Origin of the sequence: Streptomyces sp. ALB3, from assembly GCF_044385685.1 — a bacterium.
In the GTDB taxonomy this organism is placed as follows: Bacteria; Actinomycetota; Actinomycetes; order Streptomycetales; family Streptomycetaceae; genus Streptomyces.
This window is the reverse complement of sequence record NZ_JBISCE010000003.1, coordinates 739,227-789,486: the sequence shown is the minus strand read 5'-3', so window position 1 is coordinate 789,486 and position 50,260 is coordinate 739,227. Positions and strand designations below refer to the sequence as shown.

Sequence of the window (50,260 nt, the reverse complement as noted above, 5' to 3'; positions counted from 1 at the left end):
AGGGACGGGCGTCGACGCGCCGTCACCAGCGGGGCTCGATCCGAGGTCGAGCGGGGGTTCCGAGACTTCGGGTACCGCCCATGGCAGCTACGAGGCGCAGGCGGTCCCACCGGCCCTGCCGCGCACAGGAGGACTCACTCGTGAAGGACACCCAATGAGCCGTCGTGTCGTCATCACCGGAATCGGCGTGGTCGCTCCGGGGGGCGTGGGCACCAAGGAGTTCTGGTCCCTGCTCACCTCGGGCAGGACCGCCACCCGGGCCATCAGTCTCTTCGACGCGTCCGCGTTCCGCTCCCGTATCGCCGCGGAGGCCGACTTCGACCCGCTGTCGCACGGCTTCACCGCCGAGGACGCCGAACGTCTGGACAGGGCCGCTCAGTTCGCCCTGGTCAGTGCCGACGAGGCGGTTCGCGACAGCGGCCTGGACACCCAGAACCTGGACCCCACCCGCACCGGTGTCACCCTGGGCAGCGCGGTCGGCTGCACGATGGGCCTGGACACCGAGTACAACGTGGTCAGCCGCGGCGGCAGCACCTGGGAGGTCGACCACGAGCTGGCCGTCCCCCATCTGTTCGACTACTTCGTCCCCAGCTCGATGGCGGCCGAGGTCGCCTGGCGTACCCACGCCCAGGGGCCGGTGGCGATGGTCTCCACCGGCTGTACCTCGGGCCTGGACTCCGTCGGGCACGCCGTCGAGCTGATCCGTGAGGGCAGCGCCGACGTGATGATCGCCGGTGCCACCGAAGCGCCCATATCTCCCATCACCGTCGCCTGCTTCGACGCCATCAAGGCCACCTCACCCCGCAACGACGATCCGGGGAGCGCGTCCCGGCCCTTCGACGCCTCCCGCAACGGCTTCGTACTCGGTGAGGGCTCGGCCGTGCTCGTACTGGAGGAACTGCAGAGTGCCCGTCGGCGCGGTGCCCATGTGTACGCCGAGATCGCCGGCTTCGCCAGCCGCTGCAACGCCTACCACATGACCGGCCTGCGCCCGGACGGCGCCGAGATGGCCGAGGCGATTCGCACGGCCCTCGACGAGGCCCGTCTGGACGGTACGGCCGTCGACTACATCAACGCGCACGGCTCCGGCACCAAGCAGAACGACCGGCACGAGACGGCCGCGTTCAAGCGCAGCCTGGGCGACCACGCCTACGACGTCCCCGTCAGCTCCATCAAGTCGATGATCGGGCATTCGCTGGGCGCGATCGGCTCCCTGGAGGTGGCCGCCAGCGCCCTGGCCATCGAGCACAACACGGTGCCGCCCACCGCGAACCTGCACACCCCCGACCCTTCCTGCGATCTGGACTACACCCCGCTGACCGCCCGCAGCCGGCGCACCGACACCGTCCTGAGTGTCGGCAGCGGCTTCGGAGGGTTCCAGAGCGCGATGATCCTGACCAGCCCGCGCCTGGGAGATGCCGCATGACCGCCCACGTCACCGAACCGGCCGCCCGTACCGGCGGCACCCCCTCGGCGTCCGCGGCGGCGCCCGTCGTCACCGGCATCGGGGTGACCGCTCCGAACGGACTGGGCACCGAGGTGTGGTGGGCGGCCGTACTGCGCGGCGAGAGCGGCATCGGCCCGGTCACCCGCTTCGACGCCGGCCGGTACCCGGCGAAGCTGGCGGGCGAGATCCGCGACTTCGCTCCCGAGCAGCACGTTCCGAGTCGCCTGCTCCCGCAGACCGATCACATGACCCGGCTGGCGCTGACCGCGGCCGACGAGGCGCTCGCCGACGCGGGCGTCGACCTCTCCGCGCTGCCCGACTACGCGGCGGGCGTGGTCACCGCCGGCTCGGCGGGCGGATTCGAGTTCGGTCAGCGTGAGCTGGAGGCGCTGTGGAGCAAGGGCGGGCAGTACGTCAGCGCCTACCAGTCCTTCGCCTGGTTCTACGCCGTCAACACCGGACAGATCTCCATCAAGAACGGGCTGCGCGGCCCCAGCGGAGTGCTGGTCACCGAGCAGGCGGGCGGTCTGGACGCTGTGGCGCAGGCCCGTCGCCAGATACGCAAGGGAGTGCGGCTGCTGGTCACCGGCGGCGTGGACTCGTCGCTGTGCCCGTGGGGCTGGGCGGCGCACCTGGCGGGCGGCGAGCTGACCGGGGCCACCGATCCGTCGCGGGCGTACCTGCCGTTCTCGGAGGCGGCGTCCGGTCACGTGGCGGGCGAGGGCGGTGCCCTCCTGGTGCTGGAGGACGCCGACGTCGCCGAGGCGCGCGGCGCCCGGACGTACGGCGCCGTCGCCGGTTACGCCGCCACCTTCGACCCGCCCCCGGGCCGGGGTGGGGCGCCGAGGCTGCGGGCGGCCGCCGAGCAGGCGCTGAGGGAGGCCGGTATGACCCCGGACGACGTGGACGTGGTCTTCGCCGACGCGGCGGGACGCAGGGACGCCGACCGGGTGGAGGCCGAGGCCGTCGCCGGGATCTTCGGGGAGCACGGGGTGCCGGTGACGGCGCCGAAGACCATGACGGGTCGGCTCGCGGCGGGCGGCGCCGCCCTGGATCTGGCCGCGGCCCTGCTGGCGCTGCGCGATCAGGTGATCCCGCCGACCGTGCACGTGGCCACTCCGGCCGGGGACTGCCCCGTCGACCTGGTCACCGGTGCCCGCCGGCCGGCCGGCGGGCTGCGTGCCGCCCTGGTCCTGGCCCGGGGCAGGGGCGGCTTCAACTCGGCCATGGTGGTGCGCGCCGCCGGCTGAGCTGTCCGGCTACCACCGCGCCGTCGCTCCGCCCTCCCGCCGGCCGTGTGCCGGCACCACGGCAGCCCACCGGCGCCCCGGCACACGGCCGGCCGGACCCGACTTCCAGAGCCAGGAGGACCGTTGCCCACCGTCGATCCCACGGACTTCGCCCGCACCATGGCCCATGTGCCCACTCCGGTCACCGTGGTGACCACGGTGGACCCGAGCGGCCGCCGCTGGGGCTTCACCGCCAGCTCGTTCAGTTCGCTCTCCCTCGACCCGGCGCTGGTGCTGGTCTGTCCGGCCAAGTCGGCGTCCTGCCACGACGCATTCGTCTCCGCCGATCAGTTTCTCGTGAACGTACTGGCCTCCGACCAGGCCGGCATCGCCGCGGTGTTCGCCCGGTCCGGGGCGGACAAGTTCGCGGACTCCCCCATGGAGCCCTGTGAGTCAGGGCTGCCGGGACTGCCGGACGCGACCGCGCGGTTGTCCTGCCGCCTGTACGAGGTCCTGGACGGCGGCGACCACAGCATTCTGATAGGCCGCGTGGAGACGGTCTCGGTGGGTGGCGCGGAGCCGCTCGTCTACTACAACCGCCTCTTCACCCGTCCCGGGGGAAGTCCCGCTCTGGCGTCCTCGGCATGACGACACCGACCAGGAGAAGCGCAGTGTCCCTTCGTTCCCCCGTCATGACCGAGCCGCACCTGTGCGAGGTCGCCGAGGACGTCTACGCCTACATCCAGCCGGACGGAGGCTGGTGCCTGAACAACGCGGGCCTGATCACCTCGGGCGGGCGGCCGGCACTGATCGACACCGCCGCCACCGAGGTGCGGAGCCGGGCCCTGCGGGAGGCCGTCTCGGTGGTCACCCCCCACGCACCACGGTTCGTGGTCAACACCCATCCGCACGGCGACCACACCTTCGGCAACCGGTTCTTCGCCGATGAGGCGGTGATCGTCTCGCACGAGTCCACCCGTGCCGAGATGGAGCTCGCGGGGCTGCATCTGACGGGTCTGTGGCCGGAGGTGTGCTGGGGTGACGTCAGCGTGGAGCTGCCGTCACTGACCTACCGGGGGGCGTTGACCCTCCACCTGGGCGACACTGAGGTCCAGTTGATGCACCTGGGCACCGCCCACACCCGCAACGACACGGTGGTGTGGCTGCCGGGGCGGCGGGTGCTGTTCACCGGGGACGTGGTCATGTCGGGTGCCACCCCGTTCTGCCTCACCGGATCGGTCTCCGGCTCACTCGAGGTGATCGAGCGGCTGCGGACCCTGGAGCCCGAAACCGTCGTGTCCGGCCACGGGCCGGTCGGCGGGCCCGAACTGCTGGACGAGACCGCCGGTTACCTGCGCCACGTCCAGCGCCTGGCGGCCGACGGCACCGCCGCCGGACTGACTCCGCTGGAAGTGGCTCGGGAGAGCGGACCGGGACCCTACGCCGGCCTGCTCGACAGCGAACGACTGGTGCCGAACCTGCACCGGGCGTACGCCGAGATCCGTGGCGCCGAACCCGGTCACTGGCTGGACATCGAGGAGCTGTTCTCCGAGATGGTGGCCTTCCACGGCCGGCTGCCGGCCTGCGCGGCGTGAGTTCTCCTCGTACGGACACCTACCAGGATGGGAAGACCGTGATACGACTCGATCCCGGGAACGGCTATGTCACCGCCGTCGACTGGCTGACGCTCGAGGAGCAGGACCGGGACGGCCAGCGCAAAGTGCTCGACCTCGTGCGCGTAGGTGTCGAGGAGGCCGCTGACCCGGGCTGGGTGTCCTCCTCACTGCACGCCGCGCACACCCGGGCCGGCGTCGCCACCTTCACGCAGTGGCGCACCGTCGCGGATCTGCGCACGCACTACGACGGCGCGGGCCACCAGAACGAGCTGTTCCGGCTGGGCGGCCTGACCACCGGCAACCGGCTGCTCGCCGCCGAGCTGGTGTCCGTGCAGAGCGCTCCGGCCGTCACCGGCGGGGTGGACGTCACACCCGCCCGCGAGGACTGGACGTCCGTCGCGGTCCAGTGGGTGGCGCCGGAGGAACAGGACGCTTTGGTCGCCGAGCTGACCCGGCCCCGGGAGGAATGGGTCCACCTGCTGCCCGGCTACCGGTCCCACAGTGTGCTGCGGGGCCTGGACGGCACCTTCGTGATCAACTACGCGCAGTGGGACAGCGAGGAGGCCTACTGGGCCTTCCACGACGTGCCCGAGCACATGTGGCCGCGGGACGTACGGGAGTCCCGCGACCGGGCCCGGAAACTGACCCGGACCTGGGAGTACAACACGTTCCAGGTCGTCCACGCACGCACCTCCACGTGAGGGCGTCAGCCGTGAGGCACCTGCCCGGCCCGGGCAGGGGAACCCGCGTCGAAGGGTCCGCCGGTCCTGTGTCCACGAGTGGGGGTCGAGTGATGAGTGCGAGGGGCTCGGAGGAAGGCGGCACAGCCGTCGCCGTCGAGGTCTGCGTGGGAGCGGACTGCGCCGTGCGAAGGACAGCCGGGCGCGCCGGGCGGCCCGCGGCTGCCGGCCACCGGTTGTGCGCGGTCTGCCTGGAACAGCTCTCCGTGGAGCTGCGCCGGCTGCCCGAGTTGTACGAGGCCTGTGGCCGGCGGCTCGACGGCGGCTCCCGGGACATGACCCGCCCCCGTACCTCCGGTGGCCCGCTTCGCGGCATGCCCTTCGACGCGCAGGCGGCCGAGGTGCGGTCCGAGATCCTGGGAGTGCTCGGCTCCTGGGCGGGCGCCGTCGTCGAGGAGCGTGGTGTGCCCGCGCCTCCCCGGGCGGCACTGCCGTTGCGCGTCTTCCTCTGCCGGCACCTCGGCTGGCTCGCCGCGCACGAGGCGGCGGGCGAGTTCGCCGGCGAGGTCTCCAGGCTGGTCCGCCGCGCACGGCGGGTGGTGGATCCGGAGGTCCGCCACCGGATGTCCGTCGGCGGGTGCGTGGAGCCGGGCTGCCCGGGAGCGCTGACCGCGGTCGTGCGAGCGGGGCGGCAGCGGCTCCCAGCAGTGATCCGCTGCGACCACGACCCGGCGCACAGCTGGCCGGGTCACGAGTGGCTCCAGCTCAGCCGCCGGCTCGCAGGCGCGGTCTCCACCGCCGCGACGGCCCCCCGGCAGGCCGCCGTCCCGGAGGCCGAGTCCGTGCGATGGGTGACCGCGGCCGACGTGGCGCGCCTGTGGGACATGCCGACGGGCAGCGTGTACCGCCACGCCAGCGAGGCCCGCTGGCGCCGGCGCAGCCTGCGGGGACACACGTACTACCACGGCGGGGACGTCGTGGAGACGCTCAGCCGGCGGCGTACACCCACGCCCGGTGCGTGAGGCTGCCGTCGGCCGGTGGCGGACCTGCCCGGCGCGGGTCCGGCCCCCGCGCCTTTGGGTCCGGCGGGCGCACCGCCGGAACCGGAGGGCGGGGACCTCCCGCGGGCCGGCCAGGTCAGGCGGCTCGCAGGGACTGCCGGTACCAGGGCGCGACCTGCCCGAAATCGAGGGCGAAACCCTCGCCGGGGTCACGTCCGAGGTCGGACCAGAGCGGACCGCTGTCGAAGAAGTGGTCCGTCGTCAGCAGGTCGAGCACGGCCGGCGACCGGCCCTTCCCTGCGAGGACCGCCCGGGCCTGTTCGACGGTGAGCTCCCTCTGCGGCCAGGGCGTCGCGGTGCATTCGGCCACGGCGCGCAGGACGGCGCCGGCCGTGACGGGTGTCGGGTGGGCGGCGTGGTAGACGGACGCGGTCAGGGCGTGGACGGGCGCGAGCGCGGTGGCCACCAGAAGTCCGGCCAGCTCCCGCACGGCGATCACCGACATGAGGGAGGGCCAGCCCGCCACCGTGCCGGGCAGGTCGCGCAGGATGCGGATCAGGCCCGGGCCCACCCAGGTGTCCCCCACCCCGTGGACGATGTGGGGCCGCAGCACGATCCCGCCCGCGGAGAGAACGGCGTCCTCCGCGACGGCCCGGGTGCGTGAGGTGGGCGATCCCGGCTCTCGGGTGAGCTCCTCGGGCCGGCTGCCCAGGTAGGTGCCGCGGCCGTAGACGGACGCGGTGCTGAGGTGGACGATGCGGGACACTCCCGCGCTGCGCGCTTCCTCGACGAGGGCGGCCGTGCCACGGGCGTTGACCGTCTCGTTGGCCTCGGCGGTCCCGCCGATCCGGGCGGCGCAGTGGATCAGTACGTCGACGCCGTCGCACACCCCGCGCAGGGTGGCGGGGTCGGCCAGATCGGCCCGGACGAGGCGGGAGCCGGAGTCCGGCACGGGGCTGCGGTGCGACATGAGCCGTAGGTCGGCCCCTCGCAGCTCCGCCTCGTGGGCGACGTGGCCTCCTACGAACCCGGAGGCACCGGTGATGAGGATGGTGGGCATGCGGCACTCTCCAGACGCGTCGGCTCAGCGGGTGCGGGGGCTGACCACGAGTTCGGCGGTGAACAACGCCTCCTCGCCCTGCGTGCCCTTCACCCGCACCAGTACGTCGCCCTCGGTGCCGTGGGGCTCCGGGTACGCCTCGATCCAGCACGGCGCGTCGAACTCGGCGTAGCGCGTGAACTCGCTCCGCAGACCGAGCACGAGGGCGTCGGGCATCCCGGTCGAGGCGTGAGCGGCCTGCCGGGCGGCCTCCAGGAGCACCATCCCGGGGACGTGGTCCACCGGGTGGTCGAAGTACGTCGGGTGAGCGGTGTCGACCCGCAGCTCCCAGCGGTTGAGCGCTCCGGGCACGAGCTCCGCCAGTACGACGTGCCGGGCGCTGTTGTGCCCCACGGCGGCCGGGTCGATCGCGAGGGGCGTGGTGCGGTCGGCGGCGGTGGGACGGTCGCCGCGCAGACGCCGGAACACGCTCGGGCTCATGCACCGGAACGCCGCCCCGGCGGTGGCCAGTGCCGCCCCGTCGCGCAGCACGGTGACGTCGTAGCGCATGGAGCTGAGCGCGTGGCCCCGGCGGACGATGTCACTGCAGACCGTGCGCAGCTCTATGTCGGTCGGGGCCATCCCCGCGACCAGTAGTTCGGGGGTGGCGTCGAAGGAGAACTCCCCCATCAGGAACTGGTGCCCGAAGGGGACGCCGAACTCGGCATGGGCGAGGAGCGAGCCGACCTGCCGGACGGACTCGATCAGGAGCATGGGGTCCTGGTAGACACCCTCCCGGGCGAACAGGGCGTGGCTGCGCGGCCATTGGGCTCTGATCGTGAACGCGTCCCGGTCGTCCGGGCCGACGGGTCCGGTGGGATCCCAGCCGGTCAGGAAGACCTCCGAGACGGCGGCGCGATGGACGTACTCGCGCGGAACGGTCGACGTCAGGTGTGTGTGCTGTGACGTGGCGGCGATCCGTGAGGTGGGAACGGCCCCCGCTGCGGCGTGGTCCTCGGTGATCTTCTGCATGAGGTACGACACGTGCTAACTCCTGTCAGTTGCGAGCAGGGGGAAGCGGGCCGGGCATCGGCGACCACCCCCCTGCGGCCGACGAGCTGATTCATAAGATACAGACAGGTCGGTTCGATTTATCAAGTAGAAGCTCGTTTTCTTTGAGAACGGACTTCCGGGACCTCGCCCCCCAGCACCCCGAAGCGGCGTTTTGCCCGGATTGACGCTCACTCTCCCCCAAAGCATGCAGCCTTGTCTGGGGAATGTGTCCCGGGAGCCCTCGCGCGCACGACGCGACCACTGGGTGCGGGCCGACAAGTAGCTCTGTTGTCGCGGTAGTTGCTGCTTGACGCGGAGCGGCGACTCAGAGCCCCGCAGCATGGCCGGATAGCGATTGGCGTTGACAATCAGACAAGTCTGTTTGGTATCTTGGCCGTCATGAGCGTTCAACAGTCCGTGATGGCGTGACTGTGTCTCAGGAGGAGCAGATGAATCAGGCCATGGATCTACTCGCACCCAGAGCGGAGCGCCACCAGCCGCACGTCCCGGCCGTCGCCCCGCGGGGCACCGGCCAGGAGGCGGCGCTGAGGGTCCTGGTGGTCGAGAACGACACCCGGTCCGCCGACGCGCTCATCAAGGGCCTGGTGAGACAGGGGTGCGTCACCCGGAGCGTGGCCACCGGGGCCCAGGCGCTCCGGGGGCACCACGACTCCGACCTAATTCTGCTCGACCTCGACCTGCCCGATCTGGACGGCCTGGAGGTGTGCCGGGGCATCCGCGCGGTCAGCGACATACCGATCATCGCCGTCACCGCCCGCGACTCCGAGCTCGACCGGGTGCTCGGCCTGCAGGCCGGCTCCGACGACTACCTGGTCAAACCGTACGGCTTCCGCGAACTGCTGGCCCGGATGGAGGCCGTGATGCGCCGGGTGCGCTCGCGGCCGGCCGTCGCCCGCGTCATCTCCCAGGGACCGCTGCGTATCGACGCGGACGCCCGGGTGGCGACGCTCGACGGGGTGCCGGTGGACCTGACCCGCAAGGAGTTCGACCTGTTGCACCTGCTGGCCTCGCAGCCCGGCACCGTCATCCCGCGGCGTCAGATCATGGCCCAGGTGTGGGGGGAGGCCTGGACCCGGCAGGGCCGGACCGTCGACACCCATGTCAGCACCCTGCGCGGCAAGCTCGGTTCGAGCAAGTGGATCACCACCGTCCGCGGAGTCGGCTTCCGCCTGGGGCATCCGTAGCCTGTCGGCGGGCCCGCCCGCGTACTCACCGGGAGTTGCCCGCCCCTCGTGGCTGCCGGGGCCGGCGAGAGCGATACTATACAGACAAGTCTGTTAATTCGCGGTGAGGATCTGGCATGGCGCAACAGGAACGCGGAAGGAGATCGCGACGCTCGATCTTGGAGGCCGCCGCGGCGGTTTTCGACGAGCGGGGCTACGACGCCGCGAGCACCAACGAGATCCTGGCCAGAACCGGCCTCACCCGCGGTTCGCTGTATCACCACTTCCCCTCCAAGGAAGCCCTCGCGCTGGCCTTGCTGGACGCGCACGGTGAGGCCCTGGAGGTGCCGGACCGGTCGGTGAAGCTCCAGGGAGCGATCGACCTCACTCTGGAGTTCGCCAGGCGGCTCCAACATGATCCGGTGCTGCGCGCCAGTGTGCGCCTGACGGTGGAGCAGACGTCCTTCAGTGCCAAGCGGGGCGCCTACGAGCAGTCGAGCAAGGCGCTGCTCGAGCTGCTCGAACAGGCCGAGGAGCGGGGCGAGATCCTGCCGGGCGTGGACGTGCGGGAGGCCGCCTCGACCATCGTCGGCGCCTTCACCGGCCTGCAGATCATCTCCCAGGTCTACAGCAACCGGGAGGACCTGATCGAGCGGACCGGCGTGTTCTGGCGCTTCATGCTGCCGGGGCTGGCCATTCCCGGCCTCATCGGGCGTCTGCGCATCACCTCGCCCCCCCTCGACGCCAAGAGCTGAGGGCCGGCCCGCGGGGGCCGGGCCGCACTCAGTTCCGCTCCGGCCCGTCCTGCTGGTACAGCGGGCGCAGCAGCCCCCAGAGGCGGTGCGCGGTCCCGCTCCCCCACCACTCGGTGCCGGTGCGGCCCAGCGACTCGAGCCCCGCGGCCACCACCACGGCCAGATCGGCCAGATCCTGGGCCGGGGGCACGATCTCCTGGCACGCGTCCGACACCCGCTGGTGGACCATCGTCAGCAGGTCGTGGCGCAGTTGGGGCGGCCCGGCCGATCCGTCCACGGCCAGCCGCATACCCGCGCGAACGATCTCCTCCGTGCGGAGGGCCTCACCCAGAGTGACGAGGAAGCGCTCCAGAGCGTCCGCCGACGACCCCTCGAACGCATCGTCGGTCAGCGTGACGACACGATCATGCGCCTGTTCGTACACGGCGGCCGCCAGGGACGCGGTGGAGGGGAAGTGATGGTAGAGGGCCCCGCGGCTCACCCCTGCCGCACGGCAGATGTTGACCAGTCCGGCATCGGAGAGCTGACCGTCCGCGATCAGCTCGGCCGTGGCGCGGATGAGGGCCTGCCGGGTCTGCTCGGACCGTTTCTGCATCTGGCGGCCCCTCCTTACCTTCTCGAAGCATGAGCGGTACATGGACGAACGAGGGCGATCGGGTTCGCCGCAGACCTCGGTCGCGACGACCGGAGCACCGGCGTCCCACAAATCATACAACCGTGCCTGTTTCCCGTAACACCCCTGTGCGAAATCGCCGCTTCCGATCTTTACGACTTCTCCAAAAGCGTCGCTGTACAGCCACTTCTCGACGACGTTCCGCTCCACCTTTCCTTCGCGACGGCTGAACGTGCAAAATCAATCCAACAGGTCTGTTTGGTACCCGCGCTGATCGCCTGTCGTCGTAGCGACGCGCACCGTGCCTGCACCCGGTTCACGTCCGCCCGCTCCGGCGCCCACGAACGAGGGCGGGCGGGTGGGGGACGGCGGCGAGGAACGCGCGTACGGCATGACGGTGGGCCAGGCGCCGCACACACGCCTGGCCCACCTCCGGTGCCGCCGGGTCAGCGCAGGAGCACCCCGCCGCCGTCACCGGTGGACGCGTTCGGCACCGCTACCAGGCCGAGCTCCGCGCCCGAGGCGAGGAGCGGGTGCGAGGGCAGGACGCGGACGGTGTAGCCGTAGGGTCCCGTACGGTCGAGAGCGAGCGGGCCCTCGTACAGCCAGCGGCCCTCCAGGTCGTGCCCGCCGGCCGGCTTCAGCGGATACGTCTGGGCCTCGGCGATCGCGTCCCCGGAGTCGACCCGCCCGGCCACCACCTGCACCTCCACGTCCTCCGGGTCGAGGCCTCCCAGGGTGATGCGGACCCGGAGCGCCAGGGTGGACCCCAGCTCGGCGGAACCGCCGACCACCGTGTCGGCGGAGGCCTCGACATGGTCGACCGCCACCTGTGGCCACGCCGCGCGGATCCTGGTCTTCCAGGAGGCGAGCTCGCGGGCGGTCGCGGGCTCCAGTGCCCTGCGGGAGAGCGCCGCGGGGGCGTAGAGCCTCTCGACGTACTCGCGCACCATGCGGCCCGCGAGGACCTTGGGCCCGAGGGTGACCAGGGTGCGGCGGACCATCTCGATCCACCGCTCGGGCAGGTCCTCGGCGTTGCGGTCGTAGAAGCGGGGCGCGACCCGGTCCTCGATCAGCGCGTAGAGGGCGTTGGCCTCAAGTTCGTCGCGCCGCTCCTCGTCCGTGGCGGAGCCGTCGGCGGTGGGGATCGCCCAGCCGAAGTCGGACTCGAACCACTCGTCCCACCAGCCGTCGCGCACGGAGAGGTTGAGGCAGCCGTTGAGCGCCGCCTTCATCCCACTGGTGCCGCAGGCCTCCAGCGGACGCAGCGGGTTGTTGAGCCAGACGTCGCAGCCCGGGTAGAGCTTCCGGGCCATCCCCATGCCGTAGTCCGGCAGGAAGACGATGCGGTGGCGCACCCGTGGGTCGTCCGAGAACCGCACCAGCTCCTGGACCAGCCGTTTGCCGCCGTCGTCGGCGGGGTGTGCCTTTCCGGCGACGACGATCTGGATGGGGTGCGTCGGGTGGAGCAGCAGCTCACGCAGCCGCTCGCGGTCGTGCAGCATGAGCGTCAGGCGCTTGTAGGAGGGCACCCGGCGTGCGAAGCCGATGGTCAGGACGTCGGGGTCGAGCACCCCGTCGATCCAGCCCAGTTCGGCGGTGCCGGCCCCGCGCCTGCGCCAGGAGGCGTAGAGCCGCTTGCGCACCTCGGTGACGAGCTGTTCGCGCAGGCCCCGGCGCAGCTCCCAGATCTCCCGGTCGGGGACGTCGGTCACCGCGTCCCAGCGCCGTGGGGTGCCCGCCGTCCCGTCGTCGGTACCGGTCTCCCGGCCCACCTCGGCTCCGGCCAGGGCGTTCCCGGCGCGCTCCGAGCCGAAGGCGCGGGCGCCGAGCCGGAGCACCTCGGGAGCGACCCAGGTCGGGGCGTGCACCCCGTTGGTCACCGAGGTGATCGGCACCTCGGAGGGATCGAACCCGGGCCACAGCCCGGAGAACATCTCCCGGCTGACGGCTCCGTGCAGCGTGGAGACCCCGTTGGCCCGCTGGGCGAGCCGCAGCCCCATCACCGCCATGTTGAAGAGGTCGGGCTCGCCTCCGGGGTAGGTCTCCATGCCGAGGCGCAGGATCCGGTCCACCGCGACCCCGGGCAGCTCGCCGTCGTCGCCGAAGTGGCGCGCCACGAGCTGGCGTTCGAACCGGTCTATCCCGGCGGGTACCGGGGTGTGCGTGGTGAAGACGGTGCCGGCCCGGACGACCTCGAGGGCGGTGTCGAAGTCCAGGCCCTTCTCGGCGAGCTCCCGGATGCGTTCCAGGCCGAGGAAGCCGGCGTGTCCCTCGTTCGTGTGGAACACCTCGGGGGCCGCGTGTCCGGTCAGCCGGCAGTAGGTGCGCACGGCGCGCACACCGCCGATGCCGAGCAGCATCTCCTGGAGCAGCCGGTGGTCGCTGCCGCCACCGTAGAGCCGGTCGGTGACGTCGCGCTCCCCCGGCGCGTTCTCCTCGACGTCGGAGTCGAGGAGCAGCAGGGGGACGCGCCCGACCTGAGCCTGCCAGACGCAGGCGTACAGCGAGCGACCGCCGGGCAGGGCGAGCACGACCCTGCTGGGGGTGCCGTCGGGCTCCCGCAGGAGGGTGAGCGGCAGTTCGTTGGGGTCCAGGACGGGGTAGTGCTCCTGCTGCCAGCCGTCCCTGGACAGGCTCTGGCGGAAGTAGCCGTGCCGGTAGAGCAGGCCGACACCGATGAGCGGCACGCCCAGATCGCTGGCGGCCTTGAGGTGGTCACCGGCCAGGATGCCCAGCCCGCCCGAGTACTGGGGCAGGGCGGCGGTGACCCCGAATTCCGGTGAGAAGTAGGCGATGGACGCGGGGAGCTCCACGCCCTGCGCGAGCTGGTCCTGATACCACCTCGGGCCGCCGAGGTACTCCCGGAGGTCCTCGGACGCCTCGGTGAGCCGGCGCAGGAAGTGCTGGTCCCCGGCCAGCTCGGCCAGGCGTGTCGCGGAGACGGTCCCGAGCAGGCGCACGGGGTCGGCGTCGGCGGGCCGCCAGCCCTCCGGGTCGGCCGCCTGGAAGAGCTGTCGGGTCTCGGTGTGCCAGGACCAGCGCAGATTGCGGGCGAGGTCGCTGAGCGGTCGAAGGGGTTCGGGGAGGACGGGACGCACGGTGAATCGACGAATGGCCTTCACGTATCCCACCTTTACAGGGGACGTACCGATCCGAGGGGACGCACGACGGTGGGCGCCCTCTCCGTCACCCTCGACGGTAGTGGGGTGCCGCCGTACGCGACCACGGCGCGCGACCGGCTCAGTGGGTCGGCGCGGCGCGGCCCGGCCCGCCCCCGGTTCCGGTACCGCGCCCTGCACGCCTCCCCCCGCCGGCTCCTGGGACTCCCCCGTCCACCACGCCCCGCCCGTACCACCGGCCCCTGCCGCCCCTTAGGCCAGATGCGCCAGTTACGTACCCCTCTGTCACGGGCGATATGGCTGATTTCCCCTCTCACGCGGACTTGTGGCACCCCGCACCACAGGGAAGGCTGCGGAGGTGCCCGCGTGACGGCCGGGGGACCGGCGCGCGGCCCACAGCGCGTGCACCGGTTGCACCCAGGAGTTAACACGCCGTCGGGTTGGCCGCCCGAAAGCGGTGGGAAGGCTTCCCCGGTAACACCCCGCGCTGCACACCCCAGGTGCCCCCGGTCCGAGCACGAACCGCCCGCGCACCTGCCATTCGAGTGCCATTCGAGTGAATGCGGACAGGAGCGGCCATGCCCACAGCCCGCCAGCGGACGACCGAGCAGCTACAAAGGACGCAACCCCACCATCGCGGCGCGCGCGGTCAGCCCTTCACGCCCACGTCGCACGCCGTGCATGCCGAGCTCCGACCCCCAGGTGATTTCATGATCGGTCGCATTCCCGTCCTGGACGTCCGTCCGCTCGTCGACTGCGGCCGACGGCCCGCCAAAGCCGTCGCGGGCGAGACCTTCGAGGTCAGCGCCACCGTGTTCCGCGAGGGCCACGACGCCGTGGCCGCGAACGTCGTCCTGTGCGACCCCAGCGGACGGCCCGGCCCCTGGACGCCGATGCGCGAGCTCGCGCCGGGCACCGACCGGTGGGGCGCCGACGTCACCCCGGAGTCCGAGGGGAACTGGACCTACACCGTCGAGGCGTGGAGTGATCCGGTCACCACCTGGCGCGCGCACGCCCGCATCAAGATCCCGGCGGGCATCGACACCGAACTGGTCTTCGAGGAGGGCGCCGAGCTGTACGCCCGCGCCGCCGAGGGCGTCCCCAAGAAGGACGGGCGGGAGGCGGTCCTCGCCGCGGTGGACGCGCTGCGCGACACGAACCGCCCGCCGGCCTCCCGGCTCTCGGCGGCGCTGACCGCCGAGGTCGACGAGGCTCTCGGCCGCCACCCCCTGCGCGAGCTGGTCACCGCCTCCCGGCCGCTGCCGCTGACCGTCGAACGCCGGCGCGCCCTGTACGGCTCCTGGTACGAGCTGTTCCCGCGCTCGGAGGGCGCCCGGCCGGAGCCGGCGCAGCCACCGAAGCCGGCCAGGAAGCGGCGCGCGACCAAGACCGCCGCAACGGCGGCGGCCACGCGGAGGAAGGCCCCGGCGGTCACCGCGGAGCTGCCCGTGCCGGCGTCCGGTCCCAGGATGATCAGCGGGACCTTCCGGACCGCCGCCGAGCGGCTTCCCGCCGTCGCCGCCATGGGGTTCGACGTCGTCTATCTCCCACCGATCCACCCCATCGGCACCACCCACCGCAAGGGCCCCAACAACAGTCTCTCCCCCGGCGCCGACGACCCCGGCGTGCCCTGGGCGATCGGTTCGGCCGAGGGCGGCCACGACGCCGTCCACCCCGACCTCGGCACCATCGAGGACTTCGACCACTTCGTCACGACGGCCCGCACCCTGCGGATGGAGATCGCGCTGGACTTCGCCCTCCAGTGCTCCCCGGACCACCCGTGGGTGACGGAGCACCCGGAGTGGTTCCGCCACCGCCCGGACGGGACCATCGCCTACGCCGAGAACCCGCCCAAGAAGTACCAGGACATCTACCCGATCGCCTTCGACGAGGACCTGTCCGGGATCGTCACGGAGACCGTGCGCGTCCTGCGGTTCTGGATGGAGCACGGCGTACGGATCTTCCGCGTCGACAATCCGCACACCAAGCCGGTGGTCTTCTGGGAGAAGGTGATCGCCGACATCAACCGCACGGACCCCGACGTGATCTTCCTGGCGGAGGCCTTCACCCGCCCCGCGATGATGCGGACGCTGGCCCAGGTCGGCTTCCAGCAGTCGTACACGTACTTCACCTGGCGTAACACGAAGCAGGAACTCACCGAGTACGTCACCGAGCTCTCGGGCGAGAGTTCCTGGTACATGCGGCCCAACTTCTTCGTGAACACGCCCGACATTCTTCCCGGTTACCTCCAGGAGGGCGGCCGTCCCGCCTTCGGGACCCGGGCCGTGCTGGCCGCGACGCTGTCCCCCTCCTGGGGCGTGTACGCGGGCTTCGAGCTGTACGAGAACACCCCGGTGCGTCCCGGGAGCGAGGAGTACCAGGACTCCGAGAAATACCAACTCAGGCCCAGGGACTGGGAATCGGCGGAACGTGAGGGCCGCTCGCTCGCCCCCCTGATCACCTCCCTCAACCGGATCCGACGTCGCCATCCGGCGCTCCAGCAACTGCGCGACGTCCACTTCCACTCGGTCGACAACGAGGCGCTGATCGCATACAGCAAGCGCTCCGGTTCGGACATCGTTCTGGTGGTCGTCAACCTCGACCCTCACCACACCCAGGAGGCCACGGTCTCGTTGGACATGCCGCGTCTCGGCCTCGACTGGCACGAGAGCGTGCCGGTGCGCGACGAGCTCACCGGCGACACCTATCACTGGGGCAGGTCCTTCTATGTGCGTCTGGAGCCGGGCGTGACACCCGCGCACATCGCGGTCCTGCGACCGTCCCCGCCGACCGGAGGGTCACCCACACCATGATCGTCAATGAGCCTGTCCACGACCTGTTCGAGGACACTCCCGCCAAGGACCGCGATCCCGACTGGTTCAAGCGCGCCGTCTTCTACGAGGTACTCGTCCGGTCCTTCCAGGACTCGAACGGGGACGGCGTCGGTGACCTCAAAGGCCTCACCGCCAAGCTGGACTACCTGCAGTGGCTGGGCGTCGACTGCCTGTGGCTTCCGCCGTTCTTCAAGTCGCCTCTGCGCGACGGTGGTTACGACGTCTCCGACTACACCGCCGTGCTCCCGGAGTTCGGCGATCTCGCCGACTTCGTGGAGTTCGTCGACGCCGCGCACCAGCGCGGCATGCGCGTGATCATCGACTTCGTCATGAACCACACCAGCGATCAGCACGACTGGTTCCAGCAGTCCCGGACGGACCCGGACGGTCCGTACGGCGACTACTACGTCTGGGCAGACGACGACAAGCAGTTCCCGGACGCGCGCATCATCTTCGTCGACACGGAGACGTCCAACTGGACCTTCGACCCGGTGCGCAAGCAGTACTACTGGCACCGGTTCTTCTCGCACCAGCCCGATCTCAACTACGAGAACCCGGCGGTGCAGGAGGAGATCATCTCGGCCCTGCGCTTCTGGCTCGACCTCGGCATCGACGGCTTCCGGGTCGACGCCGTGCCCTACCTCTACCAGCGCGAGGGGACCAACTGCGAGAACCTCCCCGAGACCCACGGCTTCCTCAAGCGGGTCCGCAAGGAGATCGACGCCAACTACCCGGACACCGTGCTCCTGGCGGAGGCCAACCAGTGGCCCGAGGACGTCGTCGACTACTTCGGCGACTTCACGGCCGGCGGCGACGAGTGCCACATGGCGTTCCACTTCCCGGTCATGCCCCGCATCTTCATGGCCGTACGCCGCGAGAGCCGCTACCCGGTCTCGGAGATCCTGGCGAAGACCCCGGCGATCCCCTCGGGCTGCCAGTGGGGCATCTTCTTGCGCAACCACGACGAGCTCACGCTCGAGATGGTCACGGACGAGGAACGCGACTACATGTACGCGGAGTACGCCAAGGATCCGCGGATGCGCGCCAACATCGGCATCCGCCGGCGTCTGGCACCGCTCCTGGACAACGACCGCAACCAGATCGAGCTGTTCACGGCCCTCCTGCTGTCCCTGCCCGGCTCGCCGATCCTCTACTACGGGGACGAGATCGGGATGGGCGACAACATCTGGCTGGGTGACCGCGACGCCGTGCGCACCCCCATGCAGTGGACGCCCGACCGCAACGCCGGTTTCTCGTCCAGCGATCCGGGGCGGCTCTACCTCCCCACGATCATGGACCCGGTCTACGGCTACCAGGTCACCAACGTCGAGGCGTCGATGGCCTCGCCGTCGTCACTGCTGCACTGGACGCGGCGGATGATCGAGATCCGTAAGCAGAATCCGGCGTTCGGCCTCGGCTCGTACAGCGAACTGCCGTCGTCGAACCCCGCGGTGATCGCGTTCACCCGTGAGTACAAGGACGATCTCGTCATGTGCGTCCACAACTTCTCGCGGTTCGCACAGCCCACGGAGCTCGATCTGCGCGCGTTCGACGGGCGGCATCCGGTGGAGCTGATCGGCGGGGTGCGCTTCCCCGCCGTCGGTCAGTGGCCCTATCTGTTGACACTCGCGGGCCACGGTTTCTACTGGTTCCGGATGCGGAAGGACGCGCCGGTCGGTCTGCCGCCGGTGACGGCCGGCTGACGGGGGCTCACCTTCCGACGCCACGCGCGGGGCGGTTTCCGCCGTCCCGCACGGGGCACTCTCCCCCGTATCGAGCTTTTCGGGCTCCTTCGGGCTCTTCGTGGCCCATTGATCGAGTCCGTACGGACTTTCCTCACCCGACACGTCCCGCACAGCCGGACAGCCATTGCCGCAATCCGGGACACTCTTCGCATCCTGTGGTGTGCCCGGGGAAAGGACGCGATGCCATGTCGGAGGCTGCATCCACTCGAGTCGCCCTGGCGAAGAGCACAACATCGAGAAAGACGAACAGAAGACATACGACGAGCACCACGGGCACCACGGCCCTGCTGCCGTCGCTCGTCCCACTGCTCCACGAGTGGGTGCCCCGACAGCGGTGGTTCGCGGGCAAGGGGCAGCCCGTCACCGGCTTCTCGCTCGTGGCCGCCACCGAGATACTGCCTCTGGACGCCGCGGGCACGGGCCCCGGGCTGCTGCATCTGCTGGTGCGTGTCCACCAGCCGGGCAGCCGCCCCGCGGACTCCCTGGGGGACTGCTACCAGCTCCTGCTCGGCGTCCGTACCACGCTGCCCCCGCTCCTGGCCGACGCTCGCATCGGCCAGGTCACGGAGGGCCCGCTGGCCGGCCGCACCCTGTACGAGGGACTGCACGACCCGCGCGTCGCCGACCTCCTGCTGGAACGATTCCGTAACCCCGGGTCCCTCGGCCCCCTCCGGTTCGACCGGGCGGAGCCCATCCCGCCGGACCTCACCCCGCGCTTCCTGGACACCGAGCAGTCCAACTCCTCGCTCGTCTACGGGGACGCCCTCATCCTGAAGATCTTCCGCCGCGTCTTCCCGGGGACCAACCCGGACCTCGAACTGCCACTCGCGCTCGGCCGCGAGGGCTGTGGCCGGGTGCCCGCACCGGTGGCCTGGTTCGAGGCGACGACGAGCCCGGAGCCGCTCACGCTCGGCGTGCTGCAGCCCTTCCTGCGCGGTGCGCAGGACGGCTGGCAGCTCGCGCTGGCCGCGCTGGCCGCCGGGCGGGACTTCGTGCCCGAGGCCCACGCCCTGGGCCGGGCCACCGCCGAGGTGCACACGGCACTCGCCGCGGCACTTCCGACGCCTCCCCTGGCCCACGACCGGGCCAGGCACGTGGTGGCCGGGATGGTGGAGCGACTCGAGGCCGCCGCCCGGGCCGTCCCGGCACTCGTCCCGTACGTGCCGGGGCTGCGCACCGCCTTCGACGCCGTCGCGGAGCTCGGGGGGCCGGGGCACGGCTGGGCGGCACAGCGGGTCCACGGGGACCTGCACCTCGGCCAGACCCTGCGGGGGGCCGACGGCTTCTGGTCGCTGATCGACTTCGAGGGCGAGCCGGCCAGACCGCTGCCGGAACGGCGCAGTCCGCAGCCGACCGTGCGCGACGTCGCGGGGATGCTCCGCTCCTTCGACTACGCGGCCAGGTCGCACCACCCGTGGAACCCCGAATGGGCGGCCCGCTGCCGCGCCGCGTACTGCGAGGGCTACGCCCGCGCGGCGGGCTCCGACCCACGCGCCGAGCCGGAACTGCTGCGCGCCCACGAGACCGACAAGGCGGTGTACGAGGTGCTGTACGAGGCCCGGCACCGTCCCGACTGGCTGCCGGTACCGATGGCCGCCATCCAGCGCCTGGCCGCACCGGCCTGACTCCCGCTCACCACCCCACCCTTCGAGTCTTCCGAGGAGGCAGTCTCTGTGACCGCCCGCAAGCCGTCCCGAAAGTCACCCGACCCCATCGAGGTCCCGCCCACGGCCAAGCCGGTGACCACCGAGGTCACGGCCGCGCCGGCCGAGCCCTCCGCCGCCCCGGCGGCGGAGCCGTCCGCCCCGCCCCCCGTCAAGCGCGCCCGTGCCAGGCGGACCGCCGCGGCCACCGGGACACCGCCTCGCCCACGGCGCGGCGGGGGCAGCAAGAACGTGCTGCCGGCCGCCGCCCTGGACGACGCGGACCGTGGCCGGCTGCTGGCCGGCGACCACCACGCCCCGCACGACGTCCTCGGCGCCCACCCGGCGCCGGGCGGAGTGCTCTTCCGTGTGCTGCGCCCCTTCGCGCGCTCGGTGACCGTGATGGCCGGGGGCAAGCCGGCCGGACTGCAGAGCGACGGCGACGGCTTCTTCTCGGGCGTCCTGCCGTTGCCCGGCGTCCCTGACGACTACCGCCTCCGGATCGCCTACGACGACAACACGATCGAGGTGGAGGACCCGTACCGTTTCCTTCCGGCCATCGGCGAGCTGGACCTGCACCTGATCGGCGAGGGCCGGCACGAGGAGCTCTGGAAGGCGCTCGGGGCGCAGCCGATGGAGCACCAGGGCGTGGCCGGCACCCGTTTCACGGTCTGGGCGCCGAACGCGCGCGGAGTCCGCGTCACGGGTGACTTCAACTACTGGGACGGCACCGCCTTCCCCATGCGTTCGCTGGGATCGACCGGCGTCTGGGAGCTGTTCCTCCCCGGCGTCGGCGAGGGAGCCGTCTACAAGTACGACATCTGCCGGCCCGACGGCTCGCACACCCAGCGCGCCGATCCGATGGCCCGGCACACCGAGGTGCCTCCCGCCACCGCGTCGGTGGTCACGGCCTCCCACCACGCATGGCAGGACGCGGACTGGATGGCGCACCGGGGCGACCGCCCGGTCCACGAATCCCCGTTCTCCGTCTACGAGATCCACCTCCCCTCCTGGCGCCCGGGGCTCACCTATCGCCAGCTGGCGTCACAACTCCCGTCCTACGTGCGGGAGCTCGGCTTCACGCACGTGGAGCTGATGCCGGTCTCGGAGCACCCGTTCGGTGGTTCGTGGGGTTACCAGGTCACCGGTTTCTTCGCACCGACGTCCCGCATGGGCACTCCCGACGACTTCCGCTTCCTGGTCGACTCGCTGCACGCGGCGGGGATCGGGGTCCTCATGGACTGGGTGCCGGCGCACTTCCCCCGCGACGACTGGGCGCTCGCGGAGTTCGACGGCCGCCCGCTGTACGAGCACTCGGACCCGAACCGGGCGGCGCACCCGGACTGGGGCACCCTCGAGTTCGACTACGGCCGCAAGGAGGTCCGTAACTTCCTCGTCTCCAACGCGACTTACTGGTGCGAGGAGTTCCACATCGACGGGCTCCGGGTCGACGCGGTGGCCTCCATGCTCTACCTCGACTACTCCCGCGAGGACGGCCAGTGGTCGCCGAACGAGTTCGGGGGCCGGGAGAACCTGGACGCGGTCGCCTTCCTCCAGGAGATGAACGCCACGGTCTACCGGCGCAACCCCGGGGTCGTCACCATGGCGGAGGAGTCCACCGCCTGGGACGGCGTCACCCGCGCCACGGACCACGGCGGCCTGGGCTTCGGCCTGAAGTGGAACATGGGCTGGATGCACGACTCCCTGGTCTACATGTCCAAGGAGCCCGTCCACCGCAAGTACCACCACAACGAGATGACGTTCTCGATGGTGTACGCGTACAGCGAGAACTACGTGCTGCCGATCTCGCACGACGAGGTGGTGCACGGCAAGCAGGCACTGGTCACCAAGATGCCCGGCGACTGGTGGCAGCGACGGGCCAACCACCGCGCCTACCTCGGTTACATGTGGGCCCACCCGGGCAAGCAACTCCTCTTCATGGGGCAGGAGTTCGCGCAAGGAGCCGAGTGGTCCGAGGGCCACGGCCCGGACTGGTGGCTGCTGGACGAGACGTACGAGGCGTCCGGCGACCACCGGGGTGTGCGCAGCCTGGTCACCGACCTCAACGCGGTGTACAACGCGCTGCCCGCGCTCTGGCAGCGTGACACCTCACCGGAGGGCTTCAGCTGGATCGACGGCGGCGCCGCCGAGGACAACGCGTTCGCGTTCGTGCGGTACGACGCGGACGGATCCCCGCTGATCGCCGTCTCCCACTTCTCCCCCGTGGTGCGGCAGGACTACCGCATCGGAGTTCCGGACGGGCCGGAGGCCTGGGTGGAGGTCATCAACACGGACGCCGCCCGCTACGGCGGCAGCGACGTGCGCAACGAGGAACCGCTGAAGCCGGAGGCCGTACCGGCGCACGGCAGGGACACCAGCATCACGCTGACGCTCCCGCCGCTGGCGACGGTCTGGCTGCGGCCGGCCTGACGCGGGCACCATCCGGCCACGGGGCCCGCGCCGCGAGCACGCGGCGCGGGCCGTCCCCGGAAGCGTCCGGGCCGCACGACCCGCCCCGCACGCCTGCTGCCTCAGACGGCCGCCGGAAGCACGTCCTCCAGCTCCTGGAGCAGCCGGCGCTTCGGGCGGGCGCCCACCATCGACTTCACCGGTTCGCCGTCCTTGAAGACCATCAGGGTCGGCATCGACAGGACGGCGTAGCGGCTCGCGACACCGGGGTTCCGGTCCACGTCGATCTGGACCACCTCGACGCGGCCCGCCTGTTCCCTGGCGACGGCGGCGAGCACGGGGGCGAGCTGACGGCAGGGGCCGCACCAGTCCGCGGTGAATTCGACCAGGACCGGCAGGCCGGCTCCCAGTACTTCGGCGTCGAACGTCGTGTCGGTGACCTCTGCGACACCTTCTGCGTGGATCATCCGCCGTCCTTCCGGTCGAGTTCGCATCGTGGTTCGGGGCCGCCCGGCAGCTCGGCGGACGCCTCCAGTTCGGCGCGGGCCAGCTGGGCACCCACCTCCGTACGGACCGACTGCAGCTGGCCGATGAGCGCGTCCAGCTCGCCGAGCTTGCGCCGGTAGACGGCAAGCGAGGCCGGGCAGGCGTCACCCGCCGGGTGGCCGGCGCGCAGGCAGTCGACGAAGGGGCGCGTCTCCTCCAGGTCGAACCCGAAGTCCTGAAGGGTCCGGATCTGCTCGACCAGCCGCAGGTCGCTCTCCTCGTACGTGCGGTAGCCGTTCTCCGCGCGGCCCGCGTGCAGCAGGCCCCGTGACTCGTAGTACCGCAGCGTCCGTGTCGTCGTGCCGGCGCGTTCGGCCAGTTCCCCGATTCGCATACCGCGACCGTAATCCTTGACGCCCGCGTCAAGGCAAGGAAGTCAAGGCGTCAGGGTGTCCGGAGGTAGCAGGTGTAGTCGCCCGTCACCGTGGTCTCCGAGACACCTTCGCTGGTACTGAGTTCCAGGCTGGAGGCTCCGACGAGGGCGGGATCCCGTGCGTACCGGCTGTCGCGCCGCCAGTCCTCCGGTGCGGCGGCCGACGCCTGCTCGCACTGCTTCCTGCCGTACACCTCGGCGCTTGCGTCCTCCCGCTTACCCGGGAAGGTCCGCTCGACCTCGACCTGGGCCAGCACCCGGAGGTCGTGCCGGTCCGCACAGTCGACGGGCCGGACGACCATGGTGGTGCCGAGCCCGGTACCACGGGTGGTGGCGCACCGGCCCTTCCCGAGCGTGGCCAGGGGGGCCAGTGTCGTGCGGGCGTCCACGACGGGCTCGCCGCTGCTGTCCGGGCCCTCGCCCTTGACCGGCTCGCCGAAGTCGCTGAGCTCGTACGCCGCGCGCAGCCGCTTCACGTCGACGAGTGCGTCCCGCTCGTGCAGACGGGCCAGGACGGGCCCGAGGTCGGCGGCGGCCGAGGCCAGCCGGCCCCCGGCGTCCAGGCGCACCGTCAGCCGGACCGGGTCCGTACCCCAGTCGCCCTGCAGGCTCTGGAGGTCACGGGGGAGTACCTCCGCCGCGACCTCGGGAAGCACACTCACCCGGTAGACCCGGCTGCCGTCCGCCCGGCGCTCGGGCTTCACCCGGGGGATCACCCGCGGCACGATGTCCGCGAGCGTCCCGCTGTAGGGCGCCACGTCCCCGGCGGCGTGCGCCGCGATCACACCGGTGGCCTCGCCGAGTTCGTTGACGGCCTCGGGGGTGTACTTGAGCCAGGCCGAGTCGCCGTGCCGGACGTAGACGTCGTCCCCCGCGGTGGCCACGGCCTGCTCGCCGTCCGTAGCCGGTCCTCCCAGGAGCTCGAGGGTCTTCTCCGGGAAGTGAGGCTGGGCCCTGAGGCCGAGCTTCGCCAGGGACGTCCCCTTCCCGTAGTCCTGGCTCCCCTCGGCCCGGTGCACGGCGTCCCCGCCCGCCGCCCCGTAGGTCAGCGTCGACAGGAAGCCGGCGGTGCCGGCGGCGCGGGTGGCGTCCGTCGCCGCCTGGAACTGCTCCGCGAGCGGCCGGCCGTAGACCGCCTCCCCCGCGTCGGGCCGGTCCCCGGCGGCGCATCCGGCGGTACCGATGAGAGCGGGCAGCAGCAGTACGACTGCGGCTCCCCGGTGTCGTGCGGTCTTCAGTGTCCCCACCCCTTGTACCTGGTCAGGATGCCTGTTGCGCCTGATCAGGACAGTGATACTGCTCGGGCGGGCCGCACAGCGCCAGCACGGGATGATCACGCTGTCCGCGCCTGCCGGACGGGGCACGATGATGCGGCCGGTACGGGATCCCCGTACCGGCCGCATCCGTCACCGCCCGTGCGTCAGGCCTTGACCAGCGAGGGCTGCTCCTCGTCGCCCTCCCGGGCGTCCGGGACGTGCGGCTCCGTGGGGCCCTCGTCCGTCATCGTCTTCTCGTCGAACGGCAGCGCCCCGGAGAGGACCCGGTCGACCCGCTCCCGGTCGATCTCCTTGGTCCAGGTGCCGACCAGCACCGTGGCGACCGCGTTGCCCGCGAAGTTCGTCAGGGCGCGTGCCTCGCTCATGAAGCGGTCGATGCCGACGATCAGCCCGACGCCGTCGACCAGTTCGGGGCGGTGGGACTGGAGGCCGCCCGCGAGGGTGGCCAGGCCGGCGCCGGTGACGCCTGCCGCGCCCTTCGAGGCGATCACCATGAAGACCAGCAGCGAGATCTGCTCCCCGACGGTCAGCGGGTCGCCCGTCGCGTTGGCGATGAAGAGCGAGGCCATCGTCAGGTAGATCGCGGTGCCGTCGAGGTTGAAGGAGTAGCCGGTCGGCACGGTGATGCCGACGACGGGCTTGCTGACGCCCATGTGCTCCATCTTCGCGATCAGCCGCGGCAGGGCCGACTCGGACGAGGAGGTGGAGAGGATCAGCAGGAACTCGCGGCCCAGGTACTTCAGCAGCGTGAAGATGTTCACCCCGGCCACCAGGCGCAGGATCGCGCCCAGGATCAGGAACACGAAGAGCGCGCAGGTGACGTAGAAGCCGATCATGATGATCGCGAGGGACTTCAGCGCGTCCACACCGGTCTCGCCGACCACTGCCGCCATCGCGCCGAACGCGCCGACCGGAGCCGCCCACATGATCATGGCGAGGATGCGGAAGACGAGACGCTGGATGTGTCCGATGCCGCGCAGGACGGGCTCGCCGGCCGAGCCCATGGCCTGGAGCGCGAAGCCGGCGAGCAGGGCGATGAGCAGGGTCTGCAGGACCTCGCCCTCGGTGAAGGCCGACACCATCGTGGTGGGGATGATTCCGATCAGGAAGTCCACGGTGGACTCACTGGCCCCCGAGGCCTGCTTCTCGCCGGCGGCGCGTGCCGCCTCGGTGAGGTGGAGGCTGGAGCCGGGCTCCAGGAGGTTGCCGACGACCAGGCCGATGGCGAGGGCGACGGTCGACATGACCAGGAAGTATCCGAGGGCCAGACCGCCGACGGCGCCGACCTTGGCGGCCTTCCGTACGGAACCGACCCCCAGCACGATGGTGCAGAAGATGATCGGGGAGATCATCATCTTGATGAGGTTGACGAAGCCTGTGCCGATCGGCTTGAGCTCCACGGCGAAGTCCGGAGCCACCAGGCCCACCGTGATGCCCAGCACCACGGCGGCGATCACGGCGATGTAGAGATAGTGGGTGCGGTCCCGTCGTGCGGCTTTCTCTGCCACGGGGGTCTCCTCGGGTATGCGTCGGCTCCCCGTCCCTGGGGGCCCCGGTGACTATTCACTTCCCTGTGACGGCCGTCACCCTTGCGTTCATATCGTTCACGGACGCTTTCGAGCCACCTTGGGCTGCCGGTGCCCTCCATGCAGACTGTGGGGTATGCGCCTGCCCCGAACCGTTCCCCGCAGCCTGGCCGGCCAGCTGTTCGCGATGCAGGCCCTGCTCGTGGCCGCGGTCGTGGCCGGGTGTGCCTTCTTCGCCTATGCCTCGGGCCGGTCGCAGGCGGAGGAGACGGCGGCGCGCCAGGTGCGGGCGGCGGCCCTCGCGATGGCCGGATCACCGTCCGTGCGGGAGGCGATCCGTACCCCGGACCCGTCCGCCGTACTCCAGCCGTACGCGGAGAAGGTCCGTGAGGAGACCGGCATCGCGTTCGTCACGATCATGGACCCGCAGGGGGTCCGCTGGACCCACCCCGACCCCTCCCAGATCGGCAGGAGCTTCATCGGCCACACCGAACGGGCTCTGCTGGGCGAGACGTTCGAGGAGACCTACACGGGCACGCTGGGCCCCTCGATACGGGTCGTCACGCCCGTCCGCGACGGGGACAGGATCGTCGGCCTGGTCAGCGCGGGCATCACCGTCGAGCGCGTGTCCACACAGGTACGGGAGCAACTCGGCGCCCTGGGGACGGCGGCGGGCGCCGCGCTGGCCCTCGGCGCGCTCGGCACGTACGTGATCAACGCCAGGCTGCGGCGGCACACGCACGGGATGAACGCCCGGGAGCTGAGCCGGATGCACACCTACCACGAGGCCACGCTGCACGCCGTGCGCGAGGGGCTGCTCATGCTGGACGGGCAGCGCAGGGTCGCCCTCATCAACGACGCGGGGCGGGAACTGCTGGGGCTGGCGCCGGGGTCGGTCGGGCGCCGGGTCGACGAGCTCGCGCTGCCGGGGCCGCTGACCGGGGCGCTGCTGGCGTCCGAGCCCCGGGTCGACGAGGTCCACCTGACGGCGGAGCGGGTGATCGTCGTCAACACCAGCCCGGTGGTCGGCGGTGAGCGGCGCGGAACGGTCGTGACGCTGCGGGACCACACGGAGCTGCAGGCGCTGTCGGGCGAGCTCGACTCGGAGCGCGGGTTCACCCAGGCGCTGCGCTCGCAGGCGCACGAGGCGGCGAACCGGCTGCACACCGTGGTGTCGCTGATCGAGCTGGGCCGGGTCGAGGAGGCGGTGGACTTCGCGACGGCCGAGCTGGAGCTGGCACAGGTCCTCACCGACCGGGTCGTGGGCGCGGTGGCCGAGCCGGTCCTCGCCGCTCTGCTGCTCGGCAAGGCGGCGCAGGCCAACGAGCGGGGCGTGGAGCTGGTGCTGGCCGAGGACAGCCTGATCGACGACGGGGCGCTGCCTCGTTCGCCGTCGCCCCGGGATCTGGTGACGATCCTCGGCAATCTGATCGACAACGCGGTGGACGCCGCGTCGGAGGCGGCCACGGGCGGCGCCGGCGCCCCCGTCCCCGCTCAGCGCACGACGACGCGGGCCCTGGTCACGGTGACCGCGCGGACCGAGTCCGGACAGCTTCTGCTCCGGGTGGCGGACACCGGGGCGGGAATCGGCCCGGACGACGCCGACGAGGTGTTCCGGCGCGGCTGGAGCACCCACGGCACGGGCCGCGGCCTGGGCCTGGCGCTCGTGCGGCAGGCGGTCCACCGCAACGGCGGGACGGTGGTGCTGGGCCGGGCACCGGACGGCGGCGCGGAGTTCACGGTGCGGCTGCCGCTCGCCGGCCGTACGGCGGCGGCGGAGGTGGTCGCTCCGTGATCCGGGTGCTGGTCGTCGAGGACGATCCGGTGGCCGCCGACGCCCATCAGCTGTACGTCGGCCGGGTGCCGGGCTTCGAGGTCGCCGCCGTCGCGCACACCCGGGCCGAGGCCGTACGGGCGCTGGACCGGACGGAGGTGGATCTGCTGCTGCTCGACCTCTACCTGCCCGACGGGCACGGTCTGCAGTTGCTGCGCTCACTGCGGGCGGCGGGCCACGGGGCGGACGTCATCGCGGTGACGTCGGCACGCGATCTGGCGGTGGTACGCGAAGGCGTGTCGCTCGGCGTCGTGCAGTACGTGCTGAAACCGTTCACCTATCCCACGCTCCGGGACCGGCTGGTCAGGTACGCGGAGTTCCGGGCGGCGGCCGGTGAGGCGAGCGGCCAGGACGAGGTGGACCGGGCGCTGGGCGCGCTGCGGGTCGCGGATCCGGCCGCGCTTCCGAAGGGCCTGAGCGGCCCGACGCTGGAAGCGGTGACCCGGGCCCTGCGGGAGGCGCCGGCCGGGGTGACCGCGGCGGCCGCCGGGGAGGAGCTGGGGATCTCGCGGATCACCGCCCGGCGCTATCTGGAGCATCTGGTGACCGCCGGCCGGGCCGAGCGGCGGCCGAGCTACGGTCAGGTCGGCCGTCCCGAGCTCCACTACCACTGGGTGGCTGAAACCCGTTGACGGCCGGGAGCGCCGCCGGGGCCTCGCTAGGAGGATCATACGAAGGGTGAACTGATAGGAACAGCCTGTAGCCAGGCCGTTCCCGGGCTTCTACGGTGGGGCCGTGCACCCCACCCCGCCCTTCAACGCCCCCGCCGCGCGCCGTCTCCGCGAGGCGCTGGGAATGGCTCCCGGACATGTTGCGTACGGGCTCGGCGCCCAGTACGGACTGCGTGTCACCGCCGAGACCGTGATGGCCTGGGAACGCGGCACCGCACTCCCGGGCGAACGCGAACTGATGGCGCTGGCCGGGGTGCTGTGGTGCGCCCCGGGTGAACTGCTGGCCGCCGCGAGCACCTTGCGCGAGCACCGCCTGGCCCGGGACCTCGCGGTGGACGACCTGGCACGGACCCTCGGGATGACCACCGCCGCGTACCGGCGGACCGAGGATTCGGGCCGCTGGCGCGGCAACGAGCGCCAGGCCGTGGCGCTCTGTGACGCGCTGGACATGTCGGCGGCGCAGTTCCTGACGGCGACCGGCCGGAACGAGGAGCTCGCGGAACTGCTGACCAGGGCGGTCACCACCCGCTGGCAGGCCTACGTGAGGCCGATGGACAGGCTCGTCCCGCTGGACCGGATCCTGCTCCAGGACGTGCTGGAACAGCTGCACGCCGACTACCAGGCGCTGATGGTGTCGACGCTGAGCTGGAACACCACGGGCCGGGACCGGGCCGGGACCGCGGGCGAGGCCGGGCGGGACTTCCTGGACCGGGTGGTCGAGGAGTTCTGGCGGACCGCGGGCATCTGAGCCCGCGGTCGCGGCCGGCCCCGTGATCCGCGGGCCACGACACCTCCGGCCGTACGTCACGCGGCGCGCCCGCCTCCGGCGCGGGAGCGCCGGGCAGGCCTAGAAGACGGACTCGGCCTCGTACATCCGGTCGCCGGGGACCGTCTTCAGGCGGGTCACGGCGTCGGCGAGCGGGGCCATCACGATCTCGGTCCCGCGCAGCGCCGTCATCCTCCCGAAGTCACCGCGGTGCACGGCCTCCACGGCGTTCCACCCGAAGCGGGTCGCGAGCACCCGGTCGTACGCGGTCGGGGTGCCGCCGCGCTGCACATGGCCGAGGATGACCGGCCGCGCCTCCTTGCCGAGCCGCCGCTCCAGCTCGGCGGCGAGACGGTTGCCGATGCCCTGGAAGCGCTCGTGGCCGAACTGGTCGATCTCCCCCTTGGCGTAGGTCATGGAGCCCTCGGCGGGGTGCGCCCCCTCGGCGACGCAGATGACGGCGAACTTCTTACCGCGCGCGAAGCGTTCCTCGACCATCTTGACGAGGTCGTCGACCTGGAAGGGCCGCTCGGGCAGGCAGATGCCGTGCGCACCGCCGGCCATGCCGGACTCCAGCGCGATCCAGCCCGCGTGGCGGCCCATGACCTCGACGACCATGACCCGCTGATGCGACTCGGCGGTGGTCTTGAGCCGGTCTATGGCCTCGGTCGCGACGCCCACGGCGGTGTCGAAGCCGAAGGTCCGGTCGGTGGCCGAGATGTCGTTGTCGATGGTCTTCGGGACGCCCACGACGGGCATTCCGGCCTCGGACAGCATGCGGGCAGCGGTGAGCGTGCCTTCGCCGCCGATCGGGATGAGGGCGTCGATGCCGTAACGGAGGGAGAGTTCCGCGCAGTTCTCGGCGGCCTCACGCAGACGGTCGCGTTCGAGGCGCGCCGAGCCGAGGATCGTGCCGCCACGGGCCAGGATGCCGCTGACCGCGTTCAGGTCGAGGGGCCGGAAGTGGCCGTCGAGCAGCCCCTTGAAGCCGTCCTCGAAGCCGATGACCTCATCGCCGTGCCCCACCACGGCGCGGTGCACGACCGAACGGATCACAGCGTTCAGGCCTGGGCAGTCGCCGCCTGCGGTGAGAATTCCGATGCGCATCCTGCTCTGTCTCCTGCTCGCTAGTGCCATGCATTCCGGGGACCCGTCGAGAAACCCCCGTACCGTGAGCCACGACGATTGTCCCACGCCGGGCCGGGCCCCCGCGCTTCCGGCTTCACCGGCGGGGACCGCCCGGGGCCCCGGAGGGGCCGCCGCGGGCACGGTGCCCGGCGGGCGGTCCGCCTGCCCCGGTAGGTATCGTCAAAGGGACAATGCAAGCCATACAGGACGGGAGACCACGCGTGGCGCGCAGTGTGTACGTGACCGGGATCGACCGGGGAGACGGCCGTCAGGTCGTCGATCTGGGAGTCATGGAGCTACTGACGCGTCAGGTGGACCGGGTCGGCGTCTTCCGGCCGCTCGTCCATGACGGACCCGACCGGCTGTTCGAGCTGCTGCGGGCCCGCTACCGGCTCTCGCAGAGCCCGGAGACGGTCTTCGGCCTGGACTACCAGGAGGCCTCCGCCGTCCAGGCCGAGAAGGGCACGGACGAACTGGTCTCGCTGCTCGTCGAGCGTTTCCACCGGGTGGCCCGCGACTACGAGGTGGTACTGGTCCTCGGCAGCGACTACGCCGCCACCCAGCTCCCGGACGAGCTGGCACTGAACGCGAGGCTCGCCAACGAGTTCGGCGCCTCCGTGATCGCCGTGGTCGGCGGCAAGGACCAGGACGCCGAGTCCGTGCGGGCCGAGACGCGCAACGCCTACCGGGCCTACGCGGGCCTCGGCTGCGACGTCCTGGCGATGATCGTGAACCGGGTGGCGTCCGAGGAGCGCTCGGACATCGCCGAGCGGCTGAGGGCGCAGCTCCCGGTCCCGTGCTCGGTGCTGCCGGACGATCCCGCGCTCTCCGCACCGACCGTCGCCCAGATCACCACCGCACTGGACGGAACGGTCCTGCTCGGCGACGACTCGGGCCTGGCCAGGGACGCGCTGGACTTCGTGTTCGGCGGCGCGATGCTGCCGAACCTCCTCAAGGCCCTGACCCCGGGCTGCATGGTCGTCACACCCGGCGACCGCGCGGACCTGGTCATCGGTTCGCTCGCCGCGCACAGCGCCGGCACACCGCCCATCGCGGGCGTCCTGCTGACGCTGAACGAGCGCCCCGGCGAGGAGATACTCCGGCTGGCGGCCCGCCTGGCGCCGGGCACCCCGGTCGTCGCGGTGTCGGGCGGCTCCTTCCCTACCGCAGGTGAACTCTTCGCCCTCGAAGGCAAGTTGAACGCGGCGACGCCCCGTAAGGCGGAGACCGCGCTGGGCCTCTTCGAGCGGCACGTGGACACCGGCGCCCTGCTGGAGCGGATCTCGGTGGCCCGCAGCGGCCGGGTCACCCCGATGATGTTCGAACACGAGCTGCTGGAGCAGGCCCGTTCGGACCGGCGCCGGGTCGTCCTGCCCGAGGGCACCGAGGAGCGCGTGCTGCGCGCGGCCGACGTCCTCCTGCGCCGCGACGTCTGCGACCTGACCCTCCTCGGCGACACCGACGTCATCCGCAAGAAGGCCGCCGACCTGGGTATCGACCTCGCGGAGACCCAGATCGTCGACCCGCAGACCTCCGAGCTGCGCCAGAGCTTCGCCGAGCGGTACGCCGCGCTGCGCGCGCACCGCGGGGTGACGGTCGAGCTGGCGTACGACGTCGTCTCGGACGTGAACTACTTCGGCACCCTGATGGTCCAGGAGGGCCTGGCCGACGGCATGGTCTCCGGCTCGGTGCACTCCACGGCCGCCACGATCCGGCCGGCGTTCGAGATCATCAAGACCAAGCCCGAGGCCTCGATCGTCTCCTCGGTGTTCTTCATGTGCCTGGCCGACAAGGTCCTGGTCTACGGCGACTGCGCGGTCAACCCGGATCCGGACGCCGAGCAGCTCGCCGACATCGCGGTGCAGTCGGCGGTCACCGCGGCCCGCTTCGGCGTGGACCCCCGGATCGCGATGCTCTCGTACTCGACGGGCACCTCGGGCACGGGCGCCGACGTCGACAAGGTGCGGGAGGCGACGGAGCGGGTACGCGCCTCCCGGCCGGACCTGCGGATCGAGGGCCCGATCCAGTACGACGCGGCGGTCGAGCCGTCCGTCGCCGCGACCAAGCTGCCGGCGTCGGAGGTGGCGGGCCGGGCGACCGTGCTGATCTTCCCGGACCTCAACACCGGCAACAACACCTACAAGGCGGTCCAGCGTTCGGCGGGCGCGGTCGCGGTCGGCCCGGTCCTGCAGGGGCTGAGGAAGCCGGTCAACGACCTGTCCCGTGGCGCGCTGGTCCAGGACATCGTCAACACGGTGGCCATCACGGCGATCCAGGCGCAGGGCGAGGAATGACCGCGATGACCACCGGCCCGACCAGTGAGGGTTCCCGCTCCATGAATGACGCCCACCGCGTACTCGTACTGAATTCCGGCTCCTCGTCGGTGAAGTACCAGCTGCTGGACATGCGCGACCGGACACGCCTGGCCACCGGCCTGGTCGAGCGGATCGGCGAGTCCTCCTCACGGCTGGTGCACACACCGCACGGGGGCGGCGAGCCCCGCGAGCGCACCGGCCGGATCGCGGATCACGAGGAGGCGCTGAAGGCCGCGGCAGGCGAGCTGGAGGCCGACGGGCTCGGGCTGGACTCCCCCGAGCTGGCGGCCATCGGCCACCGGGTGGTGCACGGCGGGCTGAAGTTCAGCGAGCCGACCGTGATCACCGACGAGGTGCTGAAGGAGATCGAGCGGCTGGTCCCGGTGGCCCCGCTGCACAATCCGGCGAACATCACCGGGATCCGCACCGCGCAGGCGCTGCGGCCCGACCTGCCCCAGGTCGCGGTCTTCGACACGGCGTTCCACACCACCATGCCGGAGTACGCGGCGCGCTACGCGATCGACGTCGAGACCGCCGACGCGCACCGCATCCGCCGCTACGGTTTCCACGGCACCTCGCACGCGTACGTCTCGCGCCGGACGGCCGAGCTGCTGGGCCGGCCGGTGACCGAGGTGAACGTGATCGTGCTGCACCTGGGGAACGGCGCCTCGGCCTCGGCGGTGGCGGGCGGCCGGTGCGTGGAGACGTCCATGGGACTGACCCCCTTGGAGGGGCTGGTCATGGGTACGCGTTCAGGGGACATCGACCCGGCCGTCACCTTCCACCTGAAGCGGGTGGCCGGCATGTCGACGGACGAGATCGACGTCCTGCTGAACAAGCGGAGCGGCCTGGTCGGCCTCTGCGGCGACAACGACATGCGGGAGATCCGGCGCCGGGTGGACGAGGGCGACGAGCACGCCACGCTCGCGTTCGACATCTACATCCACCGGCTGAAGAAGTACGTCGGCGCCTATTCGGCGGTCCTCGGCCGGGTGGACGCCGTGGCGTTCACGGCGGGGGTCGGGGAGAACTCGGCGCCGGTGCGGGAGGCTGCGCTCGCGGGACTGGAGGGATTCGGCCTGGCCGTGGACGCGGACCGCAACGCCGTGCGGTCCGGTGAACCGCGACTGATCTCGCCCGACGACGCACGGGTGGCGGTCGCCGTCGTGCCCACGGACGAGGAGCTGGAGATCGCCGGCCAGACCTTCGACCTGGTCCACAACTGAGCGGGCCCGCGCCCCTTTGTATCTTCCACCAGACGGAATATTCCGCAGTGAAACAAACCGATAGGATCCGCCTCATGCGCCGTTCCAAAATCGTCTGCACCCTCGGTCCCGCCGTCGACTCCCATGAGCAGCTCGTCGCTCTGATCGAGGCCGGCATGAGCGTGGCCCGTTTCAACTTCAGTCACGGCACCCACGAGGAGCACCAAGGCCGTTACGACCGCGTCCGCAAGGCCGCCGCCGAGACCGGCCGCGCGGTCGGCGTCCTCGCCGACCTCCAGGGCCCCAAGATCCGCCTCGGGAAGTTCGCCGAGGGCCCTGTGGAGCTGGTCCGTGGGGACGAGTTCGTCATCACGTCCGAGGACGTCCCCGGCGACAAGTCGATCTGCGGCACCACGTACAAAGGGCTGCCCGGCGACGTCACCAAGGGCGACCCGATCCTCATCAACGACGGCAACGTCGAGCTGAAGGTCGTCTCGGTGGACGGCCCCCGGGTCACCTCCATCGTCATCGAGGGCGGTGTCATCTCCGACCACAAGGGCATCAACCTGCCGGGTGCCGCGGTCAACGTCCCGGCACTGTCCGAGAAGGACGTCGAGGACCTGCGGTTCGCCCTGCGGATGGGCTGCGACCTGGTCGCGTTGTCCTTCGTGCGGGACGCCGAGGACGTCAAGGACGTGCACAAGGTGATGGACGAGGAGGGCCGCCGGGTCCCCGTCATCGCCAAGGTCGAGAAGCCGCAGGCCGTCGAGCACATGGAGGGCGTCGTCGCCGCCTTCGACGGTGTGATGGTCGCCCGCGGCGACCTCGCCGTCGAGTACCCGCTCGAGAAGGTCCCGATGGTGCAGAAGCGCCTCATCGAGCTGTGCCGCCGCAACGCCAAGCCGGTGATCGTGGCGACCCAGATGATGGAGTCGATGATCACCAACTCGCGGCCGACCCGAGCCGAGGCGTCCGACGTCGCCAACGCGATCCTGGACGGCGCGGACGCGGTCATGCTGTCGGCGGAGTCCTCCGTCGGCGCGTACCCGATCGAGACGGTCAAGACGATGTCGAAGATCGTCGTCGCCGCCGAGGAGGAGCTCCTGGCCAAGGGCCTCCAGCCGCTGGTGCCGGGCAAGAAGCCGCGCACCCAGGGCGGATCGGTCGCCCGCGCGGCGGCCGAGATCGCGGACTTCCTGGACGGCAAGGCGCTCGTGGCGTTCACCAAGTCGGGCGACACGGCCCGCCGTCTCTCCCGCTACCGCGCCGCGCAGCCGATCCTGGCCTTCACCACCGAGGAGGCCACCCGCAACCAGCTCGCGCTGAGCTGGGGCGTGGAGTCCTACGTCGTGCCGCACGTGGACAACACGGACGCCATGGTCGACCTGGTGGACGCGGAACTGCTGAAGCTGAACCGCTACAGCGACGGCGACACGATGGTCATCACGGCCGGCTCGCCCCCCGGTGTCCCCGGCACCACCAACATGGTCCGGGTCCACCACCTGAGCGGCGAGCGCGCCTGACGCTCCCCCGCCCGCACGGCTGTGGCCCGCGTTCCGGTACGTACCGGAACGCGGGCCACAGCCGTGTGCAGCCACCGGCGGAGCGGCCTGGGACGCCCCGTCGGGGCGCTCCCGGCCCAGCCCGCAGGCCGCTGCGAACCGCTGACGGCTCTCCCGCCCCTGTGAACCACAGGTGACAATCAGCCAGCTTGATCTGGTCCCGGTCACCACACCCTCACAGTTCCCCCACAAGGCGCCCCTTGCTTTCGACGGCCCCCGCGTGGGCTCGCCCCCTCACGCGGCTGTGCCGGAAGGGACCAGTTCACGCCAACCGGCGTGCTGGGACGTCCTTTTCCCCGCCCTGAAGAGTCGACTTCTATCTAAAGTGACGCTGCACCTGACCGGATTTCCTTCTTCTCCGCGCTCGTGCAACGTCATTCGAGCGACCGGGGGCGCAGTGACGCGGGGGAAATGCCGGGGGCAGCCATGTCGCCGTGCGGGACCATCCGCGATCACCACCTCTCACGCCGGACGCACACCGCCGCTCCTGGCGTCGTGCGCGGGCCGGACGGCCCTCCCCGAGCACCAGTGAGCCGGCCTTCGGCCGTCTCCCGGTCGTGTCCGCCCTTCACGCAGAGGATGCGCAGTTGCGTTCCATATCACCAGGGTCGCCGAGACCCACGCCCCGACGGTCCGGACGGTCCGCCCGCATCGTCCCGCCCCTGCTCGCCGTGGCTCTCCTGGCCACGCTGGGAGTACGCCCGGACCTGGCCGACCGGTTCGCCGGCCCGGCCATGGAACCGGTCGCTGGCTCCTACAACTGGGACGAGGACACCGCCGCCGAGCAGTTGCGGCAGGACCAGTGCCTGATGAGCGACGTGCTGCGGCTCGGCGGCTCGTCCATGGCCCAGACGGCGCAGGACGGTCTCGGCAGGACGCCCGAACAGCTCCATGTGCTGGCGAACCGGGACCACTGGGAGGACACCCCCCTCGCGACGGCCTACACCAAGGACCGGGAGGCCGCGAGCGCCGAACTGGACGCCGTCAACGCACTTCACGAGGGCTGGAAGGCTCCGGTCTCCGGCCTCGAGCCCCCGGCCGGCTTCACCCAGTCGACCTTCCACTGGCCGCCGGGCACCAGCAACGACGGCCAGAAGGACTTCCACGAACAGACCGGCCTGACCACGTGGATCGCCGATCGTTTCTGGAAGGACGAGAGCGACTTCTACGAGGACCCGACACCCCCGGCGGACGCCGCGACGCTCAAGGCCGTCAAGGACCTGGGCACCCCGCTGTACGGAGCGGATCCCGTCCCCGGCCTCCCCTCGGACGAGTGGAACCGTGCGCTCGCCGAGCGCGATGCCTTCGAGCACCTGACGGACTGGCCCCTGGAGCCCGCCGGCGCGGACAACGCCGGTCGCTTCCTCGCTTCCGGAGGATTCGCCCGTACGGCTCCCGACCCGGGCACCCCCGAGCACCGCATCGCGGTCGAGGACCTGAAGTCCCGGTTCGCCGCCTGCGCGTGGCGTGACCCGATCGACCCGAACGAGGTGCTGGGCGGTATCTCCACCACCGCGGCCACCGAGTGGCAGCAGGAGATCGCCTCCCAGTCCACGCAGCGCAACCAGCTCCTGAACGCCAACAAGGACGCCGTCAAGGCCCTCGCGGCCGGGTCCGAGGCGCTGGGGCAGATGCTGGGCCACTCGTGGGTCGCCGACCACCTCACCCGCTGGCAGGACTACTGGTCCTCCGGCGGCGTCGGCTGGATCGGCACCTCACCGACGGTGATCCAGGTCCCCGGGGCGTCGGGCAAGTGCCTGGAGGCCGCGGGCGGCGGGAAGACCAACGGCACCGCCGTCCAGATGTACACGTGCAACGACAGCGCGGCGCAGAAGTGGGAGGTCTCGGGTGACGACGCAGGCCTGCACCTGCGCAACGTGAACTCCCAGAAGTGCGTCGACGTGTCGTCCAACAACACGGCGAACGGTACGAAGATCCAGCTCTGGACGTGCAACAGCTCCCCGGCACAGACCTGGGAGTACAACGTCCGGGCCGCCACGGTCCTGAAGAGCGTCGGCACGGGCAAGTGCCTGAACCTGCCGTCGTTCACCAACGGCCAGGACGCGCTGACGTACACGTGCAACACCACCGCCGCGCAGAAGTTCACCGTCAAGGTGTCCGCGCACAACGGAACCCTTCCGCCGACGGCCCAGTTCGACAAGGCGAAGAAGGGCATCGCCGCGGCTCAGGTCGCCGCGAAGGCACAGCTCGCCGTCCTCAGGACGCAGGCCGCGGCGGCGACGAAGGCCGCCGCGACCAGCGCCGCCGCCGAGCAGGCCGCCTACGCGGTCGCGGACGCCAACGGCGCGCCGCGTGGCCGCGGTCTGCTGGTCGGCCAGCAGAAGGCACAGGTCACACAGGGTTCGGCCGCTGCTCTCACCGCCATGGTGAAGGCGGGCGAGACCGCTGAGGCAGCCACCAGGGCCGCCGCCGGTGACAGCGCGACGATCACCCAGCGGGCGCTCGCCCAGGCCGCGCAGTCGAAGGCCGAGTTCCGCAAGCAGGCCGCGTACGCCGCGGAGCTTCAGGCGAAGGCGGCGACGGACGCGGCCAAGGTCCACCGCGACAACGCCAAGAAGGACAAGGAGACCGCGGAGGCCAAGCTGGCCGAGGCCGTCAAGGCGGAGGGGGACGCCAAGGCGGCCGCCGCCGAGGCCCACGCCAGGCGGCTCTCGGCGGAAGCCGAGGAGCTGACGGCCAAGAAGGAGAAGGAGACCGCGGCGGCCAAGCAGGCCGAGGCGGCCCAGCACAAGCGCAACGCCGAGTCGCAGGCGTCGAAGGCGAAGTCCGCACAGGAGAAGGCCGAATCGGCCGAGGGCACCGCCGTCACGAAGCAGAAGGCGGCCGAAGCGGCCAGCGACAAGGCCCGGGGCCTGCGGGACGACGCGTGGGACGCCGAGCAGGAGGCGGACGCCGCACGTGCCAAGGCCTACGCGAAGGACGCGTTCGCCCAGGCCCACGAGTCCGACAGCAACGCCGGGGAGTCCCGGGCGGCGGCCGACGCCGCGGCCCGGCACGCCGACGACGCCGAGGCAGCGGCCACGGCCGCCCGCTCCCAGGCCGACGCCGCGACCCAGGCGGCTGCGGACGCCGACGCGGCGGCCACCCGTGCGGAGGCGGCCGCTGAGCGGGCCCGCTCCGACGCGGACGCCGCACAGGCCGCGAAACTGAAGGCCGACGCGGCGGTGAAGACGGCCACCAGCGCGGCGGCCGACGCGATCGCGGCCTCCCAGCACGCCGCCGCTGAGGCGAAGACCGCGGTCGAGATGGCCGACGAGGCCGAGGCCCAGGCCAAGACCGCCAAGTTGCACGCGGACGTGGCGCAGCAGGAAGCGCTCAAGGCTGTCGCGGCGTCGGTGAAGGCCGCAGGCTACGCGCACATCACCGCGCAGGCCGCCGTCGATGCCGGTAACGCCGCTGCCCAGGTCGCCGCACCCGCCAACGATGCGATCCAGCTCGGCTCGCCCTACGTCACCAAGGACTCGGCAGCAGGGCTGGTGGTCCTGACGGGACAGGCGTCGAAGACGATCGCCGAGCAGCAGAAGGCAGTCGCGGAGGCCCACGCCCAGAACGCCGCCGAGGAAGCCGCGAGCGCCAAGGTCATCGCCGATACGGCACAAGGCGACGCCAAGGCCGCCTATCAGCACGCGGCGAACGCCGCCGGATACGCGTCCCAGGCCCGCGGGTACGCCAAGGAGGCACTCGGCTACGCGGCCGCCGCCGCCACGGCCGCCTCGAAGGCCGCGGCCTCCCTTGCCCGGACGATCGAGTACGGGCGCCAGGCCACCGAGGACGCGAACGCAGCGGACAAGGCCGCCGGACGGGCCGAGGGCTACGCCGTCGAGGCCCGCGACTCCGCGGACCAGGCCGCCCTCGACGCCCAGGCCGCACGCGACGCCGCGTCCGCGGCGGAAGAGGCGGCGTCCGCGGCGCGCGCAGCCGCCGAGCGTGCCGATGCGGCGGCCACCGCCGCCGAGGAAGCCGCCAAGGACGCCCAGAAGTACGCGGAGTCCGCGCAGGAGGCCGCCGAGTCGGCCGAACGCAAGAAGGCCAACCAGCAGGTGTCCACGGGGGCCGGCACCGGTATCGGGGGGACGTTCTACGTCGTCGACGACATCAAGGTGACCGAGGCCGACCAGCAGAACCCCTGCGAGATCCAGATCGGGTTCGAGGGCTGCGAGGTGACGTTCACCGTCCACTTCGACGCCACGCTCGACTTCTACGTGTGCACCGACCCGGACGTCCCGGCCACCCGCTCGGGGTGCCCGCAGGAGGAGACGGTCTTCCTGGAGACCAGGACCTTCCCGAACCAGACGAAGGAGGTGACGAGCTACTTCAGCAAGCTGGACATCCTCCAGCAGACGATCGTCTACCAGGTACTCAAGGAGGTCCTGATCGGGGACTTCGTCGACTGCTGGCACGGCAGTGTCAGCGGGTGCGCGTGGGCCGCGTCCAACTTCGTCCCGGGCAAGGCGGTCGAGAAGGTCGTCGAGGGGATCCGTGCTCTGGACGCCGCCATGCAGACAGGCATCGGCGTCGCGGACGCGTTCAAGGCGCTCAAGGCGCTGGACATCGACCCCGCGACCCTCGCAGACGTCCAGCGGTCGGTGAACGCGTACGAGGATCTGCGCACCGCGTGCACAGTCAACAGCTTCCCGGGGGACACCCGGGTGCTGATGGCCGACGGCAGCAGCAGGGCGATCAGTGAGGTGGACCGGACCGACCGGGTGCTGGCCGCCGACCCCGTCAGCGGTGAGCTGCGTCCCGAGCCGGTGCTCAGCACCTACCGGCACGACACCGACCGTCTGGTGGACATCGCACTGGCCGGAGGCGGCCAGCTCTCCAGCACGGTGGGACACCGCTTCTTCGTCGTCGGCCAGGGCTGGACCGTCGTTGCGGACCTGGCCGTGGGCGACCGGCTGCGCACGGAGGACGGCGAGGTCCGGGCCGTGGCCACGCTCAGGGAACGGCCCGCCCCGGCGGACCGGACGGTTCACGACCTGACCGTCGACGACCTGCACACCTTCTTCGTGCTGGCGGGTGACTCACCCGTCCTGGTCCACAACTGCAGCGACCTCGTGGCCGACGCGCAGAAGTTCCCCGGGCAGGCACACATCCTCAGCAAGCACACGACGTCCGAGGCCACCGCCCTCACGCGGGCCCGAGCCGACGGCGAGAAGATCAGCGTCTTCGACGACCTGGCGACGACGCAGGCGGTCGTGGACAAGATCCTGGCGGAGAAGGCCGCCGAGATCGGCAAGTGGATGCGGGGCAGTCAGCAGCAGAAGACGCTGAGGGGCACGATGGGCGGCAAGGACAACTCGCTCGGTTTCGTGGCCCACCCCGACGGCACGACGGTCACCCGCACCGGCAACCAGTTCGTCATCGTGCTCAAGCGGGCGAAGGGGCACAAGCCCGGCGGATTCTACGTCTACACCGGATACCCGGTGTAAGGGAGGAGATGACCGATGGACCGGTCCACGGAATTCACGTTCGGTGTCCCCTGGGTCATGAGCTTCTTCCACCAGGACTGGATGCTGGACGCCTCCACGGAAGCGGAAGCCGTGGCCGGTCAGTTCGTGGAGGAGCTGGAGCCCGAAGCCGTGCTTCTGGTACGCCGTGACGCCCGCCTCCTCCACGACGTGCTCCCCGCCGACCACATCACCGCGCTGTGGGAAGGGGGCGTGGAGGGCGGGGAGCGTTTCTTCCACCGCGGCCGCGTCACGGACGGTGCGGCGTGGATGCGTCAGTTGATGGAGGTGTGCGACGCCTGGCTCGCCCGCCGTCCGGCCCCTGTGACGCTCTCCGGGGCGGACCGGTACGAGGGGACGGAGCTGGCCGGCCGGGTCCGGGCAGCCGTCGGGGAGTTCGACGGCGTGCTCGACCGGGAGGTGGTCCAGGCTCTCACCGAGTGCGTCGACCGCTGCACACCTGATCTCGCCTTCCGGCTGCTGCTGCGCGCCCTGCCCGTCAGGAGTGACGCGCTGTCCCCGCATTACCTGCGCCTGTCGAGGGAGCGGTACGCGCGACTGGCGGAGCTGGGACGGGCGTTCCGGTACGGGGCGTACGTCGTGGGCGACATCGAGTATCTCGTGGACGCGTAGCGCACGCGCGATGACCGGGACTCCGGTCCGACAAGGCTGCGGGCCGCCCCCTCTCGCGAGGGGGCGGCCCGCAGTCATTCGTGCGGCTCCCGGACGGGACTCAGGTCAGCCGTTGCCGCCGGTGAAGTAGTTCGACAGGCCGGGGACCGTGAGCGTGCCGCCGAACTGGCCGGCCTGGGTCACCGTCACGTCGGTGAAGAACGCGAAGGGGACGTTCAGCGGCGGAGGGGTCTCCGGGCTGAAGGTGATCGGGATGAGCCCGAAGAGGTTGCCCTCGAGCTTCTCCGTGTACATCGTCACTTCGCCGTCGCGGATGGTCGACGTGGAACCACCGCGCGCCTTGACGTGCCCGGTCGTTCCGGCCGGGCCCTTCGTCAGCTGGTGCAGGTCCTTGATGTCGATGGAGCTGGCGGTGAACTTCAGGACCTTCTTGACGTTGCCGCTGTACGTCTTCACCTCGACGATGCCGGCGTAGTCGAGCCCGTTGAGCGTGAGCTTCGAGGTCTCCAGCGTCCACGGGTCGTCCGGGAGCAGCGGGACGCCCTGCTCCAGTTCGGCCGCTGCGAGGGCCTCGGGGTCGGCGGTCGGGCAGGGGAAGCGCTCCTTGGCGCCGTCCGGGATGTCCTCGTCCTTGACGGGGTCGAGACCCTTGACGTCGTCGTCGAGCTCCTCGACGTCCTTGCCCGCCTTCTCGGCCGCCTCACGGATGGCGTCGGTGGTCTCGTCGACCGTGTCCTTCGCCGCGTCCGTCACCTTCTCCACCGGCTTGGTGGCGGTGGCACTGGGGGACGGCTCCGGACTCTCGGCAGTGGCCTCGGGCGACGGCTCGGCCGTCTCCTTGTCCGGTCCGTCGAAGAGGTCCTTGAGCGCGTCCCCGACACCCAGCGGGTCGAGGGGGTTCTTCGACTCGGTGGGCGAGGGGGTGGCCGACGGGGCGGCCTTGTCCCCGGTGGTCCCCGCGGACGTGGCCTCCTCGGAGGCGCTCGCGCTCGGGGAGGGCTTCGGCGCCGCGGACCCGTCGTTCGCGTCGTCCTTGCCGGCGTCGTCCTTGCCGGCGTCGTCCTTGCCGACGTCGTCCTTGCCGGTCTCGTCGGACGGCGTGGCGCTCGGGGTCGGCTCCGTCTCGGTCTCCTGCGACTCGGAGGGCTCGTCGGAGCGGGTCACGCAGGGGCCGGGCGCGAAGGGTATGTCCGAACTGTCGTCGGCCATGGCCAGCTTGGGGGTGAGCCCCATGCCCACGAAGACGGCCGTCGGCATCGCGGCGAGCGCGAAGGCCTTCTTGCCCGTGGGCATGTGCAGCTTGGTCAGGAGGGACTTCCTGGGCGCCGCGTGGCGGGGCCCTCTTCGCTCCGGAGGGTTCCCCGGTCCGAAGTCGTTGGTCTGCCCGTCGTCACCCCGCACGATGCCTCCCACCGTCGGCCTCCGCCGCAGCCTTGGACAGCAGCGGCCCCCGCGGGGCCTCAGCCGTGTCGTGGGGACCCTGCCCGAGCTCCGTCGCGTCCGGGGCGGCGGCCAGGGGCGCCGGTGCGGCATGGCCGTCGTACTCCGGGGCTTCCTTCGCCGTACCCGGAGCCCAGGCGATGGAGAGGGCTCCGCCGATGAGCGAGAGCAGGAACCCGATGATGAAGCCGCCTATGTTGGCGATGGGTATGGAGATGAGGGCGAGCAGGATCGCGGCGACACCGGCGAACACCCGGACAATGCTGTGGAACCACATGGTGAGGCCCAGGGTGACCAGCAGGACCCCGATGATCAATGACCCCGCGCCCGCCGTCGTGGACATCGCCAGCGTGACGTTGCCGAGGTGCATGTTGGCGTACGGGAAGTAGGCGATGGGAAGGCCACCCACCATGGTGAACAGACCCGCCCAGAACGGCCGGTTACCCCGCCAGGTGCGGAATCCCCGCCGGTAGACGGTGAGGTGGTGCTCGTTCTGCCCTGTGGACTCGGGGCTCATGGAAAACAGCTCCCTGGAACCGGTACTGCTGTGAGAAGAGAAAGGGTGGGTGGCCGGGACCCACGGTGTGCGCTCCGGCCACCCGGCGCGCTTAGTAGCACTCCTGGTCGGGATCCGTGGAAAGCCGCAGTTTCAGGCCGCTGAGGTTGAAGGTGCCGGCCGTCGTGGCCCACGCCTTCTGCTTGACGTTCTTCAGCTTGGCCTTCTCGGCGCGCTGGGCGAAGCCGTTGGGGTTGGCCTGGGTGTTCGGCTGAATACCGGGCTTGCCCTCCGACTTCGGCAGGGAACCCGCGGCCACACCGATGTCGATGTTCTTGAACTCGGCATCGGCGTCGAGCTCCGACACGTCGAGGTAGAGGCTCTTGGCGAAGACGGGCTTGCCACCTCCACCCGCCTCCAGCCTCAGCGTCACGTTACCGATGCCCGGAACCTTGGGCGTGACGACCGACTGGCACATGTTGGTGATGTAGGCCTTGCTGAAGCCTGACACCGCCACCGGGGCGTGCATGGGCTTACCGTCGAGCGTCTTGCCCGAGGCGACACTGCCGTACTGGACGAAGTCCCAGCCCTCGAGCTCGGTGGCCTTGACCTTGAACTCCTGCCCGGACACGCTGAACGACGCCGCGAGCGCACCCTGCGCCAGGCCGACGCCGACTGCTGCGGTCGCGACGACGCTCGGCACCATGACCAGAGCGAAACGCTTCCATCTGGTACCACCGCGAACCTGCGAACTCATATATTTCCTCCTTCTCGGACGTACATCTCCGGTACGGGCGTCATGCCCGCCCTGGGATGGGAGAAGTGCTACGTCCTCGGGAAGGAGAGCGCCCGGACCGGAGGCGCGTACCGCATCCGAATCACCGGCGATCACCCCCGAGCGACAACCACTGGCCGCGCGTCTGCGCGGCCGGTTCGGACAGGCCCCGCCCAGGGGCAGGAACCCCCCTGTCCGCGATCGGCGCCACTGCCGCCGACCACCCGGTGGGGACCCAACGGACCCGCCTGTGCCGACTGGCCGTCGGACCGGCGGGTATTGGACCGAGCGTGGCCGATCGTGGTGCATTCGCGCCCGTGGCACAAGGGGGGTCGTTACTGACTAGTAACGACCCGATAACCGGCACGCGACAGGGCGATACCGGACGGCCACACAGGGTGGCGTCACAGGGGCGCGCGAATGGCGGGATTACAGGCCCAAACCGGACAGACTCCGGAGGGCGATTTACTGCGAGTAACACTACGTTGTTTTATCAAGTTTTGGTAAAGCGGACGTGTTCGTTGTCGTTCGCCCGCGAAAACGGCCGTGGTGCCCCGAGGGCTCCACGGCCGTGTTGTCACATCAGAACAAGACGCGCGCCAGGGCGGTCCGCGCGGCGGTTACCCGGGGGTCGTCCGGCCCGATCACCTCGAAGAGCTCCAGGAGCCGGACCCGCACGGCGTCGCGGTCGTCACCGAAGTTGCGGCGGACCGTCTCGACGAGGCGCCCGAAGGCGTCCTCCACGTGACCGCCCACGAGGTCCAGGTCGGCGGCGGCCATCTGCGCCACCGGCTCGGCCGGATTCTCCGCGGCCTCCTTGCGGACCTGCTGCGGGTCCATCCCGGCGACCCGGCCCAGCAGCTCCGCCTGGGCCAGGCCCAGCTTCGCCTCGGTGTTGACCGGCTCGTCGGCCAGGACGCTCCGGTACGCCTGGACAGCGCCTGCGAAGTCGTTGGCGTCCAGCGCCCGTGCGGCTGCTTCGAGCTGCGCGTCGTACGGTCCCGCGGGCACCTCGACGGGGGCGCCCTCCCCTTCCGGGGCAGCGGCGTCCGGGTCGACGGTGATCCCGGTGAGGCCGAAACGCTCCTCGCCGACCTGGATCAGCTGGTCCAGCGTCTGGCGGATCTGGCTCTCGGGGGCCGCGCCCTGGAAGAGCGGGAGGGCCTGTCCGGCCACCACCGCGAAGACCGCCGGGATGCCCTGGATCCCGAACTGCTGCATCAGCATCTGATTGGCGTCGACGTCGACCTTGGCCAGCACGAAGCGGCCGTTGTACTCGGTGGCCAGACGCTCGAGGAGCGGGCCGAGCTGCTTGCACGGTTCGCACCACTCGGCCCAGAAGTCGATGACGACCGGGACTTCGGTGGAGCGCTGGAGGACCTCGGTCTCGAAGCCCGCCTCATCGACGTCGATCACCAGGGAAGCGGGTGCGACGGCACCGGTGCCCCCCTGCCGGGCGGACTCCGCACGGGCCTGCTCCGCCTTCGCCTTCGCGTCGCCGGCCGCCTTCACAGCGGCGAGGTCGACGACACCGCTCATGGACATGTTCCTAGGCTGCATACGTACATCCTCCCCCCTGTGCGCACCGTTCCGGAAAGCGATCCGCGAACCGCTTCCGTCCACAGCCACGCCGGTGTGCGCGACGAGCGGACGGAAACGGTTCCGAGGCCCTGAAAAACCCCGTGTTTGGTGCCGGATCCCCACCCGGCGCCTGTGGCTGTCGATCGGTCGTCGCGTCACGACGGACGGACCGTCGCTTCTTACGCTACGACCCGTAGCGTAACTGCCCAGCCCCCCTGCGACGCAAGAGCCCGCGGTGATCTGTCTCACGGGCTCCCGGCCCGGTCAGCACTACTTACCGGCCGGTATGGTCGCCGCATGCTGAGCCGCAGCCCCATGGAACCCACCCGGTCCGGACGTCCCCGCAGCGCCGAGGCCGACGCCGCGATCCTGGAGGCGACCCGTGAGTCGCTGGTCGACCTCGGCTGGTCGAAGCTGACGATGGGTGACGTGGCGACGCGGGCAGGGGTCGCCAAGACGACTCTCTACCGCCGCTGGGCCGGCAAGAACGAACTGGTGGTCGACGCGGTCGCCGTCCTCTTCGACGAGCTCGAGCTGCCCGACCTCGGCAGCCTCACGGCGGACGTGGAGGCGGTGGTCCTCCAGTTCGCCGCTCTGCTGGAACGCCCGGAGACCAAGACGGCCCTGATGGCGGTGGTCGCCGAGTCGACGCGTGACGAGGCGCTGCGCGACCGCATACGCGATTCCATAGTGGCCCGGCAGAAGCACCTCGTGCTGCAGGGGCGCGAGCGCGCGCAGCGGCGCGGCGAGCTGCCGGCGGAGCCGGACGCGGTGGTGGCCGCCCGCACCGCCGACCTGATCTTCGACGTGATCGCCGGGGCCGTGGTGCACCGGACGCTGGTGAGCGCCGAGCCCGTCGACACCGACTGGGCCCGGCGCTTCACGGTACTGCTGCTCTGCGGGCTGGGCGCGGCGGCGGCGGAGCGGCGCCCCGGGGGCTGAGCGCCCGGAGGGTCGGCGATCGGCCCCCGCCGGCCCCCGTCAGAAGCCCGGCGGCTCCGTGTAGACGCCCCACTCGTCGCGCAGCACCCCGCAGATCTCGCCGAGGGTCGCCTCCGCCCGTACCGCCTCCAGCATCGGACCGATCATGTTCGAGCCGTCGCGTGCGGCGGCCAGCATCGCGTCCAGCGCGGACCGGACCCTGGCCTCCTCGCGGCCCTCCTTGCGTGCGGCGAGCTCACGCACCTGCTCGCGCTCCACCTCGTGGCTGACCCGCAGGATCTCCAGGTCCCCGGTGACGGATCCGTGGTGGACGTTGACACCGACGACCCGCTTCTCGCCCTTCTCCAGCGACTGCTGGTACCGGAAGGCGGATTCGGCGGTCTCGCCGGTGAACCAGCCGTCCTCGATGCCGCGCAGGATGCCGGAGGTCATCGGACCGATGGGGTGCTTGCCGTCCGGGTGCGCCCGGGTGCCCCGCTCCCTGATCTGCTCGAAGATCTTCTCGGCGTCCGCCTCGATGCGGTCGGTGAGCTGCTCGACGTACCACGAACCGCCCAGCGGGTCGGCGACGTTGGCGACGCCGGTCTCCTCCATGAGCACCTGCTGGGTGCGCAGCGCGATCTCGGCGGCCTGCTCGGAGGGCAGGGCCAGCGTCTCGTCCAGGGCGTTGGTGTGCAGGGAGTTGGTGCCGCCGAGTACGGCGGACAGCGCCTCCACGGCGGTGCGTACGACGTTGTTGTAGGGCTGCTGCGCGGTGAGCGAGACCCCGGCGGTCTGGGTGTGGAAGCGGAGCCACTGGGCCTTGTCGGTCTTCGCCCCGTAGGTCTCCTTCATCCAGCGGGCCCAGATCCGTCGGGCGGCGCGGAACTTGGCGATCTCCTCGAAGAAGTCGAGGTGCGCGTCGAAGAAGAAGGACAGCCCGGGAGCGAAGGTGTCGACGTCGAGACCTCGCGAGAGACCGAGTTCCACGTATCCGAAACCGTCGGCGAGGGTGTACGCGAGTTCCTGCGCGGCCGTGGCCCCGGCCTCGCGGATGTGGTAGCCGGATACCGAGAGCGGCTTGTACGCGGGGATGTCGCGGGCGCAGTGCTCCATCAGGTCACCGATGAGGCGGAGGTGGGGCTCGGGCTGGAAGAGCCACTCCTTCTGCGCGATGTACTCCTTGAAGATGTCGGTCTGCAGCGTGCCGTTGAGCACCGCCGGGTCGACGCCCTGACGCTCGGCGGCGACCAGGTACATGCAGAAGACCGGGACTGCGGGCCCGCTGATCGTCATGGAGGTGGTGACGTCGCCGAGCGGGATGTCCTGGAACAGGACCTCCATGTCGGCGGCGGAGTCGATGGCGACGCCGCAGTGGCCGACCTCGCCGAGCGAGCGGGGCTCGTCGGAGTCGCGTCCCATCAGGGTCGGCATGTCGAAGGCGACGCTGAGTCCGCCGCCCCCGTTGGCCAGGATGGTCTTGTACCGCTCGTTGGTCTGCCGGGCGTTGCCGAAGCCGGCGAACTGGCGGATGGTCCAGGTGCGGCCCCGGTAGCCGGTGGGGTGCAGCCCCCGGGTGAAGGGGTACTCGCCCGGCCAGCCGATCCGCTCGAAACCCTCGTACGTGTCACCGGGGCGGGGCCCGTACACGGGCTCCACCGGGTCCCCGGAGAGCGTGGTGAAGTCCGCGTCACGCTTGCGGGCCTTGTCGTAACGGGCCTGCCAGCGACGGCGGCCTTCCTCGATCGCATGAGCGTCCATGGGACAAATTTACTAGGACGTCCTAGTAAATGTCGACGGCAAACCGCCCGGCGCTTCGCGCGGGGCGGTTCGGGTGGTGTGGATCAGGCCCCGACGGGCTGCGCGGTCCTGTCGGTGATCAGCGGCTCGACCTCGCGGGCGACCTTGCGCTCGACGAAGAAGGCGGCCGTCGGGATGGTGCCGGAGATCAGCACCCAGAGCAGCTTGCCCACCGGCCACTTCGCCTTGGAGCCGAGGTCGAAGGCGAAGATCAGATAGATGATGAAGAGGACACCGTGGAGCTGCGAGACCACGAGGGTCAGCCCCTCGCCGGTGTCGAATCCGTACTTGAAGACCATGCACACGCACAGGATCATCAACATGACGGCGGTGACGTAGGCCATCACCCGATAGCGGGTCAGCACGCTGGATTTCATGGCATCGAGCGTAACCGGACGGCCGGGGCGATCTTGCGGCGCCCCGGCCCGCGGAACGGGCCCCGGCCCCGGCCCCGGCGTCCGTCAGCGCTTGTCCTCGAAGTCGTGGGCCGCCACCCGCAGCGGCCGGAGCATGGCGAAGATCTCGGCGCACTCCTCGTCGTCGTACACACCGAGTCCGAAGTCCATGGCCATCAGGTCCTGGCTGGCGGCCTCGACGACCTCGCGGCCCTTGTCCGTGATGGAGGCAAGGGTTCCGCGTCCGTCGTTGGGGTTGGGGCGCTTGTCGACCAGCCCCGAGCGCACCAGCCGGTCGACGGTGTTCGTCACCGAGGTGGGGTGCACCATGAGACGCTCGCCGATCTTGGACATCGGCAGCTCACCCGCCTGGGAGAAGGTCAGCAGGACCAGCGCCTCGTAGCGGGCGAAGGTCAGCCCGTACGGTTTGACCACCGCGTCCACCTCGGCGAGCAGGATCTGCTGCGCGCGCATGATCGATGTGATCGCCCCCATGGAGGGCACCGGGCCCCAGCGCCGGTGCCAGAGTTCCTCGGCGCGGGCGATGGGATCGAAGGGGAGGCTGAGCGGCTTCGGCACGGCACGACCTTACCCACTGGTCACATGGCGGTCAGCCCTGTCTCGCCTTTCGGTACCGGACGCCCGTTCTACGCACCTCCACGACCACCAGGAGCGTGCAGACGGTACCGGCCGCTCCCGAGCAGGCGACCACCTGGTGCACGGGGAGGAATTCCGAGGCCACCCCCGCGAGGGCCATACCGAGCCCCTGGACCGTCATCAGCCCTGCGGTCAGCACCGTCATCGCCCTGCCCCGCAGGTGCTCGGGGACCGCGTCGACGAACCACTGGTCGAGCCCGATGACGTACGCCGCCCCGGCCCCGGCCGCCACCAGGAGGGCGACGGCCACGGCCATCCCCGGCCGGAAGGCGTACAGCACCAGGGGCAGCAGGCCCACCGCGGCGACCGGCAGCACGATCCGGCTGCGTGCGCGGGGCTTCAGTGCGGTCCCCACGTACAGCTCGGCCCCGATGTGACCCGCCGCCATCACGCACATCAGGACCCCCAGGGCGGCCGGGCCGGCGCCGATCGCGTCCGCGTACGGCGCGGCGAGGGCCTCCGGGGCCACGACGAAGAAAGCCGGGACCCAGAAGAGCAGGAGCAGCCCGCGGATCCGG

General features: G+C 71.1%; 37 protein-coding genes and 1 pseudogene (1 of these 38 running past the window's edge). 21 read left to right on the top strand and 17 right to left on the bottom strand.

From position 1 onward, the window contains the following. Positions 1-154: 154 nt before the first annotated feature. The 6 genes from ACHFIV_RS05450 (at position 155) to ACHFIV_RS05425 (ending at position 5,994) form a co-directional block, all read left to right on the top strand. A complete protein-coding gene (locus tag ACHFIV_RS05450) occupies positions 155-1,426 on the top strand; it encodes a beta-ketoacyl-[acyl-carrier-protein] synthase family protein (protein WP_398964163.1) in 1,272 nt (423 codons plus the stop codon). Next, positions 1,423-2,697 carry a ketosynthase chain-length factor gene (locus tag ACHFIV_RS05445; protein WP_398964160.1) on the top strand — a complete coding sequence of 425 codons (1,275 nt, stop codon included), beginning with the start codon at positions 1,423-1,425 and terminating at the stop codon, positions 2,695-2,697. The genes ACHFIV_RS05450 and ACHFIV_RS05445 overlap by 4 nt, the downstream gene beginning before the upstream one ends. Positions 2,698-2,820: 123 nt before the next feature. Beyond that, a complete protein-coding gene (locus ACHFIV_RS05440; protein WP_398964157.1) occupies positions 2,821-3,324 on the top strand; it encodes a flavin reductase family protein in 504 nt (167 codons plus the stop codon). Positions 3,325-3,347: 23 nt separating this feature from the next. Then, complete coding sequence (locus ACHFIV_RS05435; protein ID WP_398964155.1) at positions 3,348-4,271, top strand: MBL fold metallo-hydrolase; 924 nt, start codon at positions 3,348-3,350, stop codon at positions 4,269-4,271. Positions 4,272-4,309: 38 nt separating this feature from the next. After that, positions 4,310-4,993, top strand: coding sequence for an antibiotic biosynthesis monooxygenase family protein (locus ACHFIV_RS05430; protein WP_398964152.1), 684 nt, complete (start codon positions 4,310-4,312; stop codon positions 4,991-4,993). Positions 4,994-5,085: 92 nt separating this feature from the next. Continuing rightward, positions 5,086-5,994: a hypothetical protein gene (locus ACHFIV_RS05425; protein ID WP_398964150.1), complete on the top strand. Its 909-nt coding sequence runs from the start codon at positions 5,086-5,088 to the stop codon at positions 5,992-5,994. Between the two features lie 115 nt (positions 5,995-6,109). On the opposite strand, the gene ACHFIV_RS05420 is transcribed toward ACHFIV_RS05425, so the two are convergent. Further along, entirely contained in the window at positions 6,110-7,033 is a 924-nt protein-coding gene (locus ACHFIV_RS05420) for an NAD-dependent epimerase/dehydratase family protein (protein ID WP_398964147.1), read from the bottom strand. 24 nt (positions 7,034-7,057) lie between these two features. Then, positions 7,058-8,056, bottom strand: coding sequence for a ScbA/BarX family gamma-butyrolactone biosynthesis protein (locus tag ACHFIV_RS05415; protein WP_398964144.1), 999 nt, complete (start codon positions 8,054-8,056; stop codon positions 7,058-7,060). 458 nt (positions 8,057-8,514) lie between these two features. Between ACHFIV_RS05415 and ACHFIV_RS05410 the strand changes: the two genes are divergently transcribed. Next, positions 8,515-9,270 carry a response regulator transcription factor gene (locus tag ACHFIV_RS05410; protein ID WP_398964142.1) on the top strand — a complete coding sequence of 252 codons (756 nt, stop codon included), beginning with the start codon at positions 8,515-8,517 and terminating at the stop codon, positions 9,268-9,270. A 116-nt stretch (positions 9,271-9,386) separates the two neighbouring features. Further along, positions 9,387-10,004 (top strand): ScbR family autoregulator-binding transcription factor, encoded by a 618-nt coding sequence (locus ACHFIV_RS05405; protein ID WP_398964139.1) that lies wholly within the window; start codon positions 9,387-9,389, stop codon positions 10,002-10,004. 28 nt (positions 10,005-10,032) lie between these two features. Here ACHFIV_RS05405 and ACHFIV_RS05400 read toward each other — a convergent pair whose 3' ends face one another. After that, a complete protein-coding gene (locus ACHFIV_RS05400) occupies positions 10,033-10,599 on the bottom strand; it encodes a TetR family transcriptional regulator (RefSeq protein WP_398964136.1) in 567 nt (188 codons plus the stop codon). 464 nt (positions 10,600-11,063) lie between these two features. Then, positions 11,064-13,742 carry an alpha-glucan family phosphorylase gene (glgP, locus tag ACHFIV_RS05395; protein WP_398964133.1) on the bottom strand — a complete coding sequence of 893 codons (2,679 nt, stop codon included), beginning with the start codon at positions 13,740-13,742 and terminating at the stop codon, positions 11,064-11,066. A 707-nt stretch (positions 13,743-14,449) separates the two neighbouring features. On the opposite strand from glgP, the gene ACHFIV_RS05390 reads away from it, so the two are divergent. The 4 genes from ACHFIV_RS05390 to glgB all read left to right on the top strand — a co-directional run bounded on the left by ACHFIV_RS05390 (position 14,450) and on the right by glgB (position 22,391). Then, a complete protein-coding gene (locus ACHFIV_RS05390) occupies positions 14,450-16,552 on the top strand; it encodes an alpha-1,4-glucan--maltose-1-phosphate maltosyltransferase (RefSeq protein ID WP_398964131.1) in 2,103 nt (700 codons plus the stop codon). Further along, the gene (treS, locus tag ACHFIV_RS05385; RefSeq protein ID WP_398964129.1) at positions 16,549-18,276 is read left to right on the top strand and encodes a maltose alpha-D-glucosyltransferase; all 1,728 of its coding nucleotides are present in this window, start codon (positions 16,549-16,551) and stop codon (positions 18,274-18,276) included. The genes ACHFIV_RS05390 and treS overlap by 4 nt, the downstream gene beginning before the upstream one ends. Positions 18,277-18,503: 227 nt before the next feature. Then, positions 18,504-19,943: a maltokinase N-terminal cap-like domain-containing protein gene (locus tag ACHFIV_RS05380; protein ID WP_398964126.1), complete on the top strand. Its 1,440-nt coding sequence runs from the start codon at positions 18,504-18,506 to the stop codon at positions 19,941-19,943. A gap of 48 nt (positions 19,944-19,991) precedes the next feature. After that, positions 19,992-22,391 (top strand): 1,4-alpha-glucan branching enzyme, encoded by a 2,400-nt coding sequence (glgB, locus tag ACHFIV_RS05375; protein ID WP_398964123.1) that lies wholly within the window; start codon positions 19,992-19,994, stop codon positions 22,389-22,391. A gap of 101 nt (positions 22,392-22,492) precedes the next feature. Here glgB and trxA read toward each other — a convergent pair whose 3' ends face one another. The 4 genes from trxA to ACHFIV_RS05355 all read right to left on the bottom strand — a co-directional run bounded on the left by trxA (position 22,493) and on the right by ACHFIV_RS05355 (position 26,074). Next, positions 22,493-22,837 carry a thioredoxin gene (trxA, locus tag ACHFIV_RS05370; protein ID WP_398964121.1) on the bottom strand — a complete coding sequence of 115 codons (345 nt, stop codon included), beginning with the start codon at positions 22,835-22,837 and terminating at the stop codon, positions 22,493-22,495. Then, positions 22,834-23,250 carry a MerR family transcriptional regulator gene (locus ACHFIV_RS05365; protein WP_398964118.1) on the bottom strand — a complete coding sequence of 139 codons (417 nt, stop codon included), beginning with the start codon at positions 23,248-23,250 and terminating at the stop codon, positions 22,834-22,836. Before ACHFIV_RS05365 ends, trxA begins: the two co-directional genes overlap by 4 nt. 50 nt (positions 23,251-23,300) lie before the next feature. Further along, the gene (locus tag ACHFIV_RS05360; RefSeq protein WP_398964116.1) at positions 23,301-24,536 is read right to left on the bottom strand and encodes a hypothetical protein; all 1,236 of its coding nucleotides are present in this window, start codon (positions 24,534-24,536) and stop codon (positions 23,301-23,303) included. A 173-nt stretch (positions 24,537-24,709) separates the two neighbouring features. After that, positions 24,710-26,074 (bottom strand): cation:dicarboxylate symporter family transporter, encoded by a 1,365-nt coding sequence (locus ACHFIV_RS05355; RefSeq protein ID WP_398964114.1) that lies wholly within the window; start codon positions 26,072-26,074, stop codon positions 24,710-24,712. A 154-nt stretch (positions 26,075-26,228) separates the two neighbouring features. On the opposite strand from ACHFIV_RS05355, the gene ACHFIV_RS05350 reads away from it, so the two are divergent. From ACHFIV_RS05350 to ACHFIV_RS05340, 3 genes are all read left to right on the top strand, one after another. Continuing rightward, positions 26,229-27,887: a sensor histidine kinase gene (locus ACHFIV_RS05350; RefSeq protein ID WP_398964111.1), complete on the top strand. Its 1,659-nt coding sequence runs from the start codon at positions 26,229-26,231 to the stop codon at positions 27,885-27,887. Beyond that, a complete protein-coding gene (locus tag ACHFIV_RS05345) occupies positions 27,884-28,558 on the top strand; it encodes a response regulator (protein WP_398964109.1) in 675 nt (224 codons plus the stop codon). Before ACHFIV_RS05350 ends, ACHFIV_RS05345 begins: the two co-directional genes overlap by 4 nt. Positions 28,559-28,721: 163 nt before the next feature. Next, complete coding sequence (locus ACHFIV_RS05340) at positions 28,722-29,345, top strand: XRE family transcriptional regulator (RefSeq protein ID WP_398964243.1); 624 nt, start codon at positions 28,722-28,724, stop codon at positions 29,343-29,345. 99 nt (positions 29,346-29,444) lie between these two features. On the opposite strand, the gene ACHFIV_RS05335 is transcribed toward ACHFIV_RS05340, so the two are convergent. Continuing rightward, a complete protein-coding gene (locus ACHFIV_RS05335; protein ID WP_398964106.1) occupies positions 29,445-30,470 on the bottom strand; it encodes an ATP-dependent 6-phosphofructokinase in 1,026 nt (341 codons plus the stop codon). A gap of 242 nt (positions 30,471-30,712) precedes the next feature. Here ACHFIV_RS05335 and pta point away from each other — a divergent pair, with 242 nt between their 5' ends. The 5 genes from pta (at position 30,713) to ACHFIV_RS05310 (ending at position 41,677) form a co-directional block, all read left to right on the top strand. Beyond that, positions 30,713-32,785 (top strand): phosphate acetyltransferase, encoded by a 2,073-nt coding sequence (gene pta, locus ACHFIV_RS05330; protein ID WP_398964103.1) that lies wholly within the window; start codon positions 30,713-30,715, stop codon positions 32,783-32,785. Beyond that, positions 32,782-34,032, top strand: a complete 1,251-nt coding sequence (locus ACHFIV_RS05325; protein ID WP_398964100.1) for an acetate kinase — start codon at positions 32,782-32,784, stop codon at positions 34,030-34,032. The genes pta and ACHFIV_RS05325 overlap by 4 nt, the downstream gene beginning before the upstream one ends. Before the next feature lie 74 nt (positions 34,033-34,106). After that, positions 34,107-35,534: a pyruvate kinase gene (gene pyk, locus ACHFIV_RS05320; RefSeq protein WP_398964097.1), complete on the top strand. Its 1,428-nt coding sequence runs from the start codon at positions 34,107-34,109 to the stop codon at positions 35,532-35,534. Positions 35,535-36,244: 710 nt separating this feature from the next. Further along, complete coding sequence (locus ACHFIV_RS05315) at positions 36,245-41,026, top strand: RICIN domain-containing protein (RefSeq protein ID WP_398964095.1); 4,782 nt, start codon at positions 36,245-36,247, stop codon at positions 41,024-41,026. A 15-nt stretch (positions 41,027-41,041) separates the two neighbouring features. Continuing rightward, a complete protein-coding gene (locus ACHFIV_RS05310) occupies positions 41,042-41,677 on the top strand; it encodes a hypothetical protein (protein WP_398964092.1) in 636 nt (211 codons plus the stop codon). Positions 41,678-41,782: 105 nt separating this feature from the next. Here the strand turns inward: ACHFIV_RS05310 and ACHFIV_RS05305 are convergent, their stop codons facing one another. From ACHFIV_RS05305 to ACHFIV_RS05290, 4 genes are all read right to left on the bottom strand, one after another. Continuing rightward, complete coding sequence (locus ACHFIV_RS05305) at positions 41,783-43,078, bottom strand: hypothetical protein (RefSeq protein ID WP_398964240.1); 1,296 nt, start codon at positions 43,076-43,078, stop codon at positions 41,783-41,785. Next, positions 43,068-43,634 carry a DUF6114 domain-containing protein gene (locus tag ACHFIV_RS05300; RefSeq protein WP_398964091.1) on the bottom strand — a complete coding sequence of 189 codons (567 nt, stop codon included), beginning with the start codon at positions 43,632-43,634 and terminating at the stop codon, positions 43,068-43,070. Before ACHFIV_RS05300 ends, ACHFIV_RS05305 begins: the two co-directional genes overlap by 11 nt. Positions 43,635-43,725: 91 nt before the next feature. Further along, a complete protein-coding gene (locus ACHFIV_RS05295) occupies positions 43,726-44,370 on the bottom strand; it encodes a DUF6230 family protein (protein WP_398964089.1) in 645 nt (214 codons plus the stop codon). 600 nt (positions 44,371-44,970) lie between these two features. Further along, positions 44,971-45,948, bottom strand: coding sequence for a tetratricopeptide repeat protein (locus tag ACHFIV_RS05290; RefSeq protein ID WP_398964086.1), 978 nt, complete (start codon positions 45,946-45,948; stop codon positions 44,971-44,973). Between the two features lie 318 nt (positions 45,949-46,266). On the opposite strand from ACHFIV_RS05290, the gene ACHFIV_RS05285 reads away from it, so the two are divergent. After that, positions 46,267-46,911: a TetR/AcrR family transcriptional regulator gene (locus ACHFIV_RS05285; RefSeq protein ID WP_398964083.1), complete on the top strand. Its 645-nt coding sequence runs from the start codon at positions 46,267-46,269 to the stop codon at positions 46,909-46,911. 39 nt (positions 46,912-46,950) lie between these two features. Here the strand turns inward: ACHFIV_RS05285 and ACHFIV_RS05280 are convergent, their stop codons facing one another. The 4 genes and pseudogenes from ACHFIV_RS05280 to ACHFIV_RS05265 all read right to left on the bottom strand — a co-directional run. Continuing rightward, positions 46,951-48,651: a methylmalonyl-CoA mutase gene (locus ACHFIV_RS05280; protein WP_398964080.1), complete on the bottom strand. Its 1,701-nt coding sequence runs from the start codon at positions 48,649-48,651 to the stop codon at positions 46,951-46,953. An 83-nt stretch (positions 48,652-48,734) separates the two neighbouring features. Beyond that, entirely contained in the window at positions 48,735-49,067 is a 333-nt protein-coding gene (locus tag ACHFIV_RS05275; protein WP_398964078.1) for a DUF3817 domain-containing protein, read from the bottom strand. A gap of 84 nt (positions 49,068-49,151) precedes the next feature. Next, a complete protein-coding gene (locus tag ACHFIV_RS05270) occupies positions 49,152-49,664 on the bottom strand; it encodes a MarR family winged helix-turn-helix transcriptional regulator (protein WP_398964076.1) in 513 nt (170 codons plus the stop codon). A gap of 9 nt (positions 49,665-49,673) precedes the next feature. Then, positions 49,674-50,260, bottom strand: a pseudogene (locus ACHFIV_RS05265) (MFS transporter) (it continues 782 nt past the right edge of the window).

Coding starts and splice junctions, on each gene's coding strand:
- pyk (WP_398964097.1), top strand. CDS start 34,107: ATGCGCCGTTCCAAAATCGTCTGCACCCTCGGTCCCGCCGTCGACTCC.
- ACHFIV_RS05295 (WP_398964089.1), bottom strand. CDS start 44,370: ATGAGTTCGCAGGTTCGCGGTGGTACCAGATGGAAGCGTTTCGCTCTG.
- ACHFIV_RS05310 (WP_398964092.1), top strand. CDS start 41,042: ATGGACCGGTCCACGGAATTCACGTTCGGTGTCCCCTGGGTCATGAGC.
- ACHFIV_RS05445 (WP_398964160.1), top strand. CDS start 1,423: ATGACCGCCCACGTCACCGAACCGGCCGCCCGTACCGGCGGCACCCCC.
- ACHFIV_RS05400 (WP_398964136.1), bottom strand. CDS start 10,599: ATGCAGAAACGGTCCGAGCAGACCCGGCAGGCCCTCATCCGCGCCACG.
- ACHFIV_RS05335 (WP_398964106.1), bottom strand. CDS start 30,470: ATGCGCATCGGAATTCTCACCGCAGGCGGCGACTGCCCAGGCCTGAAC.
- ACHFIV_RS05405 (WP_398964139.1), top strand. CDS start 9,387: ATGGCGCAACAGGAACGCGGAAGGAGATCGCGACGCTCGATCTTGGAG.
- ACHFIV_RS05280 (WP_398964080.1), bottom strand. CDS start 48,651: ATGGACGCTCATGCGATCGAGGAAGGCCGCCGTCGCTGGCAGGCCCGT.
- ACHFIV_RS05285 (WP_398964083.1), top strand. CDS start 46,267: ATGCTGAGCCGCAGCCCCATGGAACCCACCCGGTCCGGACGTCCCCGC.
- ACHFIV_RS05290 (WP_398964086.1), bottom strand. CDS start 45,948: ATGCAGCCTAGGAACATGTCCATGAGCGGTGTCGTCGACCTCGCCGCT.
- treS (WP_398964129.1), top strand. CDS start 16,549: ATGATCGTCAATGAGCCTGTCCACGACCTGTTCGAGGACACTCCCGCC.
- ACHFIV_RS05340 (WP_398964243.1), top strand. CDS start 28,722: ATGGCTCCCGGACATGTTGCGTACGGGCTCGGCGCCCAGTACGGACTG.
- ACHFIV_RS05300 (WP_398964091.1), bottom strand. CDS start 43,634: ATGAGCCCCGAGTCCACAGGGCAGAACGAGCACCACCTCACCGTCTAC.
- ACHFIV_RS05365 (WP_398964118.1), bottom strand. CDS start 23,250: ATGCGAATCGGGGAACTGGCCGAACGCGCCGGCACGACGACACGGACG.
- ACHFIV_RS05425 (WP_398964150.1), top strand. CDS start 5,086: ATGAGTGCGAGGGGCTCGGAGGAAGGCGGCACAGCCGTCGCCGTCGAG.
- ACHFIV_RS05350 (WP_398964111.1), top strand. CDS start 26,229: ATGCGCCTGCCCCGAACCGTTCCCCGCAGCCTGGCCGGCCAGCTGTTC.
- ACHFIV_RS05275 (WP_398964078.1), bottom strand. CDS start 49,067: ATGAAATCCAGCGTGCTGACCCGCTATCGGGTGATGGCCTACGTCACC.
- ACHFIV_RS05450 (WP_398964163.1), top strand. CDS start 155: ATGAGCCGTCGTGTCGTCATCACCGGAATCGGCGTGGTCGCTCCGGGG.
- trxA (WP_398964121.1), bottom strand. CDS start 22,837: ATGATCCACGCAGAAGGTGTCGCAGAGGTCACCGACACGACGTTCGAC.
- ACHFIV_RS05420 (WP_398964147.1), bottom strand. CDS start 7,033: ATGCCCACCATCCTCATCACCGGTGCCTCCGGGTTCGTAGGAGGCCAC.
- ACHFIV_RS05410 (WP_398964142.1), top strand. CDS start 8,515: ATGAATCAGGCCATGGATCTACTCGCACCCAGAGCGGAGCGCCACCAG.
- ACHFIV_RS05380 (WP_398964126.1), top strand. CDS start 18,504: ATGTCGGAGGCTGCATCCACTCGAGTCGCCCTGGCGAAGAGCACAACA.
- ACHFIV_RS05390 (WP_398964131.1), top strand. CDS start 14,450: ATGATCGGTCGCATTCCCGTCCTGGACGTCCGTCCGCTCGTCGACTGC.
- ACHFIV_RS05325 (WP_398964100.1), top strand. CDS start 32,782: ATGACCGCGATGACCACCGGCCCGACCAGTGAGGGTTCCCGCTCCATG.